Origin of the sequence: Verrucomicrobium sp. BvORR034, assembly GCF_000739635.1 — a bacterium.
GTDB lineage: Bacteria > Verrucomicrobiota > Verrucomicrobiia > Verrucomicrobiales > Verrucomicrobiaceae > Verrucomicrobium.
Genome location: NZ_BATQ01000043.1, coordinates 1 through 57,671 on the forward strand (window position 1 = coordinate 1; position 57,671 = coordinate 57,671).

The 57,671-nt window shown below is 60.9% G+C and carries 25 protein-coding genes (1 of these 25 running past the window's edge); 10 read left to right on the forward strand and 15 right to left on the reverse strand.

What is annotated here, in order from left to right; all coding sequences use genetic code 11:
• The first annotated feature begins 71 nt into the window (after window positions 1-71).
• Window positions 72-17,558: a VCBS domain-containing protein gene (locus BV034_RS07165; RefSeq protein WP_265592738.1), complete on the forward strand. Its 17,487-nt coding sequence runs from the start codon at window positions 72-74 to the stop codon at window positions 17,556-17,558.
• Between the two features lie 74 nt (window positions 17,559-17,632).
• Window positions 17,633-19,966, forward strand: coding sequence for a TolC family protein (locus tag BV034_RS07170; protein ID WP_050025558.1), 2,334 nt, complete (start codon window positions 17,633-17,635; stop codon window positions 19,964-19,966).
• Between the two features lie 3 nt (window positions 19,967-19,969).
• On the opposite strand, the gene BV034_RS07175 is transcribed toward BV034_RS07170, so the two are convergent.
• The 3 genes from BV034_RS07175 to BV034_RS07185 all read right to left on the reverse strand — a co-directional run bounded on the left by BV034_RS07175 (window position 19,970) and on the right by BV034_RS07185 (window position 24,480).
• A complete protein-coding gene (locus tag BV034_RS07175; protein ID WP_050025559.1) occupies window positions 19,970-22,225 on the reverse strand; it encodes a biotin/lipoyl-binding protein in 2,256 nt (751 codons plus the stop codon).
• 4 nt (window positions 22,226-22,229) lie between these two features.
• The gene (locus BV034_RS07180) at window positions 22,230-24,059 is read right to left on the reverse strand and encodes an HlyD family efflux transporter periplasmic adaptor subunit (RefSeq protein ID WP_050025562.1); all 1,830 of its coding nucleotides are present in this window, start codon (window positions 24,057-24,059) and stop codon (window positions 22,230-22,232) included.
• A 79-nt stretch (window positions 24,060-24,138) separates the two neighbouring features.
• Complete coding sequence (locus tag BV034_RS07185) at window positions 24,139-24,480, reverse strand: DUF3467 domain-containing protein (RefSeq protein WP_265592739.1); 342 nt, start codon at window positions 24,478-24,480, stop codon at window positions 24,139-24,141.
• A gap of 572 nt (window positions 24,481-25,052) precedes the next feature.
• Here BV034_RS07185 and BV034_RS07190 point away from each other — a divergent pair.
• A complete protein-coding gene (locus BV034_RS07190; protein ID WP_050025566.1) occupies window positions 25,053-26,639 on the forward strand; it encodes an ATP-binding protein in 1,587 nt (528 codons plus the stop codon).
• Between the two features lie 37 nt (window positions 26,640-26,676).
• Here BV034_RS07190 and BV034_RS07195 read toward each other — a convergent pair whose 3' ends face one another.
• Window positions 26,677-26,907, reverse strand: a complete 231-nt coding sequence (locus tag BV034_RS07195; RefSeq protein ID WP_050025569.1) for a hypothetical protein — start codon at window positions 26,905-26,907, stop codon at window positions 26,677-26,679.
• 541 nt (window positions 26,908-27,448) lie between these two features.
• Here BV034_RS07195 and BV034_RS07200 point away from each other — a divergent pair.
• Window positions 27,449-31,339: a hypothetical protein gene (locus BV034_RS07200; RefSeq protein WP_050025571.1), complete on the forward strand. Its 3,891-nt coding sequence runs from the start codon at window positions 27,449-27,451 to the stop codon at window positions 31,337-31,339.
• A 132-nt stretch (window positions 31,340-31,471) separates the two neighbouring features.
• Complete coding sequence (locus BV034_RS07205; protein ID WP_050025572.1) at window positions 31,472-32,344, forward strand: SGNH/GDSL hydrolase family protein; 873 nt, start codon at window positions 31,472-31,474, stop codon at window positions 32,342-32,344.
• Between the two features lie 640 nt (window positions 32,345-32,984).
• On the opposite strand, the gene BV034_RS07210 is transcribed toward BV034_RS07205, so the two are convergent.
• The gene (locus BV034_RS07210; protein ID WP_063768705.1) at window positions 32,985-33,872 is read right to left on the reverse strand and encodes a LysR substrate-binding domain-containing protein; all 888 of its coding nucleotides are present in this window, start codon (window positions 33,870-33,872) and stop codon (window positions 32,985-32,987) included.
• Between the two features lie 107 nt (window positions 33,873-33,979).
• Here BV034_RS07210 and BV034_RS07215 point away from each other — a divergent pair, with 107 nt between their 5' ends.
• The 3 genes from BV034_RS07215 (at window position 33,980) to BV034_RS07225 (ending at window position 39,420) form a co-directional block, all read left to right on the forward strand.
• Window positions 33,980-37,243: an efflux RND transporter permease subunit gene (locus BV034_RS07215; RefSeq protein WP_050025576.1), complete on the forward strand. Its 3,264-nt coding sequence runs from the start codon at window positions 33,980-33,982 to the stop codon at window positions 37,241-37,243.
• A gap of 52 nt (window positions 37,244-37,295) precedes the next feature.
• Window positions 37,296-38,519: an efflux RND transporter periplasmic adaptor subunit gene (locus BV034_RS07220; protein WP_050025578.1), complete on the forward strand. Its 1,224-nt coding sequence runs from the start codon at window positions 37,296-37,298 to the stop codon at window positions 38,517-38,519.
• Between the two features lie 397 nt (window positions 38,520-38,916).
• The gene (locus BV034_RS07225) at window positions 38,917-39,420 is read left to right on the forward strand and encodes an SgcJ/EcaC family oxidoreductase (protein WP_050025625.1); all 504 of its coding nucleotides are present in this window, start codon (window positions 38,917-38,919) and stop codon (window positions 39,418-39,420) included.
• Here the strand turns inward: BV034_RS07225 and BV034_RS07230 are convergent, their stop codons facing one another.
• Entirely contained in the window at window positions 39,421-40,485 is a 1,065-nt protein-coding gene (locus tag BV034_RS07230) for a galactitol-1-phosphate 5-dehydrogenase (RefSeq protein ID WP_050025580.1), read from the reverse strand. It abuts the gene before it with no gap.
• Window positions 40,486-40,810: 325 nt separating this feature from the next.
• Between BV034_RS07230 and BV034_RS07235 the strand changes: the two genes are divergently transcribed.
• The gene (locus tag BV034_RS07235; RefSeq protein ID WP_050025582.1) at window positions 40,811-46,597 is read left to right on the forward strand and encodes an alpha-2-macroglobulin; all 5,787 of its coding nucleotides are present in this window, start codon (window positions 40,811-40,813) and stop codon (window positions 46,595-46,597) included.
• 719 nt (window positions 46,598-47,316) lie between these two features.
• Window positions 47,317-49,614, forward strand: coding sequence for a penicillin-binding protein 1C (gene pbpC / locus BV034_RS07245; protein ID WP_050025585.1), 2,298 nt, complete (start codon window positions 47,317-47,319; stop codon window positions 49,612-49,614).
• 15 nt (window positions 49,615-49,629) lie between these two features.
• Here pbpC and queA read toward each other — a convergent pair whose 3' ends face one another.
• The 9 genes from queA to BV034_RS07290 all read right to left on the reverse strand — a co-directional run.
• Window positions 49,630-50,604, reverse strand: a complete 975-nt coding sequence (gene queA / locus BV034_RS07250; protein WP_050025589.1) for a tRNA preQ1(34) S-adenosylmethionine ribosyltransferase-isomerase QueA — start codon at window positions 50,602-50,604, stop codon at window positions 49,630-49,632.
• 24 nt (window positions 50,605-50,628) lie between these two features.
• Complete coding sequence (locus BV034_RS07255) at window positions 50,629-51,177, reverse strand: DUF3592 domain-containing protein (RefSeq protein ID WP_081887643.1); 549 nt, start codon at window positions 51,175-51,177, stop codon at window positions 50,629-50,631.
• Between the two features lie 42 nt (window positions 51,178-51,219).
• On the reverse strand, window positions 51,220-51,993 hold the full coding sequence (locus BV034_RS07260; RefSeq protein ID WP_050025591.1) for an SDR family oxidoreductase: 774 nt from the start codon (window positions 51,991-51,993) through the stop codon (window positions 51,220-51,222).
• 84 nt (window positions 51,994-52,077) lie between these two features.
• Window positions 52,078-53,463 (reverse strand): nitrilase-related carbon-nitrogen hydrolase, encoded by a 1,386-nt coding sequence (locus tag BV034_RS07265; RefSeq protein ID WP_050025592.1) that lies wholly within the window; start codon window positions 53,461-53,463, stop codon window positions 52,078-52,080.
• Window positions 53,464-53,543: 80 nt separating this feature from the next.
• On the reverse strand, window positions 53,544-54,335 hold the full coding sequence (locus tag BV034_RS07270; RefSeq protein ID WP_050025593.1) for a hypothetical protein: 792 nt from the start codon (window positions 54,333-54,335) through the stop codon (window positions 53,544-53,546).
• Window positions 54,336-54,367: 32 nt separating this feature from the next.
• Window positions 54,368-54,592 (reverse strand): hypothetical protein, encoded by a 225-nt coding sequence (locus tag BV034_RS07275; protein ID WP_050025596.1) that lies wholly within the window; start codon window positions 54,590-54,592, stop codon window positions 54,368-54,370.
• A 15-nt stretch (window positions 54,593-54,607) separates the two neighbouring features.
• Window positions 54,608-55,417 (reverse strand): hypothetical protein, encoded by an 810-nt coding sequence (locus tag BV034_RS07280; RefSeq protein WP_050025598.1) that lies wholly within the window; start codon window positions 55,415-55,417, stop codon window positions 54,608-54,610.
• 36 nt (window positions 55,418-55,453) lie between these two features.
• Window positions 55,454-56,476 carry a DUF1254 domain-containing protein gene (locus BV034_RS07285; RefSeq protein ID WP_081887644.1) on the reverse strand — a complete coding sequence of 341 codons (1,023 nt, stop codon included), beginning with the start codon at window positions 56,474-56,476 and terminating at the stop codon, window positions 55,454-55,456.
• A gap of 14 nt (window positions 56,477-56,490) precedes the next feature.
• A protein-coding gene (locus tag BV034_RS07290) for a DUF1254 domain-containing protein (protein ID WP_050025599.1) crosses the window boundary here: on the reverse strand, window positions 56,491-57,671 show its 3' portion. 220 nt of this gene lie beyond the right edge of the window; the window shows 1,181 of its 1,401 coding nt (coding positions 221-1,401); the start codon falls outside the window, past its right edge; it ends in the stop codon at window positions 56,491-56,493.

Genomic DNA, 57,671 nt, shown 5'->3' on the forward strand with positions numbered 1-57,671 from the left:
TCGTGAAGGCCAATTCCGTCGGGGTGGACGCCGGCCTCGTGTCAGTGGGTTCATCTGAGGTGGATGTGTCCATGACACCCACTGTCTCCAGCACCATCGGAAACAACGTGCTGGTCAACGCAGAGGGCACCATCCTGGTGCAGGCGGCCGTGGCCCAAAACCAGTCTGAAACCAAGGTCACCGCCTCCTCCGGCAAGCTCATCGGCATGACGGGGCTTGAGATCGCGCAGACGTTTGTGGAAGATGTGAGTGCTGGCATTGGTGCCAACAGCCAGATCCTCGGCATGGCCGGGGTGTCCATCCTGGCCGCAGGCAAGACTACCAGCCGGGCCGACGCCCAAGTCTTTGTGGTGGGCGGCCTCTCCGGCCAGAACGCGGAGGCCAGTGAGAACATACGTTCCACGGTCTCTACGGACGTGGGCGTAGCGACCACGATCTTCTCGAAGGGCGTGGTGACCATCGATGCGGACAACCAGATCGATGTGGACAACATCACCGGCACCGAGTTCTACGGGGTGGGCAGCCTCAACTTTGCCCGTTCTGAAACAGACGTGACCGGCGTGGATGGTTCCACCCTTGCCCGCACCACCATCGGGCAGGGAGCCATCGTGGAGGGGTCGACGGTCAATGTTGCGGCCGATGTCAGCAAGCTGAAGGTCACCCACAATGACACCTCCGGTGAGCAGTATTCGGTGGGCGGCTACATCAAGACCACGTCTGACATTGACATCCGTTCCGACGTCCAAGTGCTGCAGGCACGCAACAGCACGCTGATTGGTGGCACGGTGAACGTCACCGCCAGCCAGGGCAACATCGACGTGAACAGCGAGGCTCGCGGTGCCGGCTTCGGTCTCTCAGTGAGCCACGACGGTCAGGTGTTCGACAACGTGAACCTCGGCACCTACGTGACCGTGGAAGAAGGTGCGGCCATCCTGGGCAATGTCATCCGTGTGGTGGCTGACGGCGGCGACTCCGGCGACCGCGTGCGGCAGAACACCTCCAACAATGCGGTGGGCATCGACTTCGCCTCCGACGACTACGAGCTCAATGTCATCTCCATCGCTGAGGTGAACTTCTTCGGCAAGATCGGTGCGGGCGTGCGCAACGCCAAGCTCTTCATCGACGCTGCTGGAAACATCACCAACAGGGATTTTGTGGATGCCCGTCGTGCGGGCAACGAGATTATCATCGACCAGCTCAACGCCGGGGCCATCCCGACTTCGGTCACGCTGCTGGCGCTCAATCCCAGCATCAATGTCTTTGATGACCCAGACCACCGTCCGACCTTCCTCGGCATCCCCACGGGCGATCCCTATGGCCCGGACACCAACGAGCAGCATGGCAAGGTGACCATCGGCAGCAATGCCAGCATCTCCCAGGCTGACCGCTTCAACTCTGTGGACGTGGTGAACAGCTCCACGCTTGATGTCCGCATCCTGGACATGAACGTCTTGTACGACGGACTGCCGGGCCCGGTGATCACGCTTCTGGCGGGGCAGGTCGTGGGTGCTTTCACGCAGACGGGGCCCCAGCGCTTCAACGGCACTCGCATCGAGATGGAATCCCACCACGCCACGGTGGGTGCAGGTGACTTCATCATCGACGGCGTCATCTACAACCCCACTGGCTCCACGAAGATCGTGGCCAACGGGGGATCAGTGGTGCAGCCCAATGAAGATGGCGGCGTGACCACGGGCTCGCTCTACATTGAGACGGCGAAAGGCCGCGTCGGCGAGGACGAGGAACGTATCGAGGTGACCATCCTGCAGGATGCGGGATTGCTGCCAGAAGCCCGGCTGGAGATTCATGCCTACGGCGAAATCGGCATGGACATTGATCGTGCCGGCACGCCGATCCTCACTCAACTTGAGCTGGCCGGTCTCACCTCGCTGACAGGTGACATCTTCACCTCATTTGGCGGATTCGATCTGCTGGTCACGGACATCATCAGTGCTCTCGGCCATGTGGAGATGACGGTGATCAACAACATGATCGACGCCTTTGAAGGCGAGTTCGATCTTGTGGCAGACTCTGTGTACCTCCAGACCACGGGTTCGGTGGGCCACTATGTGGTGAAGCCCAACGGCGCGATCATCCACAGCTACAATGCTTTCGAGGCGAACATCAACGCCCTCGAGGCCAATGTGGGCAGCCTCTACCTGCGCAACAGCCATGATATGGAAGTGGGCGGTGTGGAGGACACGAATGTCGGCATCCTCGCCACCGGAGTGGTGGACGTGCAGTTGCCCGGCATCATGCACCTGCTGGAGGATGTGATCGCCGGTGACAACGTCATCCTTGGCGCCTTCGACGTGGAGGACACACAAGACTCCGTGCTCATGGTGGATGGCATCACCATCCAAAGCCAGACCGCTGATGTGACATTGCTCAACGGGGATGTCTTCATCTACAACTCCACGCATCGCCTCAAGGCCGCGGGCCTCCTGACCATCGCGATGGACCAGGGGAACGTGGACGGCGGCGTGGGCGTCACCTTCACGACTCCAGACCACTTGAACCGGGACGTGATGCAGGCCAACGAACTGCTCATCGTCACCGGCCCGGACCGAGACACCATCGTCATCCCGGATCTGTACATCCCCACCCGGTTCGAGGGCGGGGCGGACTTTGACACCATCCGCGTGCATCTGGTGGACCCGCCGAGCAACCGCACCACCCTGCGGAACGTGGACGTGGAGGACATCACCTTCACCACGCAGGTCACCGCGGACTGGCTCATCGACACCACGCAGATCGCGCAGCAGTACGAGCTCTTTGGCTGGGACATTCTCTCCGGTCTGCCCGCGCCCGGGCCAACCATCACGGTGGAAAATTCTTTCCTCGAATCCGGCGGCATCAAGGTGGTGCAGAACACCCACTCCAACGCTGACGCCTTCAAGGCCATGGTGGCGGACTACTCCTTCACCGACGGTGCGGAGCGCCTGGATGTGCTGCAGCTTGACCACATTGTGAACGTCCACCTGCTGGGTGGCGATGACATGCTCAAGGTCGGCGGCATCCGTCAGGCCGGTCCGGGAGACTCCCCGCCGCGGGCGGAGGTTGCCCCGTTCCAGGTGTCCCAGTTCCTCACCGTGAATGCGGGTGACGGCAATGACCACTTCCTGCTGGAAGATCCGCGCACCGGAGATGCCGTGCCCTACGGTCGCCTCGGCGTGACGGAGGACGGCGATGGCCTGATTGCCAACTACGAAATTGAAGGCGCTCCCACCACGGAGAAGGCCATCATCTTCCAGGAGTTCGAAAGTCTCACGGTGAACCTCGGTGAGACCGATGGCATTTTCGTCGTCGAAGACACCGTCGTTCCGACCGTGGTCAATCTTGATGCGGACGAGGATGTGGCGGGTGACACCGACAACGGCTACGGCAACGACGTGATCAACGTCTTCAAGATCACGGCCGATCTCACCATCAACGGTGAAGGTGGCGATGATGACTTCAACATCATCGGCACGGGTCCAGGCCACCTGGTGATCAACGGCGGCGAGCATGACAAGTCCCTTGATCTGCCCACCGGAGGTGACCGAATTCGCTACGGGGCCACGCGCTACTTTGACGGCAACGTGGTCAATGTGCTGGATGCGCAGAACGCCATCAAGCTCTTCGGTACCGGATGGGAAACGGGTGACCAGGTCATCTTTACCACCGACGGCACCGGCCCGGCCATCCTGCTCGGTGACGGCACCCGGTCCACGCTTCAGAACGGCGGCGTGTACTACGTGGTCCGCCAGGGGCGCGATATCATCCGCCTCGCTGAGTCCAAGGAGAAGGCGGAGGAACTGGCCGCCTACCTGCGGAACTTCACACTTCCCGACACCGGGCTGAATGAAAACCTCATCACCATCCTGGATGGCGGTCGCGGCAATCACCAACTCACACTGGCTGAGAACGGCACGCCACTTCTGGACCAGACGGTCGGCGGCCTGATCGATGGCGAAAACGGCAATCCTTCACGGCTTGTTTTCAACAACCCTGACAGCGGTAAGGCGGTCGGCATCAATGCCACCACGAACACCTTCACGGTGGCAGATGTCACCGGACTGGAGGAGGGCAAGAAAGTGGCCTTCTTTGCCGAGGCGGACCTGCCCTCCGGACTGAAGGGGGAGATCTTCTACACCGTCGTCAATCTCGACGTCGCGGCGGGTACCTTCCAGCTCCTGGATCCTGATCCGCTCGCTGAGGAAGGCGCGATCCTCGACCTCACCGGCTTCACCACCGTCGGCACCACGTTTGTGACCGTGCTGGGCACAGTGGACTTCACCAATGTGGAGAAGCTCAACGTCCTGCTGGGACTCGGCAAGGACACCTGGGTTCTAGACAATGACAACGACAACCTCCAGGTGGAGGTGCGCGGCGGCCCCAGCGATGATGAGGTGGTGCTGTTCCGCATGGGCAACAACACTGTGATCCAGGGGGATCAGGGTGAAGATGACACGCTGCGGGTCATTGTGAATGGCGATCCGCAGGAGGACCAGTTTGCCCGCCTGGTGGTGGGAGCTGGCATGGAGCGCCTGTCTGTGGACAACTCTGACAACGCCAATGCGGTGGACTGGTACATCTCCCAGGGCCATCTCTATTTTGGCGACGGCAAGGGCACTGCCACCGTGAGCACGGATGACTCCTTCACTTCTGGCGACTTCGACGGCACCACCCCGTTGGCCGTGGGGGATCGGGTCCTGATCAGCACCGTGACCGTGGCCATCACGGACAACCAGAACGCTGCTGACGGGCTCAACGTGACCCGTGGCGGAGCTCTGCCCACTTATCGCACCACCGGCACGCCGCCCAGCGACATTCTGCTGGATCAGGGGCAGTTCTACTATGTGACGAATATCAGCGGCGGCCGCTTTGAGCTGGCCCAGACGCTGGAGGACGCCATGGCTGGTGTTTCATTGGATATCGTGAATGCCGGTGCGGGCGCGGTGAACATCACTCGCGTGGCCCTCCTTGTCGGTCTTGAAGGCGCGAAGAAATCTGAAATCATCGGTGGCCGTGAGGACATCACTGGTGACGGCCGTCCCGACCACGATGGCCAGGCCACGCACACGCTGCACGTGCTCTCGCCGCTCTCGAGCACCATTGATGTCAACGGCAACAGCTTGAACATCGTGGAAGGCTCCCGCGTGCTCGACCACGAGGACAGCCTCTATCAGGCGAGCTTCCCCTCTCTGCGGGTGGATGGCTTGCAGGGTGTGGAGAGCCTGGTGTCCACCAGTGGCACCACGACCTTCCTCGTCCAGGATGCGTTGGGAGTCTATCGTCCCATCACCAGCCTGCCGGCAGTGTTCGCGGCGGGTACGGCGGAGGATGAGCTGGCCATGTTTGTCCGCACGCAGGATGCGACGGATCCGACGCGTTCCTACCTGCGCTATGTGGGCTACGTGCCGACCATGGTGGATGGCGTGCAGATCGTGCCGGATCGTCCGCACACCATCACGCTCAGCCCGGATGAGCGTTATCTCTATGTGCTCGGCGATACGGCCATCAGCCAGTTCGCCATCGGCGTCACCTTCAGCGGGTTGCCGACTCTCACGCATGTGGCCACCTACCAGACCGATCTCAAGAACATTGACGCGGCTGGCACGGATGTGGCCCGTGGGGTGAATGACCTCCTTAGCCCGACCGGCACGGATGCGCTGCATCGTCCCTCAGACATCTGGATCAGTCCAGACGGCACCAAAGTCTTCATTGCAGACCAGGGTTCCAATGCCTCCGCCAGCGATGATGCGGACGGTGTCCTCGTCTTCTCCCGCGATGTCGCAACCGGCTTGCTGACCCGCTTTGAGCAGAAGATCACCCGCCTCACCGACCTGGGCCGCAGCCTGGATGTGGGCTTTGACTTCTCCAGCGGAGCCACGCCAAGTTCCACAGCCTCCAATCTGGAAGGCTCTGACCGGATTGTCGTGATGGATCAGCCCCTGGCGAACTCCACCCAGGCCGGCTTGCAGCTCACCTCAGACCGGGTCACCTACCGCTTCAATGCGGTGGACAGCTCTTTGGGGCAGACCATCACCCCTTATGTGATGCGCGTCACCAGCGAGCTCGACCTGAACGGCAACGTTGTCTCCAGCTTTGAAATCGTGGCGACGGGCACCACCCGCACCATTGAGAACACTGGCATCAACGAGTTCAGCTTTGACCTCTCGACCGACGAGACCGGCACCGTCTTCGATGGTGTGGAAGGCCTGTACTTCGGCTGGTCCACCAGCGGTGGGGCCGTGGTGGGTCACGAGACCGGTACGGCAGCCGATTCGTTTGTTGTTGCCTCGAACGGTGATTCCATCAGCTTCAAGAACGGCGTCCGTTTCTCCATGGAGGCCAGCTTTGAGATCGAGGCCGTCAAGGGCATCAGTGATCCGACGGCCCTGGTGGTGGCCAACGACCTCAGCCGCATCTATGTGGGCGACAAGGCAGGGGCCGTGGCTGCCTTTGAATGGGATGCCGCAGCCGGAAAGTACGGCGCGGTGAAGGCCGATGAGATTCGCGAGTTCGACACGGCACCCACCGGCGAGGCGGACTCTGTGTCTCTCAGGAGCGATGATGGCACCCAGATTGGTGTGGGGACGGTGAACAATGGCACGGTTACCTATGCTGGCGAGACACGCATCGCCATCGTCAATGGGAAGCTCTACTTTGGGGACCAGTTGATCACGTTGCCCTCCTCCATCGCGGGTGGTGAGATCATCCTGGAGGGCAATCCTCCGGTGTCCGTGGCCACCAATGGCACTCAGGTCTATGTGGGTGTCCCACAGGCGGACCACAACGACCACAATGCCAATACGGTAAAGGAGAATGGCGACCAGGGGGTGGTCCTTGTCTTCAACTTGAATGGTGACTATCTCAGGCACATTCGCACCCCGTTTGGTGTGGAAGACAACTTTGGCATGACCCTGGTTGCTGACGGGGACGTGCTCGCCGTTGTCGGCCAGGCCGAAGGACGGAGTACTCTCGCTGTCTATCAGAACGAAACGCTCGTCTTCACGGAGAGCATGGTGGGCAGCACGCGTCTGAAGGTGGATGTGGATGGGGATCACATCATTGCTGGTTCCAGCACGTTCACCAGAATCTACAGCCGCCAGAGCGGCTCCTGGGCCACGGTGGCAAATCTTGAGGCAGGCCTGGATGTTACCCTCGACGGAGACGTGGCGCGTGTTTTCAAATCCACGGAGGTGCTCAGTTATCGCGAAAAGAGCGCGGGACAGTGGAGCCTGGAGCACAGGCAGGCTGCCTCCATCACGAACCGCACCTACCAAGTCAGGGATGAGGCACGCAACCTTACCTACACGATTCACGTCGACTACGCAGCCCTTTGGGTGCCAAGCGACGGGCTCGGCTCCGCTGAGATCATCTACTCGGCAAATTACAACAACACGGGCTGGCAGGATGTATTCCGCACCACCGGTGTGGACGACAATGCCAATTCGGATTTTAGGGTTAACAGGAACTACGAATACGATTACAGGGGGGGTACGGTAACAGTGCAGTTCCGTGAGGATGACGGAGGCGGGGACGAGTGGTCCGCCCCGATCACCCTTGCCACCGGGGATGGGATTGGCGTGCATGACGGCACCAAGGGAAGCAACGCCGGTGAGACGGACGCCTGGATCTACTATAAAGTTATTCTGAATGATCCTGGTGAAGACACCCGGGTTTCGTCCCATTTCGTGGACTCCCTCGGGGGGCTCACGGGCGTGGGCAGTAGCTCAGGAGTCCGTTTCTTCTCCGACCAAACCTACCAGGCTGCCACCTATATGGGAACGGCCATCACGGATTTGGCATTGAATGATTCTGGGGTGCTCTATGTGGCTGACGGCGGCGCGGGCAAGGTTTACGCGTTGAACAATCTTGAGGCCAAACGAAAGGGGCTTGGAGAACTGGAGGGATCCAGCCCAGCTTCCGATGGCATCAATGACGCGCCTGTGGCGGAGAATGACTTCGCCAGCGGCACGGCCGATCAGGAGGCATCAATCGATGTGTTGCAGAATGACCGTGACCCTGATGTCCCGGCGAACTTCGTGGTGCAGACCATTGATGCGGTCACGGTCACGGGCATGCCTGGTCTGGCCAATCCGGCGAGCCTCTTCACGGTGAGTAACGGCCGGGAAGTGGTGTTCAACCCTGGCACGGCATTGCAAAGCCTGGGGGCCGACGAGTCGATCACCTTCCACGTGTATTACACGATGGCGGATCACTCGGGAGCGCAGGCCACGGCGCGTCTCGAATTCACCGTAACCGGAGTGAACGAAGCTCCGGTGGCGGTGAACGACACGGCGACAACGAACGAAGTGCAGACGGTCACCTTTGATGTGCTGGGCAATGACACAGACAGCGACCGGACTGACGTGCCGGCCCGGTTGAACCTCGATGCCATCGAGTCCGTCACCTATGAACAGAACGGCACCACGGTGACCGTGACGGATCCTGCGGAACTCTTTGCCATCAACGGCCAGCGGCTGGTCTTCCAGCCCGGCGAATCGCTGCGCGATCTGGTGGACGGGGAGTCCGTGACCTTCACTGTCACCTATCGCGTGGCGGATGGAGCAGGGGGTTCAAGCACCGCCACCTTCACCCTCACGGTGGACGGCCAGAATGAAGTGGTCACGTCCACCACCACAAACGCCTCCGGCGATCCGGTGGTGAACATCCACCAGAATGCCCCCAGTTATACCGGGAACCTTCTCGCCAGCGAAGAGGCCGGATCAACCCTCGACCCTGAAACGCTGGAGGTGTTGACCAGTGACGGATCGAACCCCGCCGGCGCTATCCTGGTGACTGAGGACGGAGAGTTGACCCTGGATCCACGAGTGGAATCCCTGCTGAACATCCCTGCTGGTGAGGTCAGGACGCTGACGCTGACCTATGAGGTGCAGACTCCCACCAATGGCACGGTGCTCCGCACCCTGATCTTCAACATCACCGGAGCCGCTGCAGCACCGAAGGTGCATGGACCGCTGGTGGTGGAACTCACCGAGGAGGGCGGAACGGCGTCCCTGCTTGAGGGGGCGACCAGCAACTCCGCGCTCACACTGAAGAATCTCACGACGCTGGGCGGCGACCAGTCCGGGGTGACGATTGATCCGGCAACCGGCGAAGTCACCATCTCGGCCACCGCCTACCAGAGCCTCTCCGCTGGTGAGTATGTGGATCTTTCCTACCGCTACCGCCTGGAGAATGCAGACGGTCTCTCCACCTGGCAGACGGCGGTGATTCGCATCACTGGCAGCAATGACGACCTCAGCGGCACCCCCACGGCGAGTGGAACTGTCAACGAAGGCGGCGTGCCCATCGTGGTGGATCTGCTGGCCAACGTGACTGACAGCGACGCAGGTGATGTGGTGACCGTGCAGCCGGGCAGTGTGGTCGTCACCACCTCCCAGTATGCGGGTGCGGTGCAGATCAACGAGTCGGTGGGGACCGTCACCGTGGATCCCAACCATGCGGTGTTCCGCAGCCTGAACACTGGAGAGGAGGCGCTGGTCACGCTGACCTACACCGTGACCGACAGCAACGGCGCTACCTTGCAGCGGACTGCGACCATCAAGGTTCAAGGCCTCACCGGCTCGGGCTATGACCAGGCCATCTTCACCCTGGTGGATAATGAAAATGGCAACCGCCTTACCGGGGCCTCGGGCCTGTACCTCAGCGGGGATGGCAGCCGCCTCTATGTCACGGCCTCCGACCTCGTGGGCAACAACAACAACGCAATCAGCGTCTATGACGTTCTGAACGGCGGCAAGACCCTCGTCCGCCTCGATACTGCGGAGGAAGGAGCGGGCGATGTGGCCAATGGTCTCTCAGGAGCCACCGACGCCATGGGAGAACCCGCGACCTTCACCACGGATGACAACGTCACGCACCGGTTCATCGTCACCGCAGCCAGCGGCGACTCTTCTTTGATGGCCTTTGAAATCCTCGCGGGCAATCCGCTGACCTTCAACCAGGGCCCGAACCCGAATGGCTTGAACGGTCTGAAGGACCAGGATCCCACCAGCCGGGCGACCTCGCTCTCCATGATGACGGGCAACCCGGTGCGTTCCTCTGACGCCTCCGGTCTCACCTTCTATGCCGTGTCCGATGTGGACAACGCGCTGTATGTTCTGGAGCAACAGGCGGACAACAGCATCCGGGTGGTGCAGTTGCTCAAGGATGACATCACTGGTGAATTCGGCGTCTCTGACCAGGGGCTCTCTGGAGCCAAGACCATCGCGGTGTCGCCAGACGGTCGTTATATCTTCGTGGGCGCGACCCAGGAAGGCACCGGCACGGGCAAGATCACCGTGTACGAACGGGCCTCCTTCACCCGTGAGGTGACCAGCGAGACCACGGGCCTGCTCGAAATCGAGACCGTGGACGGCCTGCGTCCGGTGACCAATGCCGTCTTTGACACGATCGCCTTCCAAACCGGGGTCAACCAGACCAATCCGGTGGCCAACATCGCTGTCGATCCGTCCGGTCAGTTCGTCTATGTGAGCGGTGTCAACGGGACTCAGGTGTTTTCCTTTAACCCGGATACCGGAGTGCTGACATCCAGGGCCACCATGACGGAGCGTTTCTCCGATCTGGAGTTCCTGACCCTGCCAGATGGCTCCGTCCAGGCCTATGGCCTGCACAACGTGCCGGCCACACAGGGCTCCAGTGCTGTCTCCCAGCTTCGCGTTTACTCCGTGAACCCTGAGGATGGCACGCTGACGATGCTCGGCAGCGCGGATGCCCGCTTGAGCAATGCCCGGTCGGTGGTGATCGGGCCGGAGATCGTCCAGCAGTCGGGCTCCACCTCCACGAACATCGCGAAGGGGCGCTTCATCTACGTGGCCAGCGAGGACAACAATGCGCTGGTCGTCTTTGACCAGTTCAGCACCGACGGCACCGACCAGGCCATTGACGGTCAGCTCGAGTTCCGCCAGCTCCTTCGTGAGGGCGTGGATGGCGTGCGCGGCATTGCCGGGACCAAGGCCATCGTGTTCAGCGTGGCAGTGCCCGACACCACCCTCGACTTCCGCGGGGTGGACATTGACGTGACCAACCGTACCATCACAACAGAACGTGACCACGGTCTGACCACCGGACAGAAGGTCTGGTTCGAGCCCGGTGAAGCTCCGGCCGGAGTCACTGCCGGGGTGGAGTACTACGTGCGCGTGGTGGATCGTTTCCACTTCCAGCTTGCTGAGACGGCCGACGCCGCCCGCGGCGCAGGTGCTGACCAGGTGGCGGGCGGTACGGGCACCGTGCAGGGCTTGGTGGCCGTTTCCGGACTGGGAGACTTCAAGCTCCACACCTCGGTGCCGGAGGGGGCTTTCCTCTACGCCCTTGGCGAGAACTCGGTGGCGGTCTTCCGTCGCGACATGGACCCCGTGAGCAATTCCGTGGGCCAGCTCACCTTCACCCAGGTCATTCGCAACCGGGTGGGGAACATGACCAGCGGTGCAAACGAAGGCCTGTTCAACCCGAACAGCATCTATGTGGATCCCTCGGATCCCGCGACGGTCTTCGTGGGCAGCTCCTTTGATCCCCTGGTTGACCAGGCGCCGGGCGGCTTTGTCACCCTGCACAACAACAAGGTGGACAGCATCTCGGTGCCCAACTCCGAGCTTCATGTGGACTTTGCCAACATGCGCGGGCTGTCCATCACAACGGGTTCCGGAGATGACTTCATCACCATCAACGAGGCTCCCAATGACCGGGACCGCAACGTTGAGACCACGTTGGTGAAGGATGCCAGCGGCGAGATCATCCAAACCAACGCCATCGTCATCACGGTGACGACGGGCGACGGGTTTGATTCTCTCACCATCAATGATGCTGCTGCGGCCATCAATGCGGACCTGCAGGGCGGGGACGACACGGTCACCGTGCGCAGCAAGCGTGACCCGGTCATCGACATCGCGGCCGGTGACGGCACGGACAAGGCAGTCGTGGAGTTTATTTCCGACGGCACCGTGCTCAATATCTCCGGCATCAACAAGGCCCAGGTCGACACTTCAAACATCCAGGGCAATGGCCAGGTGAACATGTCCGGCAGCAATGCCGGTGAGAACGTGATTTTCACGCACAACTCCGTGTCCGGCAGCCAGGCGGCCCTGGCCGCGATTGGGGCTCGTGTGGAGAACGCCAACGATCCGAATTCGCTCTATGCTCAAGGCACGGTGGGTGCCGCTGGCAGCACGGGCGGCTCCGGCACTTCCATCACCATCGCGGAAGGGGAGGGGATCGTTCTGGATGCCAGCCAGACCAGACTGCCGGAAGACCCGGTCATCACGTATGGTGAGGCCAAGGATGGCCTCGCCAGCAAGCGGGTGACCTACAGCTTTGCCTGGGATCTCAACGGGGACGGCGACTACAGCGAGTATGAGCAGGTGTTCCTGGACTATGTGGTGAGTGCACAGGTGAACGAGGACTTCCTGAGTTTCCTCGAATCCAATGCCGAGCCGGGTGCGGGGACAGATCTTTTGGACCCGAGCCTGGAGGCGTTCAACCTCATCGCTCGCACCGTGCTGGTGAACAAGTCTCCGGTCATCGAGCTGAGCTGGGAGGACCTGGCGGACTTTGGCTTCACCAACGGAGACATCGTGGGTGACATTGAGAAGCGCCTGCCGCTGCGCATCACCCGTGTGGAGCAGCATTTCGATGTCGAGGGCCAGCTCATTCTTCAGGACGAGCAGACCCGCACCATTCAGGAGAGCGATGACGAGGTCACCATCAAGGTGACGGATGCCCTGCCCACGCTAAACGTGACTGGCCCCGAGCAGTACGAAGTCAGCTTGGTGAAGAAGCCGTACAAGTTGGATCTCAAGTACTCTGATCCAGGCGGTGACATCATCAAGACATGGACGGTGAACTGGGGTGACGGCACCTCCAGCACCTACCGCAGTGAGCCCAACGCCATCCACCAGTATGAGCTTCCGGGCGTGTACCAGACCAGCGTGGTTGCCGTAGATGATGACGGCAACGTCATCTCCCAGCAGACGGTGCAGGTGACGGTGAGCTATGGCCCCGATTCCGTCGCGGCGAACAAGGCCCTTCTGGGGTCTGAAGTCACCAACGGTGTCTATACCACCCAGGAGGGTGCCGGCATCAACCTGCAAGGGGCGGCTGCAGGCACGCCTGACGCAGGCTCCTTCGTGTGGCGGGTCAACGGTCATGTCGTTGGCAGCGGTCAGAATCTCAACCTTACCTGGGCCGAGTTGGTGGCTGTGGGCGTCAACAATGACGGCACCTACGACGTCACGCTGACGGTCTCTTACAACAACGGTGCAGAGGTGGTCACCTCCAAGGTGGCTCCGCTGCAGGTGAACAACGTCCTGCCATCCGGCGATCTTGTGAACGTGGGGCAATGGCCGCAAGGCAGCTCCCCAGAGGTGAAGTTTGTCAATGTCTCGGACCCGGCGGATACGGAGTTTGGGTATCAGATTTACGTGCCCAAGGATCCGGACTTTGTGAAGCCGGACCCGGCCCCGCTGGATGCCACCAGCCCGAACTACGCCGGGCAGGTGGCGGCTCTCATGAAGCTGGATGTGAACCGTGCTCTTCTTGAGTCCTCGGGTCTGGCGGATGCCTTGGCTCGCATCGCCGCCATTGATGAACTCAAGATGGATGTCCAACGCGGAGCTGACACCACGCTGCTCTCCGCCTTGGGTGATGCTCTGCTGGCCGGTGCCGATACCAGCATCGTCTTGCAGGCCTCCACGAACGCCATTCGGTTCAGTGATGGCAGCGCCGACACACAGTCCCCGTTTGAGCAGGCTCTGCAATCCCTGGTGCAACAGCTCGCGGATGCGGATGGAATCGCCGGTGCCACTCCTGAGGGCAGAGATGCCATCAGCAGGCTGGTGACCAACCTGGGGCGCCTTGATCCGGCGAGCACCACCTTCAACACCGAAGTGCAGGCCATTGCCGCCCTTGGGGTCCAGGTGGATGCCGTGAGCGTGATTGTCACGAACTTCACGCAGCAGATCGCTGCGCTGGTGGAGCAGAGCAACGCGCTCGTCTTCAAGGAAGCCGCCCAGACTTTCACCCTGCCGACCAGCCTCACGGCCCGGTCCGGCGTGTACACCGTGGTGGGCCGCATCTTTGATGGTGTGGGCTATCGTGAGGTGCAGACCAAGGTGACCGTGGTGAATGAAGCGCCGCTTCTGGCGATCGACTTCAACCAGACCATTGTGGTGGCCAATGAAGGCTCTGTGGCCATGGTCACAGGCACCTACTACAACCCGGGCGGACTGCCGCTGCGGGACATGATCGCCCAATACGAAGGCATGGCCGATGGGGAGACCTTTGGCACGGTGACCTTCAGCGAGCCGGATGCCCAGGGCAACGGTACCTGGACGTGGACTCACAACCTGGATGACGGCCCGATTGACTCCCAAAAGAAGGTCATCCTCACGGCCTACGATCAGGACATCTCCCAGCTCAATCCGCTGGGGACACCTTCCCAGACCTCGTTCGAGCTCCAGATCATCAATGTGGGGCCGACCGTGGATCTGGATCCCATCGTCATCAATGAAGGGGATGAACTCACCCTTGATCTGGGCGGTGCGGTGGATCCCTCCAGCGCTGACAACAACGGGGAGTTCACCTACTCCTACAACTATGGTGACGGGCAAGGCTTCGTGCCAGGTTCTGTGGTGCAGCAGGTGCCTTCCACTGTGGTTAACGACGATGGTGAGCTGATCATCCAGGGGCGCGTCATCGACAAGGACGGCGGCGCTGGCAAGGTGTCGCAAAAGGTCACCATCCTAAACGTGAGCCCGACGGTTCATGACCTGCTGGTGAGCGGCCCGATCCTGGAGACCGGTGAGGTCACCCTGACGGGTAATTTCACCGATCCTGGCACGGGCGATGACCACTCGCTGGTCATCGACTGGGCTGATGGCTCCAGTGAGACCCTCACGATCACGGCGCAAAATCCGGCCAGCTTTGCCGTTGCTGACGGGGGCAGCGGCTTTGTGAACACGGTGAATGCGTCCGTCTCAGGCGGCTCTGGCACCGGCATGGTGGTGAACTTCCTGGCAGGCGAAGACGGCAGTCTGGCCGCGGTTCAGGTAGTGAACATCGGCACGGGCTACCGCGCAGGAGACGTGCTCAGCATTGGCAATGCCAGCTTCACCCTGGTGGCTCTCCGCTCTGGCACGACGACCGAATTTGCCCTGAAACACACCTACAATGATGACGCCCTTCTCCCTGGTGGTCAGGGCACGGATGTGTATAACATCAAGGTCACAGCGACCGATGACGACAACGGCAGCGGCTCCGCCACGGTTGACGCCACGGTGGTGAATGAGGCGCCTACCCTCGGCACTCCCACCATCACGGTGAACAACGGCGACGCATTGCCCACCGACGGCAGCGGCAACCCGACGGTCACCGGCGGTACGGTGGTGAGTCTGAACGGGTCCTTCGAGGACCTCAGCCCTGAAGACACCCACACCGTCACCATTGACTGGGGTGATGGCACCAGTGATGTGATCACCTTTGGCGGAAACACGGTCATCGACTTCGAGCGTGATGGCCAGCTCGACCCGCTTCAGTCGGGTGATCTGGCTGGCAATGCCTACCTTGACCAGACAGGCGGTCGCGGCTTCACCATCTCCACCGGGGATCCGTCGCGGCCTCCGATGATCTTTGATTCCGCGAACCCGACCGGAGGCGATTTTGATATCGCCACGCCCAACATCCACTACGGTGGTCTGGGTCAGCACGCCACGGTGGTGGCACCGGGCACCGTGGTGGAGGGCAAGTACGGCAGCTTCAGCATGCTGGAGGACGGTAGCTACACCTATGTGGTGAACAGCAACAGCCCTTCTCTGATGCAGTTGTCTGCCGGCCAGACGCTCACAGAAACCTTCCACTACACTTTGACCAACGGCCTCCGGGCCACCCTGGACATCGTGGTGGCACGGTCCAGCGGCGATCCCGCCGTGGCGACCACGGCCAACGGCATTGCCAATCCCCATCAAGGCACCCTGCCGCTCATCGGCACGGAAGTGGCCAATGTGATCGTTTCCGACGAGTCCCTCCGCATTGAAGGCGGTTCCACCACGGTGGAGGAAGGCCGGAACGACATCGCCCTGGGCAAGGTGCTCATCATCTCCAAGGATGGTGATGCCTCCAATCCCAATGACGATGAGGCGGGCGGCAAGCTCATCTTTGACTTCAAGAGCCCGGTTTACCTGGAGAGCCTGGATATCATCGACATCAATGAGAAGGGCGGCACCATCCAGATCTTTGATGCCGCAGGACGCCTGCTTTCTACGACGGTGATTCCGGCAGTGGGAGAAAACACCCTGCAAACCGTCTTCATCAAGGGCCAGCCTGACGGATCCCCGTTTGAGGCCAGCCGCATGGTCGTGACCATGGCCGGTGACGGCGCCATCGCCAAGCTGGTGTACCAGGATGTGGAGCCGGTGCGGGAGTTCACCGTCAACCACCGCTACCTCGAGGAGTCGGCTCCTGGAACCCCGCACCAGATCAAGGTGACCGTGGAGGATGATGATGGCGGCGTCGCCAGCGTCTCGGCAGGGGAGATCGAGGTGACCAACGGACCTCCGATCATCGAGAGCCTCGTCACCATCCCTGTCACCAGCGACCTGAACACCGTCACGGTGATCAGCAAGTTTGTGGACTCCTCCGGCGACATTCACACGGCGAAGGTGGAGTTCGGCGACGGCACGGTGGTGGATGCCATCGTCCTGCAGTTTGACACGACAACGGGTCGCTTCATCGAACCGACCTACCCTGGTACTACGGAGACAGTGAAGTTTGTGGATCCGGTGACCGGGGAACTGGTGCCGCTGGTGAATCCCATCACGGGTCAGGCGGAGTTTGCCCGCCTCGTGAACCCGCTCACCGGGGCCATGGCCAGACTGCATGACCCGGCCACCGGAGGCACGACGGGGTCCTATGCGATCCTCGACGCCTCGGCTCGCCAGATCTACGCGACCCATCACTACACGGCAGAGAGCACCTTTAACATCAAGGTGAGCATCACCGATGAGGAAGGCGCCGTGGGCACGGATGAGACCCGCTACAGCAGCTTCCGCCCGACTTCTGGAAGTCGCGAACACATCCGGCCGGTGGATGTGGTGCAGTCGCTTACCCGACTGGGCTTTGACATCAGCGCCCTGGTGGGCGGCAGCGGCATGTTCGGTGATCGCTACGCCTCCGGCATCTTCGGTGGCCTGGCCTTCGGTTCGGGTGATGATGGTCTGGCGCTCTTCGTGGGCCGCACCTCGCCCGGAGGTATTGTGGTCGTGTCCCTCTACAATGAGCTGGGTTACCTGGTCGGTGTGGAGGAACTCATTGCGGATGTGGACGGCTATTGGCTGGCCCAACTGGAGGCGGATGACCTGCAGATGGATGGACACACGGTCCGCAGCATCCAGGTCGTGGCACCTTCCTACCTGGACGGCAGGAGCAACTCGATGACGTACGACTTCGCTCTTGATGGAGTGGTGGAGGATGCCCTCCGGCACTCGTTTGACATCGGCAACAACACCATCAGTGGCCGCATCATCTCACCCGTGGAGGCGGCTCTGAACTTCTGACTTCCTCCCAGCAGTCTGCCGACTGGGGCTCAGCTCTGTGCGCGGACTGACTCAACTTTACTCAACACCTCAACATGCAACACCCCCTCCCGACTGAACGAACCTCAGCCTCCACCCAAGGCTGGACCCATCTGACCTGGGTGCCTCTCGTTGCCCTGGCGACGACCATGACCGCATCTGGGCAAGAGGTTCCCGCCACCCCAGACGCTCTGGCCAAGCAGGTGACAGCTGCGCCCAAAAACGCCACGGAGATCGAACTGATTGAGCAGCAACTCGTCGCCCAGATCGCGCTGACGCAGATAGCCCTCTCGCAGATGATGATCTCCCGGCCACCGGAGCTTGGTGAAGGGGATCTTGATGAGGGAGCGGTCACGACCGACAGTTCCGAGGAGAAGAAGACAAGTGAGAAGCCCGTGTCGGTGAAAAAGCATCCGACTGGCGTTGCCAAGAAGGCTCAGGTCGCGAAATCGACCAAAGCTTCCGAACGGCCCGCGACCTCTCCGAGTGTTGCTTCTGCACCCGCGCCAGAAGTTGCCGCACCTGCTCCAGTGAAGAAGAAGCGGGGCTGGTTCTCCCGTATGTTCACCGATGACGACGATGACAAGAAACAGGCAGCCGCAGCCGCCCCGACAACAGTGGCACAGCAGCATGACGACAAGCTGAAGGCCTACTTCCCCGATGGCGGGGACGGCTCCGTGAAAATCTCCAAACACGAACAGTTTGGCAACGAGGCGGTGGCTGGCATCTTTGGCGAGATCGTACGCGAGACCCAGCAGTTCAACGCCCCAGAGCTGGAACTCTCCAGCATTGCCAAGCTGCCGCCGGTGCCGGAAGACTTTGACGCAAGCTGGAAGACACAGATCCGGGAGCAGGTCTGGGAGAACCAGACACCCCTGCGCTACGGTGTGGACAAGGCTTATGCCACGGCGCTGAACAACTCGCCCAACGTCCGCACCTTCCTTCGCATTCCGAAGATTCGTGAGACCTTGATTCGCGAGAACAAGGGGATCTTTTCCCCCCAGCTCTTTGCGGAGCTGGACTATGCTCATGGAGACCAGCCCACGGGCTCCATCCTCACCACGGGCAAGACGGGACGCTTCCTGCAGGACAGTCTGGAAGGGGAGTATGGCTTGCGCCAGCGCATCGGCACGGGTGGGGAGATCTCCCTCTCGCACCGCATGAGCACGCTGCGGAACAATTCTGAATTCCTCGATCCCAATCCGCAGACAGGCAGTGAACTGGTGCTCTCCGTGGCCCAGCCGCTGCTGCGCGGTGCTGGCTCGACCTACGTCCACAGCGAGATCCGGCTGGCCGAGCTGGATCGCAGCATGGCCCGCGGAGAAACGGTGCGCCTGCTGGAGGAATACATCCTGGAGGTGAACCGTGCCTATTGGGGCGTGTACCTCTCCCGCGCGGCCCTGGCCCAACGTCTGCAACTGACGAAGCAGACCTCTGAGCTGCTCAAGATGCTGGAAGAGCGTCAGAAACTGGACGAGTCAGCCACGAAGAGCGAGCTCTTCCGGGCGACCGCCACCATGAACCGTCGCGAGGCGGATCTTCGTCGCACCCGCATGGCGGTGCGTACGGCAGAGCAGCGGCTCCGCGCGATGGTGAAGGACCCTGCGGCCCCCATGGGAGCCAGCGGGGAGATCATCCCCATTTCCCGTCCCCACCTTGCCAGGCCGCAGGTGGACATCCAGTCCATTTCCAAGGAAGCACTCCTGAACCGTTCTGAAATGGCCCAGGCTTCCTCCAAGGTGCGTGCCGCGGCCGTGCGTCGCAGCCAGGTTATTTCCGAGTTGCGCCCCCAGCTTGATCTCGTGGGCGAGGTGGGTTCCGCGGGGATCAGCGGCGGGCGGAATCTGGGCAACGCCATTGACGACCAGACCAACAGCGGATTGGACTGGAGTGTGGGTCTGCGCTTCAGCTACCCACTGGGCAACGATGCGGCCAAGGCCCGTCTGGACCGTCGCGAGATCGAGTACCAGCAGACATTGGATGACTATCGCATCCAGGGGGAGAACGTGCTCCTCCAGACCGTGGTGGCCTACCAGGACCTGCTCACCGCCTACCAGGACATGGCTGGGAAGTACCAGTCAGCCCTGGCCTCCCGTCGTGAGATTCAGCAGCTTCAGGATCGCATGAAGCTGGCGGATCAGGATCCAGGTAAAACCGTGGCCTATCAAATCCAGCTGCTGTTGGACGCGATTGATCGCAATCAAGTGGCGGAGGAGGAGTTCCTTGTGGCAGTGGTGGCATACAACACGTGCATCGCCCAGCTCCAGCGCGCCCAGGGTGTGCTGATGAAGGTCAAGGACGTGGTGCCCCTGCACTATGGTCCGCAGAGCAGTCCGGATGCCGCCAACCCGAGGCTGCCCGTCGGGCTGAACCTCAAATCCACCAAGTAGGTATCATGACTCGGGACTGAGGAAGGCTTTTTCCAGGTAGGTACGGACCGCACGGTACAGGTACATGCCTAGAGCCTCCTCAGTCTCGCCTTCATAAAATGACCGGCCCCATTCGCCCTCCTTCAAGTCCGCCGCCTCCCGGGCAGAGGCGTACAATGTGAACCGGGGCTGCAGCAGCTCCATGTTCTCCCTTTGGGCCTCCGGTTTGATGGAGTCGTAGTAGGTGACCGACTCTGAGCGGTCCGCCCCACGGGCCAAGCCTTCTTTGTTGGTGGCAGTTTCCCGCTGGCTGATGCTGCGCACGGCGAGTGGCCCCCCGGCCGATGACGCCAGCACCTGGCTGGGCACGGCCAGCGTGGCCTTGGTTTCAGTCCGCCGCAACTCAGCACGGAACTCGACAGGCCGGCCCAGCAACCGGATGCGGAAGGGCCGCGGCGCAGAGGTCAGCTCTGGTGCAATGCGCTGGAAGTCCTGCTGCCGCATGGAGATGAGAAACTCCGGTGCCTCATCCGGAATGACCGTGAGCAGGGGATGACCGGTGTCAAAGAACGAGCCCCGCTGCTGCGGCAGGCCGGGCGCATGCACCCGGCCTGAAATAGGGGCCCGCACCTCCATGGCACGCACGCGCTTTTGCTGGACCATCAGCTTCTCTTTAAGCCCGGTGGATTTTTGCTGTTCGGTCTGCCATTCCTCGAACCTCTCCGTCAGGTAAAAGATGCGCGCCTTCGTTTCCGAAAGAGCGAGCTGGGCGTGATACATCTCCAGTTGCGTGACCTCTGCCTCATTGGCCAGATCCACGAGTATCTGCCCTTTTTCCACGCGCTGGCCATCCGTCACATATTGCCTGGCCACGAAGCCGGGCACTTCCGCCCGCACCACAGACTTGCCTGGATACTCCACCACCGCCAGACCGGCCGAGGTGGGATTGATCTGGATGAACACCAGGGCCGTCGCCACGGCCAGCACGGCCAGACCGATACGCCACCATGCGGTGGCCCAGGGGATGTGCCCGGTGCGTTCCGTGGGCTTGAAAAAGGAAATGAGTGAGTGCAGAAGACCCGCCACGCCGAGCACGCCGGCGATCAACAACGGCAGCAGGCCCATCCCGTGAAACATATGGGCAGCCAGCGCCATGAGGCCGATGGTGACCAAAATGCGCCAGCACCAGGAGGCTGCTCCATAAGTGAGGTAGGTGAAGAAGCGCTTCCGTACCACGGGAGGCAGGGAGGCACTTTTCGCTCCCAGAAAGATGCGCCGGTTCAGCCAGGTGAAGGCTTGCTGCCCGCGTTGACCCAGATTCCGCAGGTCCAGCAGGTCAGAGAAGATGTAATAGCCGTCAAAACGCATCAACGGATTGGCGTTGAACAGCAACGTGATCATGGAGGCCGAGACCAGCACATTGAAGCATAGCTCCCTAAGCAGCCCTGGCTCCGTGATGGTCCACACGTGCAGAGCGGTCACCGCCAGCAACAGCTCCACATACATGCCGGCTGCAGCCACCTTGATGCGGTGCCAACGGCTGGGAAAGCGCCAGCTCGAGCTCGCATCCACATAGGTCATGGGGGAGATCCAGGCAATAACCTGCACCCCCCATTCCGGCACGACGCCACCGTATTTCTGCGTGGCGATGCCGTGCCACAACTCATGCACCAGCTTGAGCATCACGGTCACTCCAAGAAGCCAGAACCAGTTCTGCGGCAGGAAAGCGCGTGAGGAAGCCTCCATGAGCTCCACGTAGTTGGACAGTGCCAGGTAGCCTCCGTAGCTGGCCACTCCCAAGGCGAGCACCATGGCCCATGGATCCAACGTCCATCCCAGCGCGCGGGTGAAAGGGCGGAGGAACGAATCTGGTGAGCCCAGCGGGAGCTTGAAGGAAAAGAACTTCTGCCACTGCTGCATCATTGACTTGGGCACATGGTCCTCGGCATGAGCCAGCCTGCGGTCTGCCTGGTCTGACCGGGTGGTCTGCAGCAGATGATGATCAATTGCCCATCTCAGCAGAGACTCCGCCTCTGTCTCCGTGAGCTCGTTTTTTCCGGCAGAACATTCTGCCACCAGCTTTGCTGCGGGCTTGGTCCCATTGAGTGAGCGCAGGAAACGATACTCTGGCACGCCAAGCTGGTGGTAGCTGCGGTTCGCGCGGTCCTCCACCACATACATGGCACGCCCTTCCACGATCTGGAAGTGGAACTGCAGGTCCTGCCGCAGCCGGGGTCGTGCTGTGTCCCATGTTACGACGGCGTGATCGATCAGAGACATGGCTTCACCAGGGCAGGTTCAGGCGGATGAACTCCAGCGGTCGATGGAAAAGTATCCACCCCAGGCTCTTGCGGCCGCTTGTGATGCGGGCCTTGCCCTGCATGCCGGGGCGGAGCCGGCCACTGTGGTTTTCCAGGGTGGTCGTGCCCAGAAAGACGTTCTTGCCCTCATGAATGCGGGACACCGGCTCCAGGGTGTTCACCACACCGGTCTGGCGGAACTCCGCCTCTGACTCCAGGCGAATGGAGACGGGCATGCCAGGGGCGATGTGGCGGATCTCCGAGGCCGGCACGGCCAGTTGCACAGTGAAGCTCTCGATGGGGGCGACATCAAAGAGACGTTGCCCGCGCTGTACGGGCACCCCCTCAGATTGTGCCAGGTCTCCGGAAATAACCACCCCGTCCAGCGGTGAGCGGATCTGGAGGTTCTCACTCTGGTATTGGAGCAGGCGGCGCTCTGCGTCCAGCGAGGCCATCTCCAGCGAGGCAAGCTGTGCCTCTGACATGTTCTCCGCCGCCAGCACCTGGTCGCGGCGTTTGGAGAGAGAGTTGAGCCGGGCCTGCACCTCTGCCAGTTTCCAGCCAATCTCCTTGCCATCCAGCTCGGCCAGCACCTGGCCCTGCTTGATTTGTTGGCCCGGCTCCACGTGAGCCACTGCCAGGATGCCATCAAACGGTACCGCCACCTGCCGTCGCAGTTCGGGATCACTCCAGCACGGCACGCCCAGCTTGTAGGGGATGGGCACACACATCAACGCGGTGAAAAACAGCAGCAACCCCAGTACCACGGATCGGCGGGACCAGCGGGCCTCCGCCACATGCTGCTGGTAAAAGCCCAGCAGGCCTGCCGGTCGTGCCAGGCGGATGGTCTTCGCCGTCGCCCCTACATGGGATGTCACCGCATCGGCCAACTGGAGCTTCTCTGCCGCAGGACGTTCCGGCCACCAGCAGATCCAAACGCCAAAGATTTCTCCGTCTGCCGTCTTTAGGGGATGCGCCGTGACGGCCTTTGCCTTGAGTTGATCCAGCAGCCCGTCCTGATCACTGGCCAGATTCAGACCAGGAAGGGCGGCCAGCATCTCCAGCGGCCAGCCGATGGCGCTGCCCACGGCGATGGACTCCCGCATGAGCTGGGCGGCCCGCTGCATGACCTGGCTGCGGTGGTCAAACTTGCTCCCTGGAGCCAGGGCTTCCACCCGGCAGTTGAGGCGCGAACCCAGACCCACGGCCACGTACTCCGCCCCCACAAAGGAGCGCAGGTCCTCCGCCAGCACCTGCATGCCACGACGGAAGGTGGGCGCAGAGGCAGAACGATAGATGGTATCAAGAAACAAGCACGTCTGGTCCAGTCCGTGACGCAGAGACTCGCTCTCCTGCAGCAGCCGGCGCTGCCCGTACAGAGATTGCGGAATGATCAGCACCTGCGCAAGACGCGTCTCCTGAGCGGGATCCAGTGCGTTCGCACTCAGCAGCAAGGCCACCCCTATGGAGCCTTCTTGCTCCAGGCTGGTGGCCCACAGAATGAGTCCCACCTGGTTCAGCTTGAGCATGACGCGTGTCCGGGACTTCAAGCCTGCGGCCAGGGTGGCCTTCACCTCGGGAGTCTCCAGCAAACCCGGTGGCACGGAGACGCGAATGCGCGTGGCGAGCAACGCCAGGGTGCCGGATTGCTCCGCGTAGATCAACGTCGTGGCACCCGTCAGATCTGCGGCGTGCGCAGCCAGCCCGCGGTAAAACTGGCTGTCATCCTTGGCCTGGAGCAGCGATCTCAGCTCTTGCGGCGTGGCCGAGCCTCCGGGCGGAGCGGGGAGTCGAATGGCCTCGGCAGATTTCATGACAGAGGGTAAAACGCGAAGGGCTCAATCCGGGAGGATGGAGCCCAAGCAAAAGGGAAGCAGGGAGTGGACCACCGAATCAGGCAGAGGCCTTGCCTTGGCGGCTGGCGTCCACCTGCTTCTGAATCACGCCGGACAGCGTTTGGACGAGCTTCAACGCATTGGCGGGCGTCAGCGCGATGCGCTTCTGGATCGGCAGCACATGGCGGCCGGTGTTGTGGTCGGAGATGATGCCCGTGGAGAAGTCCAGCACGATCTGGTCACGCCCGGAGTTCACGATCACCTGGTTGGCGAAAAGTGCGCCAGTTTCCTCATAGAGGATCTGGACATTGGGTTTGTTGATCGCTTTGAGTTCTTCTTGATCTCCGGCGGCGTCAGAACCGGCGGCGGGTTTCGCGGACTTGGCTTTGGTATCGCTCATAGAAACAACCTTGGTTTTTTGCTGAATGCTCATTATAGGAAGCGAGTTATTTTGTCAATCCGTGGCATCAACACTTTGGGTGTATTTTGCCTGTGATTGTCCTTTCCTCGTTCCTTGATAGAAAGGTAAAGATTGTCTGTATGAACCCGTGAGCAAGGTCTTTACTAGATCTGCTTCGACAGGTTGGTGGCGATGCCAATCATTCAAATAGCACAATCTGCCCATTGATGTGTGGTCCGTAGGTATTCCGAACGAGGGAGGTGCCATGCGGTCTTGGAGTAGCGAAAGGTGTCCAAAGAGCGACGTCTGAGGAACAGTTTTGTTGAAAGCTGAACCTGTATTGTGGATCGAGCATATTGAACCGCAGTTTTTTTGCTGGATGTAAACCCCCACAGTCCACGATCGTAGCTGACCGTGGGATTCACGACGACAGCAGGGGAAAAGGCGGCGGTCCTGGGCAAAGCTCCCCCATACGGTTGCTTCCAGAAGGGAAGACAAATACTTGCATATCGAAAGTAGCGACGGCCGGATGGGAGTACCCGAACGAATCCTAGGGTTGGTCTCGTCTCCCTATGAACACATCAGATTCGGTAGTTCTTCATCCGCACCTTGCTCCCGATCTGCTTTTGTCCGCTATTGTAGACTCATCAGACGATGCCATTGTTTCAAAGGACCTCAATGGCATTGTGACAAGTTGGAACCGGGGGGCGGAGAGGCTTTTTGGGTACAGTGAAAGCGAAATGATCGGGCAACCGATTCTTAAGTTGATCCCGCCTGAGAGGAGCCTGGAAGAGCCCGCCATCCTCGAAAGACTGCGCAGAGGTGAAAGAGTGGATCATTTCACCACCCAAAGAATCTGCAAAGACGGAAAGTTAGTGGATGTTTCCTTGACCATTTCCCCCATCCGGAATCGGGAGGGGGCGATCGTTGGGGCCTCAAAGATTGCTCGTGACGTTGGAGCTCAAAAGCAGGCAACTCGGGCTCTGGCTGAGGCTGCTGCAGAGATGGATCGACAAAGTCGAATGAAGGATGAGTTCCTCGCCACACTGTCGCACGAGCTGAGAACGCCCCTGCAATCCATCTTTGGCTGGGTCCAGCTTTTGCGTTCAAAGGACCATGATGACCCCGAGTTGAGCGAAGGTCTCGCAGTCATCGAACGCAATGCGCGGGCACAGCAAAAGATCGTCGACGACTTGCTGGATATGAACCGGATTCTATCTGGCAAAGCCAGACTTGAAGTTCAGCAGGTGGTGCTGGCCCCTCTGATAGAAGCGGCCATTGCTACCGCCCGACCTGCTGCGGACGCGAAAGGAGTGCGTATTCAAGCCGTGTTTGATTCGGATTCAAAGCTCATTTCCGGTGACCCCGACAGGCTTCAGCAGGTGTTCTGGAATTTGCTCAGCAACGCCGTCAAGTTTACCCCTAAAGGGGGGCGGGTACAGATCTTGGTCCAGCCCGTTAGTTCCCACGTCGAGGTCAGCGTGAGTGACACCGGGATGGGTATTGCGGATGAATTCCTACCGTATGTTTTTGACAGATTCCGTCAGGCAGATGCTTCGTGTACTCGAACGCAAGGCGGATTGGGGCTGGGGCTGGCCATCGTTAAACATCTGGTCGAGCTTCACGGTGGGACTGTTCGGGCGAAAAGTGCTGGCATCGGGAAAGGGGCCACGTTTGAGGTATGCCTCCCAGTGACCATTCTCAGCGCACGTTCCACCCCGCCTCGTTCACCAGTTCAAGCCGAACCCAAACCACCAGTCTCTCCAGGCCGCCTTGACGGCATCTCGGTGCTGTTGGTGGATGATGATGGAGACTCTCGTCGCCTTATCGCCAAAGCTCTTACCGATTTGGGGGCGACTGTCGCTACCGCGGCGTCCTCTTCACAGGCACTGGAAATGCTGTCGAATTCGATTCCTGAAGTGATCATCAGCGATATAGGCATGCCAGGTGAGAGTGGCTATGATTTCATCCGCAAGGTGCGTCTTTTGCCCGCTGAGAAGGGCGGCAAAATACCTGCGATTGCATTGACTGCCTACAACCGTATGGATGACAGGGTGACAGCTTTGCGCGCAGGATTTCAATCACACATTGCCAAGCCTGCTGAAATTGCTGAAATCGTGGCAACGGTGCAAGCTTTCACAGCGGGAGAACAGTTTTGAACTGCGGGATTCACGCGTGGCGTCTTCAATCTTTTTTTTAATTGTGCTGGCTCCTGCAGCCGGTAGAAACCTGCTCAATGAATGAAGACAGTGCCCCATTGAATTTGTCCTCCCATTGGAGCAGCGTCTTTTTGGCATCGATGAAATGACGCCAGCCGCGGTTCCCGGAAATGGTGGTGTCGCCGTTGCTGGTGGCACTGGCATAGTCCTTGTACGTGGGGCCGGCATCGGTTCTTGGTCTGGAAGTAGGGCGATGGTGCCGTCCCATGCCTTGGCCACGTCGTCCGGCTTGTTGCAGTAGGCGTCGTCCGGGGCGATGCCGGTTCCATTGCCCCAGTCCCGGGTGAATGTGGGATTGAGGGAATAAGGATAAGAGAAAGGTTTGTTGGCGCTGTAGTCCGGCTGGGGTGGGTCCAGGATGAAGTCAGGCAGGACGCTTTCTGGGGACGCCACGCCGTTGACGATTCCGCGGGTGGGCTTCACGGCGTTGGCTTCCCAGGCCCCGCCTGATTTGGTGAAGGAGTGAACCTGCTTGGCCGCAGGGGTCCGGCTGGGGTGGAGAACAAAGAGCCTTTCGTTGAGGGGGAGATCAGTGCCCTCCGTCTGGCGGATGTGGAAGAGACGATAGCCGCCGCAGGTAGAAGGGCCTCTGCGTCGTGGCGCGGCGCAGGTCGGCCAAAAAAAATCGCAGGAACGAGGGGGCTACGGAGTTATTTGAAGAACGGAGGGCCCATGCCTGATGCCGCTTCCATTCTCGATACCCAGGAATGGATCTGTTCTGGCTCCTCCCTTGAACCATCTTTCCTCCCATGCGATTCAATCTTACGATCTCCATCCTCATTGTCGCGGCTGGCTTGTTCAGCCTGTTCGCATCTGCGGCACCTGCTCCAAGTGAAGGAGTGCCCGTCACCTTCGAGCTGCCCAATACTCCAGGGCGCAGCTATTTGGTGACGCTGGCCACCGTTGAGGAATCCCGGCCGGACTGGATCGTCAGCACCTTTGTCGCGGGAGAACCGTTCACCGTCACAGAGGAGAATAAAGGCCGGTTCACGGTAAGATGGGACGGGTTGGACGAGAACTTCATGCCCGTGCCTCCAGGGAGCTATGGACTGAAGGGCATCTACACGGAGGCCCAGTCCTGGCCGGTGGATGGGGAGATGCACGCCATTGTCCCCCGCTTTGCGGGTGGAGCGTCGCCTTGGCTGCCGTCACCAGATCGCTGGGAGCTTCCCGTGCCCTTTGGCGGGGATCCTGTCAATGCGCCCCTTCAAGATGTGGCCGTGGGGCCGAATGGTGTGGCGGTCTTCTACTACCAGTACCTGGAGAATGGCACGAACTGTCCGATGTTCGACCTGAACAAGCCTGTGGGCTACGAGCAGTTCCTGAAAGCCTTCTCTTCAGGTGGCGCGGGTGGCGGGCCTGCGGTCGCCACCGATGGGGAGACGGTCTGGGCCTTCAGCACCGATGGCGGGCCCAAGTTTGTGTATCGTGCAGACCAGAAGTCGTTTGGTCAGAGCCCCGGAGCGAATCGTCGCAATGGCTATCTTCCGGAAGGCTGGGTGACGGCCATGGCGGTCGCCCGGGAGACGCCCGCAGCTCGTCCCGTGGTCTATGTGGCCCAGCGGGGCAGGATTGTGACCGAATCCACTGCGGGGCAATCTTCTTATTCGCATCGGTACGTGGAAAGCAAGACCGAAGCCGTGGACCAGATCACCGTGCACGATGGTGACGATGGCAAGGTGCTTCAGACCTTGAAGCTGGAGCGACCGTTGGGGCTCGTGATTCAAGGTGGCCGGCTGCATGCGCTTCACAAGCGGGCAGGAGGGTTCGTGGTAAGCACGATGACCTTGAAAGACGGTCTGCCGACGGAAGGCTGGGAGCTGGCGTTTGAAGTGCCTGCTGGCATGACGCCCGGAGACCTGGAGTGCGATGCGTCCGGCCGGTACTATCTCAGTGATGCTCCTGCCAACAAGGTGTACCAGTGCGATGCCAAAGGACGGGTGCTGCGGACCTTTGGCCGTGCCGCCCGGCAGGAGCCAGGGAAGTATGACCGGGAGACCTTCATGGCCCCCGGCAAGCTCGCAACGTGGCGAGATGCCGCAGGTCAGGACCGTTTGTTGGTCGTGGACCAGGAGGGGCCCAACCGTGTGAGCGAATGGAGCGCAGACAACGGCCGGCTCATCCGGGATTTTCCCTCCCACCAGACCAAGTGCAACAATGGTTATGCCATCGATCCCGCCGACTCCTCCCTGGTCTATCTCCCGGGTCACGGAGGCTGGTTGACCAGGTTCAAGATTCACCCAAGCAGCCGGGAGTGGCAGGTGGATGCAGTCTGGCCGGATGTGGAAGCCGGGCAACGCAAGGGCCTGGACAAGCCGGTGGCGGTGCGAGTGCAGGACCGCCTCTATCTTGCCAGCGAGCAAAATCTCTCCATCTACCGGCTTGAGGGCAACCGATGGATGCGCTCCGCAGGGCTGGTCCAGCAGGAGAAAAAGTACCTCTTCTGGAATGACGCCAACCACAACGGGACGGCTGACGCGGAGGAGTTGCGCCCCACCGACGTGCCCAAGGGCGTCCTTACCTATCACGGCCAGCGCTGGCTGTCAGACCTCAGCTATGTGGCCCCGGCCATGGGCGGGCAGGATGTGTGGCGTCTCGCCCCGGTATCCTTTGATGAGCATGGCAATCCGGTGTTCCAGTCCTGGGAGAGAGTGCTTACGGACTCCGTGTTTGCCTCTCGTGCCGCTGGCACGGCAGACGCCCTGCATGGAGGCAACGAACTGGCGGACAACTTCTCCAGTGACTGGATGCAGGTGGATGGTTCGATGAAAGAGGGGTTCTACATCCAGGCCAGAGGTGGGCGAAACTTTGACGCAAATCGCGGGCCGCAACACAAGATTTCCCGCTATGTGCCGGACGGGAAGGGAGGCTTTCAGCTGAGGTGGCGGGTGGGGCGGAGCGTGTTGGGCGGAGAAGCCCGGCGTGGCGAACTAACCGGTGGCATGCGCATCTTTAAACCGCTGAACGGGCTGCTCACGGTGGTGGACCAGAGCCGGAGCGGACTCTTCCTCTATACCGATGACGGGCTGTATGTGGACACGTTGTTCCCACCGGGCGAGAGGAAGGGCACAGGCGTGTATCAGCAGCCGGGCGAGTTCTTTGCTGGGACCGTCTTTGCCGATGGGGCAAGCGGCAAGATCTACTACGGTTCAGGGAAGTACACGCCCCTGCTCTATGAGATGCAGGGCTGGTCTTTGCAGGACAATCCCGTCCACCGTCTCGCCACGCTGCCCAAGGCTGTCGTCATCCGTTCTAGTGAAACGGCCTCCCCTCCGGAAATCGCACTCAGTCTGCGCGGCGGCGCGGGAAAGGCTCGCGTGGCCCGTTTTGCCCCTGCGCTGGGCGGCGCGGTGCTGGATGGCTCTTTGACAGGATGGGAGAATGTGGCTCCGGTCGTCATCGGGCCGGGTAAAGATCGCACCGTGGAGGTTCGCGGACTCTATGATCCGGATCACCTCTATCTCCGGTGGCATGTACGCTTGGGCGCCACGTTCGCGCCAAGGTCCACCCCGCCATTGGAGCGGTTGTTCACGCATGACCAGTCGGCGGAAACGGTGAGCCTCTATTTCCAGGGGGATGTCAATGCCCCAGCCAAGGGGCCTGCAGCGGGGCGTTCAGGGGATGTGCGGTTGGTCTTTGGCCTCTTCAAAAACGGCGAGAAGCTCATCCCTGCGGCAGTCGGCTTGTATCCCAAGTGGGAGGGAAACCATGGCAAACGCCAGGTGTACCGGACTCCGGTGGGCGAGGCTGCCTTTGAGCACGTCGGGGCGGTGGACGGTCTGAGACTCGGCCACGCAGTCGATGCCGATGGCAAAGGCTTTGTCATCGTCGCCTCCATCCCCCGCAGCGCGTTTCCGGCTTTGAAATCCGGGTTCGATGGAACACTGCGGACGCAGGTCAACTTTGATGCCAACCTGGGCGGGCATCAAAAAGTCTGGTGGGCCAACACCGATGGCTCTGCCAGCGTGGAGACGTATGACGAGCCCAGTGAGGCGCGGCTTTACCCTGGATCTTGGGCACCCCTGACGTTTGAAGGACTGGAACGCGGCGTCGTGGTACAGCATTGGCAGCTGCTGGGTCCGTTCGGCGGTCCTGGGGCAGAGAAGTTCACCCGCGATCCCCAGAACAAACAGGAAGTGCAAAAATTCTATGAATCGGCAACCTTTCCACCTGATGACGCCAAGGTGGATTTGAAGACCGCCTATGAAGGGCCGCAAATCAAAGGCTACTGGCCCGATCAGAAACGGTTGACCTGGAAGCCTGCGAAAGCAGCGGACCTCGATACCCGAATCATTTGTGGGGAGGGGGCGCAGGTGAACTATGGAGTGACCTGGGTGCATGTGCCGGAAGAAAAACCTCTGATCCTGGAGTTTCAAGGGCACCGCATGACCTATCTCCGCTGGTCGCTGAATGGCGAAGCTCTGGAGGTTCCGGCCAAGGAATATCAGGAAGCGGGGGCGAAGCAACTCATGACGGCGAGTCGTTCGGTCCGTCTGAAGAAGGGGTGGAACCAGATCTTCTTCCGCAGCTACAATGTGGGTTATGTCCCCTATCGGGTTGGTTTGGTAGTGAAGGGGGCCGCAAAGGATCTGTGGGAATTGAGGTTCTCGGGAATGCCCCCAGCCACGGGTGGTGAATAACGGTTCTGCGCAATTTAACTCCCCATTGCTGTGAACGCGCCGTGTCACTAATTTTGATCGAAGCGGCGCGTTAATACCAAGCCGGTCTGTTCGCCGGCGTGCTCCTCACTCGAACCTTGTTCATTTGCTACCATGAAGTTCAAACACTCCTTCTCCCACCTCGCACTGGCGTTCGCCGCCCTGTCATTCTGTGCCACCACATTGTCGGCCGCCGATGCCCCCCTCGTCAAAACCGGCACGAAGGTCGCTTTCCTTGGCGATTCCATCACCCAAGGCGGAGCCAGCCATCCCGGTGGCTATGTGCGTCTGGTCGAGAGCGGACTCAAAGCCGCTGGCATCAACATCGTGGCCCTCCCGGCCGGCATCAGCGGGCACAAGTCAAACGACATGCTGGCCCGTCTGGACAAGGATGTGATCAGCAAGAAGCCGGACGTCATGACGCTGAGCTGCGGCGTCAACGACGTGTGGCACGGTCCTCGCGGTGTGGAGCTGGATGCCTACAAGAAGAATATCACGGAGATTGTGGATCGCGCTCAGAAAGCCGGCATCCAGGTGGTCATCCTCACCTCCACCCTCATCGGCCCCAAGCTGGATGACGCCAACAACACCAAGGCCAAGGCCTACAACGAGTTCCTCCGCAACCTGGCCAAGGAGCGCAAGCTGCCGGTTGCAGACCTCAACGCCGACATGATCGAAGCGCAGTCCAAGGATGCTCCTGGCGGCGGCAAGGTCAATGTCACCACCGACGGCGTGCACATGAACTACCTGGGCAATCTCATGATGGCCAAAGGGGTTTTGAAGAGTTTTGGTCTCAGCAGCGCCGATCTCGCCAAGGCAGAAGCAAGCTGGCAGACCATTCCCGATGCGGTGACCGTGACCGCGAAGGCCAAGCTCAGCCTGAAACAGATGGAGGCCCTGGAAGCCTACGCCGCGAAACAGAAGAAGTCTGTGGACGCGGTGATCGCTGAGATGCTGCAGGCCACAGTGGCCGGTGCGGTGAAGTAATGTGATGTTGGTTCGCCTGCTGGTGGCGTGTCTCCTTCGACATCAGCAGGCTCTCGTTTTCCTGAGACTCAGCCTATCTTCTCGAATATGGCGATACCGAGATTCCTCCGATCGTCGCTGAAGGGTGCGCATTGAGGATCGTGAATGTCTTGCAAATCTTACCTCCTGCGAGACACGACGGCGAGTTTTGCGACCTCACGCACTCGACTCGATTGTTCAGGATCACGGGCCAGCCTCTAACGGACCTGTTTTGTCTGGAAGGCACTGATGTGCCCGGCGATGAATTCAAGTATATCTATGATGAGGCAGGCTTCAAGGGGCTGGATTTTGAACCCGTTTGGCAGGGGGACGCGGAACTCTCTCAGCCGATCCTGTGATTGCCTGGAGGTGGAGGACATCGTGAGGTGCCTCCTTCATTGGGCCGCACGTGATGTCGGAGGCTGGCACACCAAATCTATGGTCTGTGGCCTTGCTGGAAAGCGAAGGGCAAAGGGGACTCACAGGACTCCCGAAAGCGGCGGTTCCCGCACGCACTCCAAAATCCCGCTTCGCGGGATCAGGTGCTGGATGCGCTGGGAGATATTGGCGCGCTGGTGCTTGCAGAGTCGATTTCCATTCCTCCGTCACTCCACCACCCCTTTCACGACTCCGCCGCCAGCTCTTTGAAACAACCCCGGAAGTTCGCCAGAATCGGCGACTCATCCTGCTTCCGCCAGACCAGCACGGTTTGCACCTTGGGCAGCCCTTTGGGGAGCGGGCGGAAGATCAGGCCAGGTCGTTTGACCTGGGCCAGGGTCGCCGTCGTAGGTGCGATGCCGAATCCCGCAGAGATAAGCCACATCTTGGTTTGGATATCATGAGCGTATTGGACTGCTCGTGGCGTGGCTCCCACTTTGGCGCACTCGGCGAGGAAAGAGTCATAGTATCCGTGCTGCACCCGCGGGTCCATCATCACGAGACCCTCGCCGTCAAAGTCGGCCCAGGTCAGCTTCTCTTTGCGGGACAATCGATGGCCCGCAGGCATGGCCAGGATCTGGCTGGATTCCTCCACGTGCATGGAGTCCAGTTCCGCAAAACCCACCGGTGGACGCAGCAGGCCTGCATCGAGTTCCCCGGCACGAAGACGATGGATTTGTTCGGTGCTCGTGAGGTCGAAGAGGGACAGCTGTACGCCTGGGAACTTCTGATGGAAGCAACGAAGTATCTTGGCCAGCCACGCATTGGCCGTGGGCGCAATGATGCCCACTCTCAAGGTGCCCACCAGCCCCTGGTCCGCATGGCGTGCCCGTTTCTCCGCCTGGTTGGCGGCGGACAACACCGTGCGAGCTTCCTCAAGGAAGACTCTGCCCGCGTGTGTGAGATTCACAGATCGCGTGTTGCGAATGAAGAGCTGCACGTTAAGCTCTTCCTCAAGAGATTTGATCTGCGAGCTCAAAGCGGGCTGCGCGACATGAAGAATCTCCGCTGCCCGGTGGAAGTTCAAAGTGTCTGCCACCGCAGTAAAGTAACGAAGATGTCGCAGTTCCATGCGCATTGATACGTCGCACCTATCAGTGCGGGACCAACCTTGTATTGGGAAAATGTGCAGATTTCGGTTATCTGCCGCCCAATAATTTTTGAAAGGAAAAACCCGCCATGTGGATTGTCCGTCTCGCGCTTCGTCGCCCCTACACCTTTATCGTGCTGGCATTGGTGTTGCTTTTGTCCACACCGGTCATGCTTCTGCGGACGCCGACGGACATCTTCCCGTCGATCAACATTCCGGTGATCTCCATCATCTGGCAGTATGCCGGATTGAGCCCTCAGGAGGTTGAGCAACGCATCCTTTATATTCACGAGCGATCGCTGAGCGCGACGGTGAATGACATCGAACACATTGAGTCAAACTCCTATAACGGTGTAGGGATTATCAAGGTGTTCCTTCGTCCAGGTGCCTCTGTGGATGCTGGGGTGGCTCAGCTCACGGCAGTGGCACAGACCATCCTAAGACAGATGCCACCGGGCCAGACGCCTCCACTGGTGATCCGGTACAACGCCTCCACAGTGCCGATCCTGCAGTATGCGTTTACCAGCAACAAGATGTCCGAGCAGGAGATCTATGACACCGTGCAGAACCAGGTGCGCGTGGGCCTGGCCAGTGTGCAGGGGGCACAGATCCCATGGCCCTATGGCGGCAAGACGCGAGTGGTGTCTGTGGACCTTGACCTCACAGCGCTCAAGTCCAAGAACCTGACCGCTCGCGACGTGGTGAATGCCATGGATGCGCAGAACCTTATTCTGCCAGCCGGTACGGCCAAGATCAAAGAGACGGAATACAACGTGGGTGTGAACAGCAGCCCACGGGTGCTGGATGAACTGAACAACCTGCCGGTGAAGACCGTGAACGGGGCCACCATCTATGTCCGGGACGTGGCCCAGGTGCGCGATGGTTACCAACCGCAGCAGAACGTGGTGCGCAAAGACGGCGTGCGCGGGGTGTTGCTCACCATCATGAAGAGCGGCATGGCCTCCACCCTCCAAGTGGTGGACAGCGTGAAAGGGGAGCTGCCGCGACTGCTTTCGGGTCTGCCTGCCGACCTGAAGGTGGAAGAATTCGCGGACCAGTCCCTCTTCGTGCGGGCGGCGGTGAACGGCGTGGTGCATGAGGGTATCATCGCCGCGGCGCTGACGGCCTTGATGATCCTCCTCTTCCTTGGCTCGTGGCGTAGCACCGTCATCATTGCGGTATCCATCCCTCTGTCGGTGCTGGCTTCCATCGCCATTCTCAGTGCGCTGGGAGAGACGATCAACCTCATGACTCTGGGCGGTCTGGCCCTGGCCGTGGGCATCCTGGTGGATGACGCCACCGTGGAGATTGAAAACGTGCACAGGCACATGAGCATGGGGAAGTCCTTCGTGCAGGCCATTCTGGACGGGTCCAAGGAAATTGCCCTCCCGGCCTTCGTGTCCACCATTTGTATCTGTATCGTGTTCGTGCCCATGTTCTTCCTGACAGGGGTGGCCCGGTACCTCTTCGTGCCGCTGGCGGAGGCGGTGGTGTTCGCCATGATGGCGAGCTACTTCATCTCCCGTACGCTGGTGCCCACGCTGATCGCCTGGTTCTACAAGAACGTGCCTCATCACGCACCGGAAGATGCGGCCCACGGCGGACATGGCCATGATGCCCCCGGGAAGAAGCCGTTCCTTCTGGTTCGTCCCTTCGTGGCTTTCCAGCGTGGCTTCGAGCACGCCTTTGCCACTTTCCACGCAGGCTATCAGCGGCTGCTGGGCGCGGTGTTGCAGCAGCGGGTGGCCTTCGTCATCCTCTTCCTGGCCATGGCAGCAGGGTCCCTGGCCCTGGTGCCGCAGCTCGGGCAGGACTTCTTCCCGCAGGTGGATGCAGGGCAGATCAAGCTTCACCTCCGTGCCCGCAGCGGGACGCGGATCGAGGAAACCGCCCGGCTGGTGGATGCCGTGGAGCAGACCATCCGCAAGGAGATCCCCTCCCATGAGATTGCCGGTATCCTGGACAACATCGGGATTCCCAACTCCGGCATCAGCCTTTCGTATTCCAACAACGGCCTCTACGGCACAGGGGATGCGGATGTTCTGGTGTCTCTGAAACATGGGCACCAGCCCACGGAGGAGCACGTGCGCCGTCTGCGCCTGCGCCTGAACAAGGAGTTTCCAGGAACCACCTTCTACTTCCTGCCGGCAGATATTGTGAGCCAGACGCTCAACTTCGGCTTGCCCGCCCCCTTTGACGTCCAGATCTACGGGCGCAACCAGACCGCCAACCGCGAACTGGCCGCCCGGCTGGCGGACAAGATCCGGACCATCCCCGGTGCGGTGGACGTGCGTGTGCAGCAGCCCGCGGATCAGCCGCAGTTCACTGTGGAGGTGGATCGCGAGAAGGCGGCCGAGATCGGCCTCACGGAGCGTGACGTGGCCAACTCCGTGCTGCTCAGCCTGAGCGGCAGCGGTCAGGTGCAGCCTCTCTACTGGCTGAATCCCACCAATGGCATTCAGTACCTCATCAACGCGCGAACGCCGGAGCGTGAGATGGACTCCCTGGCCAATCTGGAGGCCATTCCAGTAAGCCGTAGCCAGGCTGGGGAGGGGGATGGGCAGTTGCTCTCCAACCTCGCCACCCTCAAGCGTGGTCAGGGGCCGGGTGTGATCTCGCACTTCAACGTACAGCCGGTGATCGACATCTTTGGCGGCGTGAGCGGCCGGGACCTTGGCGGTGTGGTGAGGGATGTTCAAAAGCTGGTGGATGAGATGCAGCACGAGCTGCCCAAGGGCACCTACATCATGATGCGGGGGCAGGCAGAGACCATGCAGAGCAGCTTCCACGGTCTGGGCATGGGCATGATCATGGCCATCGCCCTCATCTACATGCTGCTGGTGGTGAACTTCCAGAGCTGGGTGGATCCTTTCATCATCATCACCGCGCTGGTGGGAGCCATCGCCGGGGTGGTGTGGGGCTTGTTCCTCACCCAGACCACATTGAACGTGCCCGCTCTCATGGGCGCGATCATGAGCCTCGGTGTGGCCACCGCAAACTCGGTGCTCATCGTGAGCTTTGCCCGTGACAATGTGCTACAGGGGGCGACACCGCTGCAAGCGGCCTTCAATGCCGGCAGCACACGCATCCGCGCCGTGCTCATGACAGCCCTCGCCATGGTCATTGGCATGGTGCCCATGAGCCTGGGCGTCGGTGAGGGGGGCGAACAGAACGCCCCGCTGGCCCGGGCGGTGATCGGTGGCCTGACGCTGGCCACTCTCGCCACCCTCTTCTTTGTGCCGGCAGTGTTCTCCCTGCTGCATCGTCGCAAGGTGACCGTCTTGGATCCGCTCCTGATGGATGCGGATGACGAGGTCCTGCCCGCCGCAGCCATGAAGTCCGCAGCTTCCTAGTCCATTTCATTCGTAAGGTATTTTCATCAAACCCCATCGCCCTTTTCAGAACATGAACGCTGACATTCCCGCCACCCCCGGCGCTCCCGCGACGGCCAGTCCGCCTGAAACTCTCATCGTGCCTGCGGGCCGTCGGCCCCGGCTGAGCCTCTATTTCATGGGGACTCTCGTCCTGGTGGGAGCCGGGGTGTACTTTGGCATGGTCCCCCGCTTGCAACAGAAAGCGCTCGTGGCCGCAGAGACTCAGGAGCTCTCCACACCCACGTTTGATACCGTCAGCCCCGGCCCAGGCAAGGTGCCGGAAGGACTGACTCTGTCTGCCGAGCTCAAGCCGATTATCGAAACGCCAGTGTACGCCCGTGCAAGCGGCTACGTTCGAGCCTGGTCGGTGGACCTCGGCGCGGTGGTGAAGGCTGGCGACCTGCTGGCTGAACTGGAGACGCCGGAGCTGGATCGTGAAGTGGCCGAAGCCCATGCTACCTTGCAGCAGGCCGAGGCCGCTCGTGCCCTGGCAGAGACCACCGCCAAGCGGTGGGCGACCCTGGCGGAAACCCGCCTGGTGAGCACACAGGAGGTGGATGAAAAACGCGCTGACCTCACGCTGAAGACGGCCGCTGTAAATGCGGAACGCGCTCGCGTGCAGCGGCTGGAGCAGCTGGTGGACTTTTCCAAGATCACCGCGCCCTTCGCCGGCACCATCACGGCCCGCCAGGTGGATGTGGGGCAGCTTGTGAGTGCGGGCAGCAGTCATGAACTTTTCCGTCTCGCTCGCACGGACCGCTTGCGCGCCTACATCCGTGTTCCCCAGAGCCAGTCTCGTGCGGTGACGCTGGGGCAGATTGCAGAGATCGCTCTCCCGGAAGCTCAGGGACGTACGTTCGAGGCCAAAGTCGTGCGCACTGCTGGTGCGATCGATGCGGCCTCCCGCACACTGCTGACCGAGCTGGAAATCGACAACTCCAAGGGCGAGATTCTCGCTGGGAGCTATGCCCGCGTACGCCTGGCGCATGCCCAGGAGAATGTGGCGCTGACGCTGCCTGCCAACACCTTGCTCTTCCGTGCAGAGGGCATTCAGGCGGGGGTGATTGACGCCAACAACAAGGTGCAACTCCGCACGCTCAAGCTGGGGCGTGACTTCGGTCCCAATGTGGAGATCCTGGATGGTGTGACCGTGGCTGACCGTGTGATCTTGAACCCGCCAGACTCCCTTTTGCAGGGCGCCACGGTGCGGCCAGCAACGCTCGTCAAACCGGAAGTAACTACGGCAGCGCGTTGAAGAAAGCATAGCGTAGGTGATGAGGGTTGTGGGCGGGTGACTCCTGAGCTGCTCGGGGCAGAGGTCCTGGGGAGCGCAGGCGGCCCGCCTGCTGCAAGGGCGGCTCGCCCGTAGCTCGGTTCATCGCGAGATCGTCGCTCTGTCACTCCGATCCCGAGTTCCCGGCGGGCCGCCGGGGACAGCAGTCGAGCCGACTGCGCTCCCCAGGATCATAAGGATCGACCTTCAACGGGACACTCGGGAGCGCATGCATCCTGCGTGTTTTTCCCGGCATCGGTTCTTGGACGCACACCAGAAGGGGGTAAATGGCCACGGACTCATTGTATGGTCAGATTGGTCCAACGGACTCCTGGCGCTCTGGCTTGCCTTCTCCCGCCAATCCTGCTTCGATGGTCGCATGGCTGCCGAACCTGCCGACGTAGACGTGGACAAGGAGATCACGGATCTCTACCGTCACCTCCTGGCAGCATGGAACGCCCGTGACGCGAGCGGCATGGCGGCGCTCTTCCACGATGACGGCAGCGTGGTGGGCTTCGATGGCAGCCAGATGAACGGACGGGCTGCGATTTCTGCGGAACTGGGAGACATCTTTGCCAAGTATCCCACCGCCACGTTTGTCGGGCTGATCCGGGAGATTCGTTCCCTGGGGACGGAAGGCGTACTGCTGCGTGCGGAGGTGGGGATGGTGCCGCGGGATCTGGCGGACATCAATCCGGCGCTGAATGCCATCCAGAGTCTGGTGGCCGTGCGCCTGCCATCAGGCGTGTGGAGAATCGCGCTTTTCCAGAACACTCCGGCCGCCTATCACGGTCGGCCGGAGTTGAGTGAGAAACTGACGGAAGAGCTGCGTGGGGAGGTGCAAAGAATGCGCTCACACTCCCCGCCGCAGGCGGCCAGTTGATCAGGCTTCCGGCGTCAATACCACCTTGAGAAGGCCGTTGCCGGGCTGCACGCCCTTGTGGAACCAGTCGCCGCCCTCGCTGAGCGGGGCCACCACACTGAGCAGCGGCAGCACCTGGATGGTGCCGTCCTCAATGCGCTCAATGGCCTCGGGATACTCCCCGGCGCAGGCGCAGGATCCGCGCAGCGTGATCTGGCGCGTCACCACTTCCTGGAGCGGGAAGGGAACGTTTGGCTGGAGATTTCCCACCAGCACCACCGTGCCGCCTTTGCGCACACTGCGGATGGCGAGGTCCACCGGTGCGGCGGCGCCCACGACTTCAAAGCTGGCATCCACACCATCGCCGCCACCCAGTTCACGCAGTTTGGCAGCCAGACCTTCTTCTTTGGCGTTGAATGCATCCTCAGCGCCCAGTTGTTTGGCCAGAGCCAGGCGGGAGTCGTCCAGATCCACGGCGTACACGCGGTTCCACCCGCGCGCTTTCAGCGCCTGGAGCACCAGCAGGCCAATCAGGCCCGCGCCCACCACAACCGCCATCTCCTGACGGGTGGTCAGGGCGGGGGAGTGGGCATTCGGCCGGGGGGCCAAGTTCACTGCATGCAGGGCGATGCTCACCGGCTCGGCAAAGGCCGCCTTCTCATAGGCGAGGCCGTCCGGCAGGCGGTAGAGGATGTGCTGGGGCAGGGCCACCTGATCGGCGAAGCAGCCGTGGCGGCGGTAGTCGCCGCAGGAGACTCCCAGCACCTTGCGGTTCTTGCACAGGTTCACGTTGCCCGCCTTGCAGTCCGGGCAGTTTCCACAGTATTCGGTGGAGTCGAAGGTCACGCGGTCGCCCACTTTCCAGTCGGTCACGCCTTCACCCACGGCGGAGATTTCACCGGCAGCTTCATGGCCCATGATGATGGGAGGAATGCGGCGGCCGCTGCGGCCGTCCATGCCGTGCAGGTCACTGCCGCAGATGCCGCAGGCCTTGATGTCCACCAGCACTTCACCCTGCTGGGGCTGGGGGGCGGGAGCATCACCAAATTCAAAAGTAGAGGGGGCGACAAGGGTCAGTGCTTTCATGGAGGGAGGAGGAAAAAATCCGCCCCGGATAAAATCCGGGGAAAGGAAGAAACGCCGGTCAGGAAAGGACTTTTCAAGGGGGGAGTCAAACAGTCTTGGAGAATCTGCGAGGATTCAAAAATATCGCCCAACAGTTCTTACTCCGCACTGTCTTGTAATTCCGCGTCACAATCTTTAACATAGTGCGAAGCACACCTATATGTCCCGCTGGTCAGGAATTTTGGTGCCGCGCAATTGGGGGAAGTTGCCCCGTGCGGTTGTCGGAGAGTTTAAATACCGTCCCCCGGCATGGGGTGTTGCGGCATTCCAAGCCACGTTTGAGAGCATGTCCCGACGCCCTGGCGTCTGGGCAGGCACCATCGTAGCCGCCGGTCTGCTGAGCATCGGCAGCTGGCATGGCTACCACTGGTGGGAGGCTCACAAGCCCCGTCCTCGCGTGCTGACCGTGCAGCGCGAGGTCATCGGCAAGCTGACCGCCCCTCCGGTGACTCCGGTGGTGAAAGGCAAAGCCCAACCCCAACCCCTGCGCCTGGACTTTGACCAGTCCCTGGCGCAACTGGATGAACTCGACAAAGCGGGAGCCAAGGGCATGGTGCTGGATCCGCCCCTGCCGGGTGCCTGGAGATGGCTGGACGACAAGCACCTGATCTTTGAACCTGGGCGCGACTGGCCTGCCGGGATGGACTATGAGGTGAAGCTGGATACGGCGGCCTTTGCCAAAGAGGCGAAGCTGAAGGAGTCCGTCTTCAAGTTCCAGACACCACCGCTCCAGCCTGCCGTGGTGAAGTCTGAGTTCTATACCGATCCCAAAGACCCCACCCTGCATCAGGCGGTGATGGAGTTGAAGTTCAGCCACCCGGTGGAACGGACGGATCTGGAGAAGCTGGTGCGGGTGGAAGTGCTCGGAAAGACCCCCGTATTCGGCAAGCGTGACAGTGCTGGGCCTCTCTTTACCGTGGTGGAAGGCGCTCATCAGCGGCAGTTCTGGGTGCGCACCAACCGGGTCAGCATTCCCGAGAAAGAGGACTTCATCAAGTTGACCCTCGAACCCGGCCTGAAGACCACCAACGGTGGCGAGGGCACCGGCAAGCCAGTCGGGTCAAGCATTCGCGTTCCAGACATCTACAGCGGTTTCAACGTGGAAAGCGCCGACACCCGCATCATCCGTACGGATGAAGGCGAGCCCGAGCAATATCTGTTCGTCGAGGCGAGCGGCTATGCCCGTGGAGAGGAGATGGAGAAGCACATCGAGGTCTGGTTGCTCCCCAAGGACAAACCTGCGGACAAAGACGGCAAGGTGGCGGAGGATTACGACTGGCCGAACACCGGTGAGGTGACGCCAGAGGTGCTGAAGCTGGCCAAGCCGGTGAAACTCACGCGGGTGGAAACGGAAGTGGAGGAAGGAGAGCCCTTGAGCACTTCTCACGCCTTTAAACTCCTGGTGGAAGAGGCAGGCCGTCTCTATGTGCGCCTGACCAAGGGCGTCGAAGCTCTGGGCGGATTCAAGTTGGGCAAAGACTTTGCCGCCGTGGCAGATGTGCCGGAGTTCCCCAATGAGGTGGACATTCTCGGTGAGGGCGGGTTGTTGGCGCTCAATGGCGAGCGCAAGATCTCCATCAAGTCCCGCGGCGTGGGGCATGTGCGCTACACGCTGGCGCGCGTTCCCTTTAGCCAGGTGAATCACGTGGCCCGCTTTGCCAAAGGCGACTTCCAGGATCCCTACTGGTCGGGAGACGTGGATGAGGAGAACATCTCCCGCATCAAGCGTGAGATCAAACCGACCACGATGCGCAATGAGTATCAGGCCAACTACCTGACCTTTGACTTTGCCGAGGCTCTTGCCGCCGCGGATCCGGCCGATCCCGATGCCTCCCGTGGACTTTTCTTCCTGGATGTGGAAGGCGTCCGGCAGCGTTCCGATGACGAGAAGGAGGAGGCAGATTCCGATGAGCAGGGGAGCGATCCTGAGGATGCCTGGGTGCGTGTGGAGGAGGATTGCCATGCCCGCCGCTTCATCCTGGTGACGGACCTTGGCCTGCTGGTGAAGCGCAATGCCGACGGTTCTCGCGAAGTTTTCGTGCAGAGCATTCAGAAGGGGGAACCGGTGGAAGGCGCCAAGATCATTGTGCTGGCCAAGAATGGCGAGTTCATCAGTGAAGGCACCACCACCGCCGACGGACACTGGCATGCGGATGCAGTGGAGCACCTGAAGCGTGAAAAGACCCCCGTGGCCATCATTGCCCGCCTGGGCAACGATGTTTCGTTTATTCCCTTTAACCGTCCGGACCGGCTGGTGGACTTCTCCCGGTTTGACACCGGCGGGGTGCAGGCCTCGCAGAATGAGGCGCTGGATGCCTTCCTCTTTACGGAGCGCGGCGTCTATCGTCCTGGGGACACTGTGCACGTCAGCGGCGTGGTGCGTCGCCGGGACTGGGGTGGTGAGCTGGATGGACTGCCGGTGAAGATGTTGTTCTTCGATGCCAAGGGCAATCAGACCGGCTCGGAGGAAGTGGCTCTGCCGGAAGACGGCTTCTTTGACATGGAACTGCCCACGGACGAGGCCGACCCCACGGGCACGTTCCAGGCCCGCCTCTATCTCATGCAGGGTGAGGATGAGGAGCGCAAGATTCTCCTCGGTCGTACCACGTTCCGTCTGGAGGACTTCCAGCCCGATCGCATGAAGCTGGCGGTGTCTTTCAATTCCGATGTCGGAGCTGGCTGGGTGCAACCTCGTGAGGTGAAAGCGTCTCTCTCACTGCAATCGCTGTTTGGCTTCCCCGCCGCAGACCGCACCATCAAGGCGCGGCTGGAGCTTAATCCGGCTTGGTTCGCTTTTGACAAGTTCCCAGACTACACCTTCCACACCTGGGCCAAGAGCAACCTCAATGAAGAGGATGCAGAGGAGGGGTCGGATGCCGCCAAGACGGTGGACCTGGGTGAGCAGGTGACGGATGCCCGCGGCGAGGCGACCTTTAATCTGGCGCTGGAGCGCTTTGCTGAGGGCAGCTTCTTCCTGAACTTCCTTGCTGAAGGGTTTGAGAAGGACGGAGGTCGCAGCGTGCGCACCGCCCAGTCCATGTTGGTTTCCCCCCAGCCGTTTGTGGTGGGTTACAAGGCGGATGGCGACCTGTCTTACATCTCGAAGGACAGCCAGCGCAACCTGCACCTGATTTCCCTGGCCCCCAACCTGGCCCAGGTGGCGCAGGCCGGGCTCAAGCAGCGCATTGTGGAGGTGCGGCATGTGTCCGTCCTCACAAAGCAGCCCAACGGCAGCTATGCGTATGAGTCCACGGCACGCGACAAGACGGTGTCAGAGGTGGATTTCAGCCTGCCTGCCGATGGATTGACGGTTGCGCTGCCTTCCCAGCAGCCCGGCGAGTTCCGCTATGAACTCCTGGATGGTGACAACCAGGTGGTCTGTGTCTGCCCCTTCACGGTGGTGGGCAAGGGCGAGAGCAATCGCAGTCTTGACCGCAATGCCGAACTGGATCTGAAGCTGGCCAAGGGCTCCTGGAACACGGGTGAAAACCTAGAACTCAGCCTGAATGCCCCCTACACCGGAGCCGGGCTGATCACCGTGGAGCGGGAAAAGGTGCTGGGCTGGCAGTGGTTCAAATCCCCCACCACGGGAAGCACCCAGCAGATCCCTGTGCCTGCCGGCATTGAGGGGAATGCGTATGTGAATGTCTCATTCGTGCGCGCTCTGGACTCGAAGGAGATCTTCATGTCTCCGCTGAGCTACGCGGTGCAGTCGTTCGCGGTGAACACCGATCAACGCAAGATGGCGGTGGAACTGGATGCACCTGCTCTAGTGAAGCCCAACCAGGAGTTGAAGATCGGCTTCAAGGCATCCAAACCCTGCCGTCTGGTGGTGTATGCGGTGGATGAAGGCATCCACCAGATCACTGCGTACAAGCTGCCCCAGCCGCTGCCGCATTTCATGCGCAAGCGTTCGCTGGAAGTGGAGTCTTCCCAGTTGATGGACCTCATCCTGCCGGAGTTCTCCCTGCTCACGCAGTCCAGCGCCTTCGGCGGTGATGACGGCACGAAGATCAAGATGCACCTGAACCCCTTCAAGCGGAAGAAAGAGCCGCCGGTGGTGTTCTGGAGTGGGTTGGTGGAAGCCGGTCCGGAGCGGAAGGAAGTTTCCTATACCGTGCCGGACTACTTTGCCGGTCGCCTCAAGATCATGGCGGTGGCCGTGGCTCCCGATGCGGTGGGCACGGCGGAAACGGCCTGCACCGTGCGTGGCCCGTTTGTGCTCAGCCCCAATGTGCCCGTCTTTGCCGCACCTGGCGATGAGTTCACCGCCAGCCTCACGGTGGCGAACAACCTGGAAGGGGCTCAAGCAGGTCCCGCCATCAAGATCTCTGCCGCCGGCGACGATCGCGTAGAGATCGTGGACGGTGCTGACCGTGACCTTGAGGTGGCGGTGGGCGCGGAGGGGACAGCCCGGTTTCGTGTGCGGGTGAAGAACAATCTGGGTGGTGCAGAGCTGGTCTTCAAGGCCAGCGGGGGTGGAGAGCTCATGGAGCGCCGTGCCACCCTGAGTGTGCGTCCGGCAGCTCCGTTCCTCACTCATGTGCAGAGCGGTTACTTCCGCCTCGCCAAGCAGGATGTACCGGTGGAACGGGACATGTATCCCCAGTTCCAGAAGCATCAGGCCACGGCCAGCAGCGTCCCCATGGGCCTGGCCCGCGGTCTGGAGGCCTATCTCTCCGGCTATCCGCATGGATGCTCGGAGCAGATCACCAGCAAGGCCGTCTCCCGTCTCCTGGTTTCCACCGAAGTCGATTTTGGCTTCGACAAGGCGGAGGCCGTAAAACAGCTCGACAGCGCCTTTGGCCTGCTCCAGGCCCGGCAGAACAACAACGGTGGCTTTGGTTACTGGAGTGATGCCTGCTCGGGCGGCTTCGACTTCCTCACCATCTATGTGAGCCAGTTCCTCACCGAGGCCAAAGACGCCGGATTCGCCGTGCCGGCAGACCTGCTCGACGGTGCCAAGAAACGTCTGTTGCAGATGGCCAAGGGGAAACCCTCCGGCCTGAACGAGACCTATCTCCAGGCGGCTGCCATTTACCTGCTGACCCGTCAGGGGGAGGTGACGACGAATTATGTCCTGAACCTGCGCGATACCCTGGAGAGCAAATACAAGGATCAGTGGGGCAGAGATCTCACCGCTCCCTACCTGGCCGCCACCTATGCGCTGCTCAAGCAGCCCAAGGAAGGTCTCGCCCTGATCACCCAGTACCGCAAGCTGGCCAAGGCCAAGACCCCTTCGGCACGCTGGCTGGGCATGTACTACGATGATCCGCAGGTGAACAATGCCCTGGTGTTTGCCCTGGTCTGCCGCCACTTCCCGGAACTCGCGGGTGAGATTGGCTACGATGACCTGGCGGTGATCACCGACCCCATTACCCAGGGTCGTTTCAACACCATCAGTGCTGCCAGCACCATCCTGGCGCTGAAGGCCTATTCACAGCTCGCCCAAAAGGCGGACGTGAAGGTCTCCATCGCGGAACTGGCACGCAGCGGCGGAGCCCTGAGGATGCTCATTCCTGGATCCACCGGTCTGCTCTCTACGCCCTTCTCACCCGATGCCGGCACGGTCCGCTTCCAACTGGACCAGGGCGGCAAGTCCGATCTCGGGGCCTTCTATCAGGTGGTGGAGGAAGGCTTTGATGCTGGCGAAGCCAAAGCCGCGATCACCGATGGTCTCGAAGTTTACCGCGAGTTCATCGACAAGGACGGCCAGCCTGTGACCCAGCTCAAAGTGGGAGAAGGCGCGGTCGTTCGTGTGCGCGTCCGGAACGTGAGCGAAGGCAACCTGGAGAACATCGCCGTGCTGGACCTCATGCCCGGTGGGTTCGAGGTGGAACCCAACGCCCTCCGCCCCGGTCTCGGCACCGTTCCGGGTGCCGTCTATGTGGATGTCCGTGAGGACCGCAACGTGTTCTTCTGCTCCCTGGACAAGGGTGCGGTCAAGACCTTTGCCTACCGCATCAAGCCCGTGGCCGCAGGTTCCTACACCGTGCCTCCCGTCTTCGCCGAAGCGATGTATGATCGCGGTCTGAAAGGACGCGGGGCGTCGGGGAAGGTGGTGGTGGAGTGAGGGGGGGATGGCGATGTACTCTTGGAGAAGCATGAATGAACTGCAGCGTGGCGAGACGCTGCGGCTGCGGCAGCAGTTAAAGCTGCCGCAGCATGGCCCTCCGCATCGAAGGAGTTTTGGACCCGGACTATGGATGTTGACTGGGGCTTGCTTCGAACATCAGCCGTGGATCGGGGCGAGCGTCGACAGGATGGGGGAATTTGAGTCGGAGTTGGTTCAGGCACTGCAGGGGTGTTGCGATTCCGTGATGGCCTGGGTGGTCCTTCCGAATCACTACCATGCGCTTGTGCAGACGGCCGATATCCGGGCGGTGCTTGCATCGATTGGCAGAGTGCATGGCAGAACCGCTCACAAGTGGAATGGCGAAGACAACACACGTGGCCGGCAGGTGTGGTTCAGGTGTGCGGAAACCCTGATGAAGAGCGAAGCTCACTTTTGGGCGACAACGAACTATGTGCACCACAACCCTGTGAAGCACGGGTATGTGAGGAAGTGGACAGAGTGGCCTTTCAGCAGTGCGTCCAATTATCTGAGTGAGGTAGGGGAGACTGAGGCGGCGTTGATATGGAAGAAGTTTCCCATTCATGAATATGGAGCGGGCTGGGATGAATGATCGTCAATCACCGCCGACTAAAGTCGGTACTCCAACAATGCTGTCGAGGTTGAACATATTTGGGAGGTTCGGAAGCCGGGTTGGAGTACCGACTTTAGTCGGCTCAGTGGCGAGGCGGATACTCCGTGCGGGGCTCATCACCACCGCCACCCTCACCCTCTTCTACCTCCTCCTCCCCAAACCAGATCTCTACCCGCCCAACACCACTTTCTCCCGCCAGGTCTACGACCGCCATGGTCAACTCCTGAACCTCACGCTCACGGCAGATGGCAAATACCGCGTTCGCCTGGCCCTGCACGAGTTCAGTCCGGATCTCATTGCGGCCACGCTCCAGCACGAGGACCGCCACTTCTACACCCACCCGGGTGTGAACCCCGTCTCCCTTCTACGCGGCCTCTGGGGCATGGTATCGCGCACGCCCCGCGGCGGCGGGTCTACCATCACCATGCAGTTCGCGCGTCTGCGCTATGATCTGGAAACGCGCTCCATCAGCGGCAAACTCGTTCAGGTCTTCCGCGCCCTGCAGCTGGAGCGCCACTATTCCAAGCCACAACTCCTGGAAGCTTATCTCAACCTGGCACCCTATGGCGGGAATGTAGAAGGAGCAGGCGCAGCCAGTCTGCTCTGGTGTGGCAAGCCGGTTCATGAAATTTCCCTGCGCGAGGCGGTGGCGCTGAGTGTCATTCCGCAGAGCCCCTCCCGCCGCACGCCCAAGACCAAGGAGGACAATGCAAAGCTGGCGGCGGCCCAGTACCGTCTGTTCCAAAAGGTGCAGACCGCTCGTGGACTCCGGGCAGATCCGCTGGATGGCACTTTTACCCTGCGGCCTGATCGCACCGTGCCACGTGATGCTCCACACCTGTCGCGGCGTTTGCTAGAGGAGACCCGCAACGACCTCGTGCAGAGCACGCTCGACGCCGACAGGCAAAGGACGGTGGAAGCGGCTCTCGCCGACTACCTCGGCCGCAAGCGGGAACTGGGCATCCGCAATGCCTGCGCGATCCTCGTGCATGCCCCCTCACGGGAGGTGCTGGCCTATGTGGGATCTGGTGGATTCCTCAATGATTCCATTCAAGGTCAGGTGGATGGGGTAGTGGCCCGGCGTTCCCCTGGTTCTGCGCTCAAACCCTTCATCTACGGCCTCGCTCTCGACCAGGGCTTGATCCATCCGCGTACTCTGCTGCGGGACTCCAAGGCGAGCTTCGGTGAGTACAATCCGGAAAACTTCGACCGCGGATTTGCCGGTCCCATTTCTGCTTCGGAGGCGCTCTACCGGAGCCGGAACATCCCGGCAGTGTCCCTGACCCAGCGATTGGCTGCTCCAGGGCTGTACGGCTTCATGAAACAAGCGGGTGTGGCCCTGCCGAAGTCGGCGGATCACTACGGGCTCTCGCTGCCGCTCGGAGGGGGAGAGGTGACCATGGAGGAACTGGCGGGCCTGTACTCACTGCTTCTCGACGATGGCAAGCCTCGCCCGCTCCGGTATCTGCATGAAAATCTGAAGGAGGGCGCTCCGCAACAAGCTGCTGAGCCGCTGCTCACCCCGGAAGCTTGTTTCCTCGTTCGAGACATGCTCACCCTGCGTGAGGGAGACGACGCTGCCTTCGACGATCCCAACGTGCACTGGAAGACCGGGACCTCCCACCGCTTTCGGGACGCCTGGGCGGCGGGCATGCGGGGCGACTACGTGCTGGTGGTCTGGATCGGCAACTTTGACGGCCGGGCCAATCCCGCCTTCGTGGCCAGAGAGTGTGCCGCGCCTCTCTTGTTTGAGACTTATCGCCGCCTGCGTCTGCCTTTGAAGGAATCGTCTCCGCCCGCCGGAGTGGAACGCATTGAATTGTGTGCCGTGTCGGGCCAGATGCCCACGCCCCATTGCCAGCACCGCCTGCACGGCTGGTTCATCCCCGGCGTCTCACCGGTCACGCCGTGCGATATCCATCGCGAGATCCTGGTGGATCCTTTGACGCATCTGCGGGTGCTACGGGACGATGGAACCCGGGAACTGCAAAGAGAGGTGCATGAATTCTGGACGCCTGACCTTCTCGAGTTGTTCCGACAGGCGGGCGTTCCCCGCCGGGAAGCGCCTGCCCTAGAGCCGGGGTCTGCCCCTTCCTTGGCAGGCGGAGACAGCCGGGCTGCGCCCCGTATCGTCTCACCCCGCACGGCGCTGGTGTACACCATCCGTGCCAGTGATCCCAGCCATCGCACCATCTCGTTGCTCGCGGAGACGTCGGCCGGCGTGCGCAAGGTCTTCTGGTTTGCGGGTCAGCAGTTTCTCGGTGCCTCAGAGCCTGCCAAGCCACTGTCTTGGGAGCCTCGGGCTGGAAAGTGGACGGTCCAGGTCATGGATGACCGGGGACAGTCCTCGTCTTGTCAAATCCGGGTGGAGATGGTGGAGTAGTTCTCCCAGCGATCTTCACAGAATCAGCATGCAGTCGCCATAGCTGTAGAAGCGGTAGCGCTCGTGGATGGCCTCCTCATAGGCACGGAAGATCAGGTCCTTCCCTGCCAGGGCGCTCACCAGCATCATGAGGGTGGACTTGGGCAGGTGGAAGTTCGTCACCAGGGCGTCCACCACTTTGAACTCGTAAGGGGGATAGATGAAGATGCTGGTCTCCCCGTCAGCCGCCTTCAGTTCGCCGTGCTTCTGCGCGATGGATTCCAGCACGCGGGTCGCGGTGGTGCCGACGGCAATCACCCGGCCGGCTTCGTTGATGCGCCGGGCAGACTCTTCATTGAGGAAATAACGCTCGGAATGCATCACATGGTCGGTGATGCGGTCCGCCTTCACCGGCTGGAAAGTGCCCACACCCACATGCAGCGTCACAAACGTGTGTGGCAGCGTGGCCAGCAGCTCAGGCGTGAAGTGAAGGCCGGCGGTGGGAGCGGCGATGGAGCCCTCGTGTTTGGCAAAGACGGTCTGATAGCGCTCCTTGTCCTCGGTGCGCTCCTCACGCTCCATGTACGGAGGCAGGGCCAGGTGCCCGAAGGCGGTCTCATCCACTACTTGATCGAACTCAATGAAGCGGTCACCATTCTCGTAAATCTCCTTCACCGTGCCGGTGGCGGTGCCAATGGTGATGGTGTGCCCCACACGCAGTTTCTTGCCAGGCTTCACCATGCAGCGCCACTGGGTGGGCGTGGCAAAGGTGAGCCTGAGGAGCTCTTTTGAACCGTCGTTGGAGAAATACCGGGCGGGAAGCACCCGGGTGTCGTTGAGCACCAGGAGATCGTCAGGCCGCAGATACTTCGGCAGATCCGTGAAGGAGCGATGTTCAATCGTCCCGGATTCGCGATGCACCACCAGCATCCGCGAAGCGGAGCGGTCTGCCAGGGGTTCACTGGCGATGAGCTCCTCGGGGAGCTGATAGTCGAAGTCTGAGGTCAGCATGCGGACGGGAACCGGCGCAAAGTTCTAGGCGTTAACTCGAGATGTCTCATCCTTTTTGACTGCGGATGGCAGGAAGAACGCCATGGCACAGCCGACGAGGAAGAACACAGCCCCGATCCCCGGAAGCAACAGGGTGACACCCGTCACGCCGGGTTCCAGTACCGCCAGGGAGGGATCCTTGGGCGAGTAGTGCACATTCACTTCTGTGCCCACCTTGTACTTGTTCTGCGTGGTCCTGGCTCCGGCGGGATTGCTGGAACTGCCGGAGCCAAACGAGACTCGCTTCGCAGAGTAGGTGGTCCCTTCTACGAGGTAGTCATACACCACGTTCGCGCTGTAGGTGGTGGATCCCTTGTCACTGCGGCGACGGTCCACCTCTGAGATCACCACCTTGCCCGGCACGGTCGGCCAGTTCTTGCTGGCGGAGGCGTTTCGTAGGTTTGTCACCCCGGCATACATGATGCCGCCTCCCACCAGGATGAAGATCCACGGGAAGATGATGGTGAAGAAAAACCGCATGCCCGGCCCCATGGGTGCGCTGGACCTCGATGAGTTGACGGTGTGCTTGAGCATGCGGTAGGAGGGTGCGGTTTGCGAGCGCGCGGGATGACTGGACTAGATCGTCATGGACGAGTAGCCGCCGTCCACCACCATCTCGTGGCCGGTGATGAAGGAACCGGCGGCATTGCTCGCGAGCAGCAGAGCGGCACCCACGAGTTCCCTGGCCTCGCCAAAGCGGGCGGCTGGCGTGTGCGACATGATCTTGGCGATGCGCTCGGGCACGAGCACCTTCTTGTTCTGCTCGGCGGGGAAGAAGCCCGGGACCAACGTGTTCACCCGGATGCCCAGAGGGGCCCACTCGCGGGCGAGGTTCTTGCTCAGGTTGTGCACCGCTGCCTTGCTCATGGAGTACGTGAACACGCGGCTCAGAGGCAGGAGGCCGGACATGGAGCCCAGGTTGATGATGGAGGCTTCCACCTTGTTGTCCACGAAGTAGCGGCCGAACACCTGGCAGGCGATCACGACGGCCTTGGTGTTGATGTTCATGATGCGGTCATACTCCTCCTCCGGGATGTCGAGGAACGGGGTGGGGGAGTTCACCCCAGCGCCGTTGACGAGGATGTCCACACCACCGTGGTCTGCCACCACCTTGGCTAGCAAGCCTTCCAGATCGGCACGCTTGGCGGCATCCGCAGCGATGAAGCTGCCCTTGCCACCGGCTTCAGCGATCGCGGCCAGCCGCTTTTCCGCCTTGGCTGCATCCCGGCCCACCAGCACCACATGCGCCCCGGCAGAAGCGAAACCTTCAGAAATGGCACCGCAGAGTTCGCCGGTGCCGCCAATCACAACAGCGGTTTTGCCAGACAGATCGAAGAGGGAAGTGGACATGGAACGGATCGTTGGGAGGGATGGAATTGAGCCTCGAAGGGCGGTCAAACATGGCGGGATGGCCGGAGAGAGCAACCCCCAGTGTCAGCTTCTTGGTCGGGAAAGGCAGCCCCAGAGCATCCAGATCCCTGCCGCCGTGATCACGACCCCGGGGAACATCCACCCCCAGCGGGTGTAGAAGGTGAGTTGCTGCTCCCGACCGACGACTCCCTGGAGAGTGCCTTCCGTGAGCGTGGGGAGGCGGGCGGTGACCTTCCCCTTGGGACTGACGATCTGGGTCACTCCAGAGGAGGAGGCCACGGCAAACCAGCGATGATTCTCCGCCGCTCTCATGCGCACCAGCTCGGAGTGTTGTTCATGCTGAGTTTGTCCCCACCCGGCGGGATCCATGCTGGGCACGGCAAAAAACTCCGCGCCCGACCGGGTCATGTGACGCGGCACATCTTCGAAGTCGTTGTCGAAGCAAATGGAGGTGCCAATCCGCCCCAGTGGCGTTTCTACGGGATAGGAACCCGTTCCGGGCACTCCTTCATTGAAGAAATGGACCAGATGGCGCTTGGCGTGGGTGCCTAGCGTCCCGTTTTGGTCCATGGCGAGAGCGGTGTTGTGCGAGCCCTTCCCATCGGCTGTTTTGGCGTACATCCCGAGCACGAATACGCTGTCCTTGAGGATTGCCATTTTGCGCAGCCGGTCCCATGCGGTCGGATGCTGTCGCAGGTCGATGGAAGAGCTCAGCTCTGGCCACACGATGAGCTGTGTTCCCTTCTCCGCCTGGGTGCTTGCTGCGAGATAGCGGTCGAATTGTGAAGATTCGTCCTGAACGAGCATGATCTTCACGGGTGACTTCGGCTCTGGGGGTGATTGGTCGTGCCAGTTCCACGCCCCCAGCCCGAGCATGACAAACAGGCCAACGCCGCTCGGTCGCGTGGCTTTGTCCATCAGGAAAGCTGCCCCTACCACTACCGCAAAACTCACGCCGTAGACTCCAATCCAAGGTGTTAGGGGATTGGGGCCAATGGCCAGCCCCGGCGTGGCCCACGGGAACTCCAGCCAGAAGTACTCGGACCGTATGTACTCGCAAGTCAGCCAACTGGCGGCGATGAGCCATCCCTTTGTCCGCGGGTGGGAGGTGTGGGCCGAGACGATCGCGCACAACCAGCCAAAGGTCGCAGTGAATAGGGCAAGGATGGCAAAGAGCGCCAGGCTGAAGGCTCCAAAGACCAGCCACAACCACGAGAGTGTGATCCCATAGGCTGCCATGCCGAAGACAAATCCCAGCCTGGCAGCAGCCTTCGGTGACCGCCCTTGCAGCGCTTTCAGCAGAAGAAAAAGGGCGGGCACCACCGCCCAACGCCAGTTCAGCGGAGCGAATGCCAGGGAAAAACATCCTCCGGCAAGGATCACTTGCAGCCAGTGATGCGGACGGGCGGTGGAAGCTGCGGGAGTGGGAGTTTTTTGTGCGAACGACACACCGCACCCTGAAGGATGTCCCCGCTTCGGGCAAGAGGTTCCCGAAGCGGAACCCGTCCGCAAATTTTACTGGCAGCGCGTCAGAAGCGGGCTTCGAGGCCCAGCACCGGTCCGTGGGACACCGTGTCCAGAGTGAAGCCTCCCTTGCGGTAGTCCATGCCCAGCCCCCGGTACCCGGCGGCCACGCTCACGTTCTCGCTGACTCGAACGCCGAGGCCGCAGAATCCCTGCCAGACAAGACGGGAACTGGCCCCGAATCCTCCGATGTCACCGCTGTAGCGAATGAAGAGCTTGTCCGTCAGCGAGACCTGCCCCCGCAATCCGATGATGGGATCCGCAAAATCCACCTCTTGTTCTGCGGACACCTCGCCGCCGCCGACAAGCCTTCCGGTCAGTCCTGACTCCAGCAAGGTGACACGGGCTCCGGCCAGAAGGTCGAGGTAACACCGGTCCGTGGCAATGGCGCGAAAGGCGATGAACGGCGTCAGCAACCATTGCTTCTGCTCGAACCGGAAACTGTTAAAGAGGAATCCTCCGCCAGCGAAGTCTTGGGAGGTCTTGGCATAGACGACATCCAGCCCTGCGGACCACCGTCCCACTCCGGCCTCCACCACGCCCATGTAGGCCATGTCGAGACTGTCGAGCGTATCTCCCATGCTGATGTCCACCGGGGTGGAGAGCCGGCCAATGCTGACGTCTCCCTCCATGGCGGCGAGCCAGCTGTACGGGGCGATTCGGAACCACCACTCGTCGCCCTCCACAGCATCTTGAGTTTGCAGTGGGGTGACTGCTTTGGCGTCAACGGTGCCTCCGAGCACGGTGTAGGTGGTGCTGGTGAAGCCGAGTGTCAGTAAGAGCGGAATCAATTTCATAGATCGATTGGGCTATCAGGGGGAATGTCGGTTCAGTAGAGCAGGCCGCGGCGGCCGCGAACTTTGTCATTCACGTTTTCCCGTTTGTCCCAGTAGTCCTCCGCCCGGTCTCCCGGGCCGTGGTAGTGCCTGCGGTCATGCCGGTCTTCACGGCGGTCCACACGGTCTTCGACGCGATCAACATGGCCGGCGGCGCAGGAGGAGAGCAGGATCAGGATGGTGGCAGAGCCAAAGGTGAGAAGGTTGAGTTTCGTCATGGGATGGGTGGGTGGTTATAGAGGAAATAAGAAAGTGACACCAGCGCGCAGCCCCCACTCGGGGCCACCGGTGGGCCCCTCGGCATACCAGCGGCCACCGACAAAGGCTTGCACGGGCTGTGAGCCGACCTTGAAGAGCTGGGACAGCACGACGTTCAGCGGCACCGTCCACTGGCGTGCCTCCCAGTCGTAGGTGGACTCGGCACTCAGTGAGAGGGTGGTGCCGGTCTTCGCCACGTAAGCAGCAAAGGGCTGAATGAAGGTGGCATTGACTTCGCCGCGGTCATCTTCACCAGCATAGGACCAGACATGGTTCGCAAGCACACCCCAGGTCCACGGGCCAGATTGCTTCAATGCCAGCGCCGTCGGTCCCGCTCCCCATTTGCCGGAGCCCAGGAGGTCATCTGTGCCTGTGGGCCAGAGCAAGGCCGGTCCCGCCGCCAGAGTCCACCCGCCCACCGGTTGTTTGGGGGAGAAGAAAAAGCTCTGGAGCGTGTCGCCCAGCCCGGTGGCATCGTCGATCCCGGGAGCCGGGGATTCGGCATCGATTATTGGCAGAATCGTGCGGACGATGAGGTTCCAATCCTCATTCAGGTCAAACGGGATGACCGGCTGCACATTCAGGGTGAAGCGGGAGGCATCGTTCACGCCGATGCCGGTGTCCCAGTTGGCCTGGAGAGGCACGGAGATCAGGCTGGCCACGGGATTGGCCAGTTGTTTGGCCAGATCGGCATCAGCATCAGCAGCCTGCAGCTGGGCGGGAGCCAGCAGGCCGAGCGCGGCGCACAGGCACAATGAGGGGAAGGGACTGGTAAACACAGCCATGGCAGATGATTGAGGTTGAGGTGGGGATGTTGGAAATTACCTGGCTGCTTGGGCCTCGGGGAAAGACCAGGTGCCGTTGAGGATCTCCGGGCGCGGCCGGTAGAGCCGCACCATGTAGTTCCAGCCCTTCACGATGGGCAGGTAGTTTGCGCCGGGAGCTTTTGTCCCGCCGAATTGAACCGTGATGGTGCCGTCTGTGGCTTTTACCGCGGTCAGGTTGTTGACCGTGTAGGCATCCTCTTTGTTGGCCTCGAAGAAGCCTTCTCCGTTGTACACGCTGATGGACCAGAACCCGTCCACTGGCACGTCTTTGATCTTCAGGACATAGGGGGTGATGCCATCATTCTGGGAGGGCACGATATTGAGATAGGTGGCGTCCTGTTCGGGATTGCCTCCCCAGCCTGAGGCCACGCCCAGCAGGCGACGCACCGGCTCCACTTCTGCCTTCGTGCCGAACATCTTGTTCTTGTCCGGCAGGGTGTCTGCCAGCACACAGAGGGCATCACGCACCTTCTTCTGGCTTGCCGCATCCCACACCGGCACCTCGAATGTTCCAGGCTTCTCCTGCCGTGCTTTCACGCGGTCCTGCAGCGCGTGCACCGCTTTCAAGTCTGATGGATTCGCCGGGTCCACCAGGATGCGCAATGCCAGTGCGACGTAGCGGGTGCCGATCTTCTCACGGGAAAACGTGTATTCACCTGGAGAGTAGATGACGCCGTGTGTGTACTGGTCCTGGTCAAAGACCTGCATGGAGATGAAGCGTCCGGACGGCTCCGGCAGCGTCACGGTGACGGGGCCGGCCTCCAGATCGAACACGGCGGCAGAGTAGAGCGTGTCCCGGTTCATCCGTACGATGTTCTGTTCCGTGATTGGGGTCACGGCACGGTTGTGGTTGAACTTGGCAAAGCCACCCAGTTTCACCATGGAGGCAAAGTACAGGTCTGACTCGGCACGACCGAAGTTGTCCACCGTGACAGGCAGAGGTTTTTCTTTCTCCGACGGTTGGGCGACCAGTGCAGAGTGGAAGAGAACGACAGCGAGGAAAAAACAAGGCTTCATGCTAAGGGGAGGTTCTATTTCACGCGGTTGACGGCAGGAGGGGTCCAGCTTCCGTCCAGGGCTTCTGGTCGTGGCGAGTAGATGCGCAAGGTGGGCTGGATGCCACCGCTCTTGGGTGCAGGCAGCCAGTTGGGTTCTTTCTCAGAACCCGGGGATTCGGACTGGATGTAGATGTCGAGCGAACCGTCCGGGTTGAACTTCAGCGGATCGCGGTCGCCGATGGCGAATCTGTTGATGGGATTGGGGACTTGAAAGCCCTCCTCATCGTACATGGTGAGGGACCAGAAGGCATTTGCGGGCGGCGTGTTGCCTTTGGCAAAGTGCAGCACGTAGTGGTTCGTGGCCATGAGCGGCTTGCCTTCAGCGTCTGAAAAAGCGGTCGGGTAAATGGCATCCTCTTGCAGGTTGGCCCCCAAGCCGCCCAGAGCGACTGCTGCACGGTGCAGGTAGGATGAACCGTACACGCCCATGAACTCGGAAAGGTTGTTCCAGCCATCGATTCGTTTGCCCATGTTTTTGATGCGGGTGACCATGTCATCCATCGCTTGTTTGGCCCCGGCGTTGATCGCATCGACTGTGGCGGCGTTCAGCTTGCTGGAGTCCCAGTCTTTGCCAGGCTGCAACCCTAGGGCTCGCATGCGCTGCAGGATGGGATAGTCAGTGAGGTGCGGGGGATGAACCTTTAACAATTGGGAAAATAGCGTGAAAAACTGGACGCCATTCATCTTGCTTACTTGCACCAGAGGGGGCGTTGTATTGTCGATTGCCGGATCGACGGGCGATGCTGCTGGCGTGTAGTCTTCCTTGCCCCAGTGATCCAAAGGAGTCAGCTTCAAGCCGTCTTGGAACTTGTGGACATTCGCATAGTCAGATGGACCGTTCGTCTGCGTGCGGCCCATCACCCAGACAATCGGGGTGGGGGACTCCAGCCTTTCCACGTTCGCGGGAAGGCTGCCCTTCCAGCCGGGAGGAACGTAGGCATAATGGCCCGCCTTCGTTCCGGTGGTGCGTGAGCCAAGCGAAGAGAAGATGTCCGACCACATGTCCAATGACGGAATGAGGTAGTATCTCCCTCCGCTGTCAGGGACGGTCAGGATGATGGGCCCTTGGGAGAGATCCAGCCATGCGAACGAGTACAAGGTGTCGAAGTTGAATCGTACGACATCCTTCGCATTCGCGTCCGGGTACGTCCTGA

Excerpts from the sequence above, each read along its gene's own strand:
- BV034_RS07220 (WP_050025578.1), top strand. The coding sequence starts at position 37,296 with ATGAACGCTGACATTCCCGCCACCCCCGGCGCTCCCGCGACGGCCAGT.
- BV034_RS07275 (WP_050025596.1), bottom strand. The coding sequence starts at position 54,592 with ATGACGAAACTCAACCTTCTCACCTTTGGCTCTGCCACCATCCTGATC.
- BV034_RS07185 (WP_265592739.1), bottom strand. The coding sequence starts at position 24,480 with ATGAGCGATACCAAAGCCAAGTCCGCGAAACCCGCCGCCGGTTCTGAC.
- BV034_RS07235 (WP_050025582.1), top strand. The coding sequence starts at position 40,811 with ATGTCCCGACGCCCTGGCGTCTGGGCAGGCACCATCGTAGCCGCCGGT.
- BV034_RS07230 (WP_050025580.1), bottom strand. The coding sequence starts at position 40,485 with ATGAAAGCACTGACCCTTGTCGCCCCCTCTACTTTTGAATTTGGTGAT.
- BV034_RS07190 (WP_050025566.1), top strand. The coding sequence starts at position 25,053 with ATGAACACATCAGATTCGGTAGTTCTTCATCCGCACCTTGCTCCCGAT.
- BV034_RS07270 (WP_050025593.1), bottom strand. The coding sequence starts at position 54,335 with ATGAAATTGATTCCGCTCTTACTGACACTCGGCTTCACCAGCACCACC.
- BV034_RS07215 (WP_050025576.1), top strand. The coding sequence starts at position 33,980 with ATGTGGATTGTCCGTCTCGCGCTTCGTCGCCCCTACACCTTTATCGTG.
- BV034_RS07225 (WP_050025625.1), top strand. The coding sequence starts at position 38,917 with ATGGCTGCCGAACCTGCCGACGTAGACGTGGACAAGGAGATCACGGAT.
- queA (WP_050025589.1), bottom strand. The coding sequence starts at position 50,604 with ATGCTGACCTCAGACTTCGACTATCAGCTCCCCGAGGAGCTCATCGCC.
- BV034_RS07255 (WP_081887643.1), bottom strand. The coding sequence starts at position 51,177 with ATGCTCAAGCACACCGTCAACTCATCGAGGTCCAGCGCACCCATGGGG.
- BV034_RS07280 (WP_050025598.1), bottom strand. The coding sequence starts at position 55,417 with ATGGCTGTGTTTACCAGTCCCTTCCCCTCATTGTGCCTGTGCGCCGCG.
- BV034_RS07205 (WP_050025572.1), top strand. The coding sequence starts at position 31,472 with ATGAAGTTCAAACACTCCTTCTCCCACCTCGCACTGGCGTTCGCCGCC.
- BV034_RS07260 (WP_050025591.1), bottom strand. The coding sequence starts at position 51,993 with ATGTCCACTTCCCTCTTCGATCTGTCTGGCAAAACCGCTGTTGTGATT.
- BV034_RS07175 (WP_050025559.1), bottom strand. The coding sequence starts at position 22,225 with ATGTCTCTGATCGATCACGCCGTCGTAACATGGGACACAGCACGACCC.
- BV034_RS07165 (WP_265592738.1), top strand. The coding sequence starts at position 72 with ATGACACCCACTGTCTCCAGCACCATCGGAAACAACGTGCTGGTCAAC.
- BV034_RS07170 (WP_050025558.1), top strand. The coding sequence starts at position 17,633 with ATGCAACACCCCCTCCCGACTGAACGAACCTCAGCCTCCACCCAAGGC.
- BV034_RS07180 (WP_050025562.1), bottom strand. The coding sequence starts at position 24,059 with ATGAAATCTGCCGAGGCCATTCGACTCCCCGCTCCGCCCGGAGGCTCG.
- BV034_RS07195 (WP_050025569.1), bottom strand. The coding sequence starts at position 26,907 with ATGGGACGGCACCATCGCCCTACTTCCAGACCAAGAACCGATGCCGGC.
- BV034_RS07210 (WP_063768705.1), bottom strand. The coding sequence starts at position 33,872 with ATGGAACTGCGACATCTTCGTTACTTTACTGCGGTGGCAGACACTTTG.
- BV034_RS07200 (WP_050025571.1), top strand. The coding sequence starts at position 27,449 with ATGCGATTCAATCTTACGATCTCCATCCTCATTGTCGCGGCTGGCTTG.
- BV034_RS07285 (WP_081887644.1), bottom strand. The coding sequence starts at position 56,476 with ATGAAGCCTTGTTTTTTCCTCGCTGTCGTTCTCTTCCACTCTGCACTG.